General features: G+C 39.2%; 40 protein-coding genes and 5 pseudogenes. 22 read left to right on the top strand and 23 right to left on the bottom strand.

Going from position 1 to position 45,669, the window contains the following annotated elements:
* The first annotated feature begins 4 nt into the window (after positions 1-4).
* Together B4F08_RS01955 and yddG are read left to right on the top strand one after the other, a co-directional pair.
* Positions 5-1,513 (top strand): PLP-dependent aminotransferase family protein, encoded by a 1,509-nt coding sequence (locus B4F08_RS01955; RefSeq protein WP_291372791.1) that lies wholly within the window; start codon positions 5-7, stop codon positions 1,511-1,513.
* Between the two features lie 151 nt (positions 1,514-1,664).
* Positions 1,665-2,549 carry an aromatic amino acid DMT transporter YddG gene (gene yddG / locus B4F08_RS01950; RefSeq protein WP_291372786.1) on the top strand — a complete coding sequence of 295 codons (885 nt, stop codon included), beginning with the start codon at positions 1,665-1,667 and terminating at the stop codon, positions 2,547-2,549.
* A gap of 136 nt (positions 2,550-2,685) precedes the next feature.
* Here yddG and B4F08_RS01945 read toward each other — a convergent pair.
* The 10 genes and pseudogenes from B4F08_RS01945 to B4F08_RS01900 all read right to left on the bottom strand — a co-directional run.
* A pseudogene (locus B4F08_RS01945) lies at positions 2,686-2,835 on the bottom strand (secretion protein HlyD); the annotation flags it as partial.
* A gap of 194 nt (positions 2,836-3,029) precedes the next feature.
* Positions 3,030-4,205: a cysteine desulfurase family protein gene (locus tag B4F08_RS01940; protein WP_349680351.1), complete on the bottom strand. Its 1,176-nt coding sequence runs from the start codon at positions 4,203-4,205 to the stop codon at positions 3,030-3,032.
* Between the two features lie 184 nt (positions 4,206-4,389).
* Positions 4,390-5,178: an amino acid ABC transporter ATP-binding protein gene (locus B4F08_RS01935; protein ID WP_110975435.1), complete on the bottom strand. Its 789-nt coding sequence runs from the start codon at positions 5,176-5,178 to the stop codon at positions 4,390-4,392.
* Complete coding sequence (locus tag B4F08_RS01930) at positions 5,168-6,085, bottom strand: amino acid ABC transporter permease (protein WP_086209385.1); 918 nt, start codon at positions 6,083-6,085, stop codon at positions 5,168-5,170. The genes B4F08_RS01935 and B4F08_RS01930 overlap by 11 nt, the downstream gene beginning before the upstream one ends.
* The gene (locus B4F08_RS01925) at positions 6,082-6,630 is read right to left on the bottom strand and encodes a GNAT family N-acetyltransferase (RefSeq protein ID WP_086209386.1); all 549 of its coding nucleotides are present in this window, start codon (positions 6,628-6,630) and stop codon (positions 6,082-6,084) included. The genes B4F08_RS01930 and B4F08_RS01925 overlap by 4 nt, the downstream gene beginning before the upstream one ends.
* Positions 6,631-6,639: 9 nt before the next feature.
* Positions 6,640-7,608, bottom strand: coding sequence for an ABC transporter substrate-binding protein (locus B4F08_RS01920; protein WP_119063595.1), 969 nt, complete (start codon positions 7,606-7,608; stop codon positions 6,640-6,642).
* 1 nt (position 7,609) lies between these two features.
* Positions 7,610-8,611: an ABC transporter substrate-binding protein gene (locus B4F08_RS01915; RefSeq protein WP_086209388.1), complete on the bottom strand. Its 1,002-nt coding sequence runs from the start codon at positions 8,609-8,611 to the stop codon at positions 7,610-7,612.
* Complete coding sequence (locus tag B4F08_RS01910; protein ID WP_291372780.1) at positions 8,598-9,941, bottom strand: LLM class flavin-dependent oxidoreductase; 1,344 nt, start codon at positions 9,939-9,941, stop codon at positions 8,598-8,600. Before B4F08_RS01910 ends, B4F08_RS01915 begins: the two co-directional genes overlap by 14 nt.
* 1 nt (position 9,942) lies before the next feature.
* Positions 9,943-11,094 carry an amidohydrolase gene (locus B4F08_RS01905; RefSeq protein WP_291372778.1) on the bottom strand — a complete coding sequence of 384 codons (1,152 nt, stop codon included), beginning with the start codon at positions 11,092-11,094 and terminating at the stop codon, positions 9,943-9,945.
* A gap of 13 nt (positions 11,095-11,107) precedes the next feature.
* The gene (locus B4F08_RS01900) at positions 11,108-12,112 is read right to left on the bottom strand and encodes an MsnO8 family LLM class oxidoreductase (RefSeq protein WP_291372776.1); all 1,005 of its coding nucleotides are present in this window, start codon (positions 12,110-12,112) and stop codon (positions 11,108-11,110) included.
* Between the two features lie 313 nt (positions 12,113-12,425).
* Between B4F08_RS01900 and B4F08_RS01895 the strand changes: the two genes are divergently transcribed.
* The 5 genes from B4F08_RS01895 (at position 12,426) to B4F08_RS01875 (ending at position 18,175) form a co-directional block, all read left to right on the top strand.
* A complete protein-coding gene (locus B4F08_RS01895; protein ID WP_291372774.1) occupies positions 12,426-14,963 on the top strand; it encodes a TonB-dependent receptor plug domain-containing protein in 2,538 nt (845 codons plus the stop codon).
* 137 nt (positions 14,964-15,100) lie between these two features.
* A complete protein-coding gene (locus B4F08_RS01890; protein ID WP_291372772.1) occupies positions 15,101-15,721 on the top strand; it encodes a glutathione S-transferase family protein in 621 nt (206 codons plus the stop codon).
* A gap of 448 nt (positions 15,722-16,169) precedes the next feature.
* The gene (locus B4F08_RS01885; RefSeq protein ID WP_291372771.1) at positions 16,170-17,003 is read left to right on the top strand and encodes an energy transducer TonB; all 834 of its coding nucleotides are present in this window, start codon (positions 16,170-16,172) and stop codon (positions 17,001-17,003) included.
* Between the two features lie 31 nt (positions 17,004-17,034).
* Positions 17,035-17,769, top strand: a complete 735-nt coding sequence (locus tag B4F08_RS01880; RefSeq protein ID WP_119063602.1) for a MotA/TolQ/ExbB proton channel family protein — start codon at positions 17,035-17,037, stop codon at positions 17,767-17,769.
* Position 17,770: 1 nt separating this feature from the next.
* A complete protein-coding gene (locus B4F08_RS01875; RefSeq protein WP_086209396.1) occupies positions 17,771-18,175 on the top strand; it encodes an ExbD/TolR family protein in 405 nt (134 codons plus the stop codon).
* A gap of 267 nt (positions 18,176-18,442) precedes the next feature.
* Here the strand turns inward: B4F08_RS01875 and B4F08_RS01870 are convergent, their stop codons facing one another.
* Entirely contained in the window at positions 18,443-19,606 is a 1,164-nt protein-coding gene (locus B4F08_RS01870; protein ID WP_291372770.1) for a hypothetical protein, read from the bottom strand.
* A 240-nt stretch (positions 19,607-19,846) separates the two neighbouring features.
* Complete coding sequence (locus B4F08_RS01865; RefSeq protein ID WP_291372769.1) at positions 19,847-20,791, bottom strand: LysR family transcriptional regulator; 945 nt, start codon at positions 20,789-20,791, stop codon at positions 19,847-19,849.
* 89 nt (positions 20,792-20,880) lie between these two features.
* On the opposite strand from B4F08_RS01865, the gene B4F08_RS01860 reads away from it, so the two are divergent.
* From B4F08_RS01860 to B4F08_RS01825, 8 genes are all read left to right on the top strand, one after another.
* Positions 20,881-21,522, top strand: coding sequence for an alanyl-tRNA editing protein (locus B4F08_RS01860; protein WP_291372768.1), 642 nt, complete (start codon positions 20,881-20,883; stop codon positions 21,520-21,522).
* A gap of 1 nt (position 21,523) precedes the next feature.
* Positions 21,524-22,159 (top strand): LysE family translocator, encoded by a 636-nt coding sequence (locus B4F08_RS01855; RefSeq protein WP_291372789.1) that lies wholly within the window; start codon positions 21,524-21,526, stop codon positions 22,157-22,159.
* A 268-nt stretch (positions 22,160-22,427) separates the two neighbouring features.
* Entirely contained in the window at positions 22,428-23,183 is a 756-nt protein-coding gene (locus B4F08_RS01850; RefSeq protein ID WP_291372767.1) for a hypothetical protein, read from the top strand.
* Positions 23,184-23,195: 12 nt separating this feature from the next.
* On the top strand, positions 23,196-24,245 hold the full coding sequence (locus tag B4F08_RS01845) for a linear amide C-N hydrolase (RefSeq protein WP_110975334.1): 1,050 nt from the start codon (positions 23,196-23,198) through the stop codon (positions 24,243-24,245).
* Positions 24,246-24,474: 229 nt separating this feature from the next.
* Positions 24,475-25,098, top strand: coding sequence for a LexA family protein (locus B4F08_RS01840; RefSeq protein WP_291372766.1), 624 nt, complete (start codon positions 24,475-24,477; stop codon positions 25,096-25,098).
* Positions 25,099-25,117: 19 nt separating this feature from the next.
* A complete protein-coding gene (locus B4F08_RS01835) occupies positions 25,118-26,413 on the top strand; it encodes a Y-family DNA polymerase (protein WP_291372765.1) in 1,296 nt (431 codons plus the stop codon).
* Between the two features lie 70 nt (positions 26,414-26,483).
* On the top strand, positions 26,484-26,990 hold the full coding sequence (locus B4F08_RS01830) for a GNAT family N-acetyltransferase (RefSeq protein WP_291372764.1): 507 nt from the start codon (positions 26,484-26,486) through the stop codon (positions 26,988-26,990).
* Positions 26,991-27,075: 85 nt separating this feature from the next.
* Entirely contained in the window at positions 27,076-27,423 is a 348-nt protein-coding gene (locus B4F08_RS01825) for a hypothetical protein (protein ID WP_151707358.1), read from the top strand.
* 120 nt (positions 27,424-27,543) lie between these two features.
* Here B4F08_RS01825 and B4F08_RS01820 read toward each other — a convergent pair whose 3' ends face one another.
* From B4F08_RS01820 to B4F08_RS01785, 8 genes and pseudogenes are all read right to left on the bottom strand, one after another.
* A complete protein-coding gene (locus B4F08_RS01820; protein ID WP_151707357.1) occupies positions 27,544-28,086 on the bottom strand; it encodes a hypothetical protein in 543 nt (180 codons plus the stop codon).
* Positions 28,087-28,348: 262 nt separating this feature from the next.
* Entirely contained in the window at positions 28,349-28,663 is a 315-nt protein-coding gene (locus tag B4F08_RS01815; RefSeq protein WP_086209408.1) for a hypothetical protein, read from the bottom strand.
* A gap of 227 nt (positions 28,664-28,890) precedes the next feature.
* On the bottom strand, positions 28,891-30,873 hold the full coding sequence (locus tag B4F08_RS01810) for a TonB-dependent receptor domain-containing protein (protein WP_291372763.1): 1,983 nt from the start codon (positions 30,871-30,873) through the stop codon (positions 28,891-28,893).
* A 120-nt stretch (positions 30,874-30,993) separates the two neighbouring features.
* A pseudogene (locus tag B4F08_RS01805) lies at positions 30,994-33,211 on the bottom strand (TonB-dependent siderophore receptor).
* A gap of 514 nt (positions 33,212-33,725) precedes the next feature.
* Complete coding sequence (locus tag B4F08_RS01800) at positions 33,726-34,217, bottom strand: flavin reductase (RefSeq protein WP_086209411.1); 492 nt, start codon at positions 34,215-34,217, stop codon at positions 33,726-33,728.
* Between the two features lie 178 nt (positions 34,218-34,395).
* Entirely contained in the window at positions 34,396-35,424 is a 1,029-nt protein-coding gene (locus B4F08_RS01795; protein ID WP_291372762.1) for a methionine synthase, read from the bottom strand.
* Positions 35,425-35,454: 30 nt separating this feature from the next.
* Complete coding sequence (locus tag B4F08_RS01790; RefSeq protein WP_291372761.1) at positions 35,455-36,447, bottom strand: DUF1852 domain-containing protein; 993 nt, start codon at positions 36,445-36,447, stop codon at positions 35,455-35,457.
* A gap of 400 nt (positions 36,448-36,847) precedes the next feature.
* The gene (locus B4F08_RS01785) at positions 36,848-37,279 is read right to left on the bottom strand and encodes a VOC family protein (protein WP_291372760.1); all 432 of its coding nucleotides are present in this window, start codon (positions 37,277-37,279) and stop codon (positions 36,848-36,850) included.
* 611 nt (positions 37,280-37,890) lie between these two features.
* Here B4F08_RS01785 and B4F08_RS01780 point away from each other — a divergent pair.
* The 3 genes and pseudogenes from B4F08_RS01780 to B4F08_RS01770 form a co-directional block, all read left to right on the top strand.
* Positions 37,891-38,177: pseudogene (locus B4F08_RS01780) on the top strand (transposase); the annotation flags it as partial.
* 11 nt (positions 38,178-38,188) lie between these two features.
* Positions 38,189-38,344, top strand: a pseudogene (locus B4F08_RS01775) (IS982 family transposase); the annotation flags it as partial.
* A 524-nt stretch (positions 38,345-38,868) separates the two neighbouring features.
* A complete protein-coding gene (locus B4F08_RS01770; RefSeq protein ID WP_086209421.1) occupies positions 38,869-40,167 on the top strand; it encodes a dicarboxylate/amino acid:cation symporter in 1,299 nt (432 codons plus the stop codon).
* A 55-nt stretch (positions 40,168-40,222) separates the two neighbouring features.
* Here B4F08_RS01770 and B4F08_RS01765 read toward each other — a convergent pair whose 3' ends face one another.
* On the bottom strand, positions 40,223-40,723 hold the full coding sequence (locus B4F08_RS01765; RefSeq protein WP_086209422.1) for a Dps family protein: 501 nt from the start codon (positions 40,721-40,723) through the stop codon (positions 40,223-40,225).
* A 409-nt stretch (positions 40,724-41,132) separates the two neighbouring features.
* Between B4F08_RS01765 and ribA the strand changes: the two genes are divergently transcribed.
* Positions 41,133-41,735 carry a GTP cyclohydrolase II gene (gene ribA, locus B4F08_RS01760; RefSeq protein ID WP_291372757.1) on the top strand — a complete coding sequence of 201 codons (603 nt, stop codon included), beginning with the start codon at positions 41,133-41,135 and terminating at the stop codon, positions 41,733-41,735.
* A 120-nt stretch (positions 41,736-41,855) separates the two neighbouring features.
* Here the strand turns inward: ribA and trpA are convergent, their stop codons facing one another.
* Both trpA and trpB read right to left on the bottom strand, forming a co-directional pair.
* On the bottom strand, positions 41,856-42,641 hold the full coding sequence (gene trpA / locus B4F08_RS01755; protein ID WP_291372755.1) for a tryptophan synthase subunit alpha: 786 nt from the start codon (positions 42,639-42,641) through the stop codon (positions 41,856-41,858).
* Positions 42,638-43,849, bottom strand: a complete 1,212-nt coding sequence (gene trpB, locus B4F08_RS01750; protein WP_291372753.1) for a tryptophan synthase subunit beta — start codon at positions 43,847-43,849, stop codon at positions 42,638-42,640. The genes trpA and trpB overlap by 4 nt, the downstream gene beginning before the upstream one ends.
* A gap of 102 nt (positions 43,850-43,951) precedes the next feature.
* Between trpB and B4F08_RS01745 the strand changes: the two genes are divergently transcribed.
* The 3 genes and pseudogenes from B4F08_RS01745 to B4F08_RS01735 form a co-directional block, all read left to right on the top strand.
* Positions 43,952-44,845, top strand: a complete 894-nt coding sequence (locus tag B4F08_RS01745) for a LysR family transcriptional regulator (protein WP_291372751.1) — start codon at positions 43,952-43,954, stop codon at positions 44,843-44,845.
* Positions 44,846-44,958: 113 nt separating this feature from the next.
* Entirely contained in the window at positions 44,959-45,531 is a 573-nt protein-coding gene (locus B4F08_RS01740) for a nuclear transport factor 2 family protein (protein ID WP_004981561.1), read from the top strand.
* Positions 45,507-45,669 (top strand): annotated as a pseudogene (locus B4F08_RS01735) (hypothetical protein); the annotation flags it as partial. The gene B4F08_RS01740 and the pseudogene B4F08_RS01735, both read left to right, overlap by 25 nt.

The following is a 45,669-nucleotide window of genomic DNA, read 5'->3' as shown; positions in this document are numbered from 1 at the left end:
AATTATGGCAAGAATGGCAAAAGTCGTAGAACTTCCCTCTATCACAAAGCTTAATAAAATACAGGGAAAAATAGCCGCCCAACTCATTCAAGCCTTACGACAAGCAGTACAAAATGGCGATTTACAAGCGGGCGACCCTTTACCCTCGTCACGTGAATTGGCGATGACATTAAGTGTCTCGCGGGGCACCATAATTGAAGTATATGATCAGCTCTTGGCTGAGGGCGTTTTAGAAGCACGTGCGCGTCAAGGCACTTTTGTTTCAGATAACTTGGCACGTTCAAAGCGTCAGCAAACTCAGAAGTGGACAAACACACACGCTACTCAAATTCAGCTAACACCCGCAGCTCAGGCCTATGCTGAAGTATTGAAAGAATTTAAACCGCTTCCCCATCTTCCTTTTGCAGTCTCTGTACCTGTTGGACGCACCCAACCAAATGATATTTGGAGAAAATTTGGCAATCGCTACCGCGCACGGGGCGTCGCAGCACCCTCTGGGTATGATGACCCACAAGGTGTATTTTCCTTACGTGTTGCGATTGCTGACTATGTACGACGCTCTCGTTCTGTACACTGTGAAGCTGAACAAATAGTCATTACTAGTGGCATCCAACAGGCACTCTATATCTGTAGTCAGATTCTATTTAAAGCACAAGATCAGGTCTGGGTCGAAGACCCTGCTTATCGAGGGACAACTGCCCTATTAGAAAACTCAATACAACCCTTACATATTGTTCGTGTGCCCGTAGATGAAGAAGGAATTCAAGTCGATACAGGTATAAACCTCGCGCCAAATGCCCGTGCAGCCTTTGTCACCCCATCTCACCAATATCCAATTGGGATGCCCATGAGTTTAGCCAGAAGAACCGCATTACTCGCTTGGGCCAAACAGCAAAGCGCTTGGATTATTGAGGATGATTATGACAGTGAACTGCGCTACAGTGGTCAACCTTTTCCAGCCTTGCAAGGGTTAGCACCTGAACAAGTCATCTATTTAGGGACATTTAGCAAAGTACTGTTCCCATCACTACGCCTCGGCTATGCCGTACTGCCCAAAGCTTTGGTGTCCCCTTTTTGTGGATTACGTGTTCTGATCGACCGTCATCCTCCCTCTGCTGATCAGCATGTTCTGGCTGCCTTTATTCAAGAAGGTTATTTAGAACGTCACATTCGACGGATTCGCAATGTCTATGCTGAGAACCGTCGATATTTGATTGGCATGATTGAGCGTTATATTCCAAAACACTTAGGTTATTTACAAGCTGGAGATCAAGGTATGCATATGGTGCTATGGCTTGCAGATTACATGGATGATCGGGAAATCGCTCAAGCGGCACTAGATGCTGGCATTGCGATTAAAGCGGTTTCCCCGACCTTTTCATTGGAACGTAAACGCTCTGGATTAGTGCTTGGTTTAGGAGATTTTGATCAGGATCAGATAAAAATAGCTATCCAAACTGTAGCAATTATTTTGAAATCTCATGCCAAACCGAACCGGATTGAAAGAAGTTAAATTAATATTTATTTCACGTGATATATCATTATATTGCGTATAATACACATGAAATGGCATTCGGAGATAAAGCTACATTGTCGATAAAATGAAGCACTCTCCCCTAAACAAAACTTCTCCATTCAGCAAATAGGTAAAAGATACAAACAAAATGAACACGACGAAAGCAACATGGATTGGTCTGGCTGCCATTGTATTATGGAGTTTAATTATTGCTCTGATTAAAGAGGTGAGCAACAGCTTTGGAGCGATTGGTGGAGCCGCCCTCATTTATTCATTGGCTTCTGTTTTTTTGCTGCTCTCCTTTGGTTGGACTCGGTTAAAAGAATTTCCTCTTCCTTATCTGATATGGGGAAGTTTACTGTTTGTCTCTTATGAAATTTGCCTTGCCCTGTCCATTGGTTACTCAACCAGTAGTCGACAAGCCATCGAGGTTGGGATGGTGAACTACCTGTGGCCGACCTTTACCATTATCTTTGCGATTGTATTTAATAAACAAAAAGCCAATTTTCTCATCGTACCCGGCTTTTTTATCTCGCTAATAGGAATTTGTTGGGTATTAGGCGGTGATCAAGGATTAAGCCTTAAGGGCATGCTAAGCAACGTTCAAAATAACCCTCTAAGTTATGGCTTAGCATTACTCGGCACCGTACTTTGGGCGTCTTATTGCACCATCACCGCAAAAATGGCAAATGGTAAAAATGGGGTGACGCTCTTTTTCATTTTAGTTTCAATTGTGCTGTGGGTTAAATGGTTGTTGTTAGGTGAAGGCACTTTGAATTTTGAACTGCAACCCACCATTTATTTAGTCCTTGCAGCCTTTGCGATGGGTATGGGCTATGGTGCATGGAATATTGGTATATTGCATGGCAATGTCACACTATTAGCTGCCGCATCATATTTTATTCCTGTGCTTTCCGCTGTGGTTTCCGCCGTCATTTTAAGTACGCATTTAACTTTCAGTTTTTGGCAAGGTGCTTTGATGGTCTGTCTCGGCGCTTTATTATGTTGGGTTTCAACCAAAACCAAAGCATAAATTCTTAACAATAGAGTCTATTTCAGGAAAATTTTCAGCTCTAACGCTTATCCTTAAAACCCGTAACTTAATAAAAAAGCCCACGATAACATTACATGCGTTGGCTTTTTTATTGTTTCAAAACAGTGGATGGATATTAGCGTTCACGCAATGCTTCTTTGGCTTTGTTAAACGGTTTAATTAAATAGTCCAGCACCGTCTTGTGCCCTGTTTTAATATCTACGACAGCCACCATACCTGATGTAATGTTAAATTGTTTCCCCTGCTTATTCATCAATTTATCGGAGCACGCGTTTTACACTCATCTTAGTATTCCATAAATATTCCTCAGATTGGTCATATTACAATCTGTAGAAAAGCAAAATAATTGAGTAAACAACGAATACACTCATTCATACTCAAGAATTGAGACGATGCCTCTTTATATTAGGGGTATTTTAACACCCCCTATCGTTTGCAACTCATCAAAACTTCGATGTTTTAAACAGCTGATAATTGAACACAGAAATCTTTAGAATTTATAGCAAATTGGACTTTATATAATATTGTTTCTATATGCTCATCTGTCGTATAGGCTCCAAAGCTAAAGCGCACCGTATATTCAGCCAGTTCCTCATTCAGTCCTAAAGCATTTAATACATGAGACTGAGTTGCATGATGTGAATTACAGGCCGATCCACTCGAAACCGCAGCAACCTGTTTAACCGCTGAAAAAATAGAATTGGCCTGCTCACCAAAAAAACTGACATTCAAATAATTGGCAACATGTTTGTTCGGATGACCATTAAGTTTCACAGGAGTTAAAGCCTGTAAACTCGTTAAAAATTGATTCCTTAATTTTTGAATACGTTGTTGTTCTTCAACTAAGTTTATTTTAGCCAGTCTACAGGCTTCCCCCATCCCAACAATTTGATGTGTCGCTAAAGTTCCTGAACGCAAACCCTGTTCATGCCCACCGCCATGAATTTGAGTCTTGATTTGTTTTTGAATGCCTTGACGCACATAGAGCGCACCAATGCCTTTGGGGCCATATATTTTGTGGGCGGATAGGCTGAGTAAATCAATATGCATCGCATGAACATCAATCTCTGTCTTTCCTGCAGCTTGAGCCGCATCAACATGAAATAAAATTTGATGCTGATGCGCAAATAGTCCAATGGCTTGAATATCAGTTAATGTACCAATTTCGTTATTGACCATCATCAGCGAAATTAAAACCGTATTGGGTTGAATGGCCTGTTCTACCTGTTCTGGGTGAATCACGCCTGTACCTAATTCAGGTTGTAAATAAGTCACCTGAAAACCGAGGTTTTCGAGGTCTGCACAGGTATCCAAAACGGCTTTATGTTCTATTTTGCTGGTAATAATGTGTTTATTTTGATTTTTATAACGATCTAAAGTTCCTTTGATCGCGAGGTTATTTGACTCTGTTGCACCAGAAGTCCAAATAATTTCTTGCGGATTGGCATGAATTAAATCAGCCACATGCTGCCTAGATGTGGCGATATGTTTTGCAGCATCCCAACCATAATGATGCGATTGTGAAGCAGGATTTCCAAAATCACCTTCTACAGACAAACATCGAATCATTGCTTGAGATATTTCAGGGAGAATAGGTGTTGTTGCTGCATAATCCAAATAAATTAATCTGCTCATTTTAATCACTATTAAAAATAAATTTAGAATGATTATAAAGGATGAAATTTATTCTATTTATATGGATTTAATCATACCTTATCAACAATATTAAGCTTATAAAAAAATCGTCAGCTCTAACATTCACTAACGATTTTAATATAGAAAATTAGCTGATTTATATTTAAAAAAATAAGATTTAAAATTATAAAACCCGAGACAAGAAGTTTTGAGTACGCTCTTCTTTGGGATGCTCCAGAACCTGTTGAACGCTACCTTGTTCAACTATTCTCCCCTGATCCATAAACACCACATGGTCGGCAACTTCTCGTGCAAAAGCAATTTCATGCGTTACAATTACCATGGTTTTACCTAATTTCGCCAAGCTTTTGATTACATTTAAGACTTCTCCTACCAACTCAGGATCCAAGGCGGACGTTGGCTCATCAAATAAGATCACTTTGGGGTCTAAGGCTAAAGCTCTGGCAATCGCAACACGCTGCTGCTGACCACCAGAAAGTTGTTTGGGCCATGCTTCAACTTTATCTCTTAGCCCCACTAAACCCAATAATTGATTGGCTTTTAAAATGGCTTGATCTTTACTGAGTTTTTTATGGGCCAAGGGTGCTTCAATAATATTTTGCAAAACATTTAAATGTGGAAATAAATTAAAATTCTGAAACACATAACCGACAGATTTACGCTGTTTTAAAATATCTCTTTCTTTTAATTCATAAAGTTTATCACCTTTTTTACGATAGCCGATAAACTCATCATCAATTTGAATAAATCCTGCATCCACACGTTCTAAATGATTTATCGTTCGTAATAACGTTGATTTACCTGACCCTGAAGGACCAATAATTACCGTGACAGAGCCCGCAGGAATATCAAGGCTAATATCCTGTAATGCCGCATGTCCTGCATAGTTTTTAAATACATGGCTCACTTGAATATGACCATTTGCAGGAGATGTTGCTTGATTAATGATCATAACTAGCTCCTATACGCGGTTGAGTCGTGTGTGGCTGCGTTTTCTTGAAAAAAGCAAAACTATTAATGGCTGATTTCCGCTCGCCTTTTGCCAATATTTTTTCGATATACCATTGGACGATGGAAAAAACACTGGTGACGATGACATACCAAACGGCAGCAACCATCAACAATGGAATCACTTCTTGGTTACGGTTATAGATCATTTGTACGGTGTAAAAGAGTTCAGGCATTGCTAAAACATACACAATTGATGTGCCTTTAGATAAACCGACACATTCGTTGATAATCGCTGGAATGATACTGCGAATAGATTGCGGTAAAATAATCCGTGTTGTACGACGCCACCATGACAAACCCAACGCTGCCGCTGCTTCAAATTGACCATGATCGACCGACAAAATCCCACCACGGATGACTTCCGCGGTATAAGCGCTTTGTACAATCACCAAACCGACTAAAGCCGTTGAAAATTGATCCAATGCATTGATGGTTTTAAACTGAGCAAAGACCGTGTCGGTAAACGGTACACCGACATTGATATATTCATATAAATAAGAAAAGTTATAGAGAATAATCAACACCAACAGCAGTGGTAATGATCTGAACATCCAGATATACACCCATGCCAATGAGCGAATTAACCATGATGAAGACAGTCTCATCATGGCTACAATGGTGCCCAAAATTAAACTAAACACGATTGACCAAAAGGTCAGTTTCAGAGTCATCAACAAACCCTGAAGAATCGCAGGGTCAAAGAACCACTGTCTAAAAACAGGCCATCCCCAGTTTTTGTTGGAAAAAATCGACTCAGCAACCACTGCAATAATTAATACTGAAAATGCGACTCCAATGTAGCGCAGTGGATGACGTGCTGGAACGATTTTATAATGCTCTAGACTCATGCGACCTCCTTTTGCAGTAACGTCTTTCTAAAAGGAAGCCCACCATGTAAAGGTGCTCCAATATAACGATCAAAATTAAAATCTGGAGTGAGTTCAAACTGCGGTTCATAGCCTAGACTCAAATACAATTTCACGGCTGGAATTTGTTTAAACCCTGTGGTAAGAAAAATCTTGCTATACCCCGCAGCAAGCGCACTTCGTTCCAGCTCTTTGACTATTTTTGCAGCCAGCCCTTGTTTACGTAAGTTTTGATGTGACCAAATCCGTTTCAGCTCTGCGGTTTCTGCGTCATAGCGTTTATAGGCACCCATTGCAATCACTTCATCATCACGTTTCAGTACCACAAACAATCCATGTGGCGGTAAAAAATCTTCCGCCCCTTCATAGCGTTCCCGATGTGTGGCTTTTTTACGTTCATCAATGACTTGAGCATCTTGACGTGAAAAGAAATCACCATAAATTTCTTCATATTCAGCAAATAACTGATCCAGTAAAGGCTGTGCTTCAGGCACATCAACAGGCATTTGGATAAATTTTTCTTGCATAATGACCTCTTATTTATCCTGAATCAGTGGGTTAATCACTGATTGTGGAATTCCTTCATTTTGTAAATTCCAACGTGATAGGGCTTGGGTATATGTCCCATTCGCAATGACCCCGTTTATAGATGATTGAACAGCATTCACTAAGCCTGTACCCTTTTTCACAGCAACAGCAACCGACCACGTCCCATCTAATGCACCCACGGCTTTAATATTGGCACCATTGGCCTGTTGCCATACACCCATTACATTGGGAATGAGGTAGGCATCGACACGACCAGATTGCAATGCCAAAGCCGCAGCTGCACCATCTTCCAAATAAATGGGCTGTGCTGGGTTCAACCCTTTTTGTCGATTGTTTTCAATCCAGTTCAACAGTAGCCGTTCTTGATTGGTGCCAGAACCAACCACAATTTTGAGTCCAGCAATATCATCAGGCATTCTAATTGCTTGGATTTTGCTGTCTTTGGTCACATAAAAAGCCAACATATCCTGACGATAGGTTGCAAAGTCGTATTTCTGCTTACGTTGTTCTGTGACCGCAATATTACTGAATACAGCATCGAATTTTCCCGACGCCAAACCAAGTGGCCAGTTTTCCCACGAGGTTGGAATCACTCGGAGCTTGAGACCTAAACTGTCGGCAATTAACTGTGCAATATCAATTTCACTGCCTATACGGGTCTGGTTATCTTCGGCCAAAACATGGAGGGGTGGAAAACTGTTGGTTCCCACAGCAACAGTAAAATAACCCTCATTTACAAACTTAAAACCTTGAGGCAATTGAGCAATTGCCTCTAGATTTTTAGTCGTATGAATAGCCACCGTGTTATTTCTTAAAGTCTGTTGCTCTTTTTCTGAAAAAGCAGTTTTCAAATGATTTTCTTGCACATGAGTTGCTGTCTCATTGTTATAGCAACCCATCACACTTAAAGTCGCCAGTGTCAGACCAAAAGCCACCGCTGTCTGGGCGTTATACATTTTAGTCTCCCAGCCCTGGCGGGTTAATGACAGAATGTTGAATCGCTTCTGCCTGTGCTCCCCACCGTTTTAAGACTTTTTGATATTCTCCCGTTTGAATTACCCCGTTTAAAGCCGTCTGTACCGCATCAACCAAACCACTGCCTTTTTTGAGCGTGACACCCAATTCGGCAGATCGTGTTCCTCCCCCAAGTGCTGTCCCTGCCAAACGGATTTTTGCACCATTTGCCGCTTGCCATGCATAGGCAACATTAGGACCAAATAAAGCATCAACTCGCCCAGACTGGAGCGCCAAACTTGCAGATGCACCATCATCGTAATAAAGAGCCCGCCCCGGTGGCAGCCCTTTCTTTTTATTGTCCTCAATCCAGTCCAGCAGTACTTTTTCCTGATTGGTACCAGAACCAACAATCACTTTTAAACCAGAAATATCATCAGGGCCTTTGATCGTTTTAACTTTACTTTTCTCTGCAACGTAAAAAGCCAATACGTCTTGGCGATAAGTCGCAAAATCAAATTTCTCTTTACGTTCTTTGGTCACGGTGACATTGGCAATGGCAGCATCATATTTGCCACTAATCACCCCGAGTGGCCAGTCCTCCCAAGACGTTCGAACTAATTTCAGCTTTAAACCCAAACTGTCTGCAATCAAACGGGCAATATCAATTTCAGTACCAATATAGGTTTGATTATCAGGCCCCAATACACTTAAAGGTGGCGCTCCTGAAATAGCAGCAACGGTAAAATAACCCGTATTTACAAACTTAAAATCTTTTGGAATTTTTTGACTAGCTTCCGCATTGTGAGCAACATGAATCGGTGTCATATTCTCTTTCAACTTTGCAAGCTCACGGCTATAAAAATCGGTTTTATCGGTCGCTTTTGCAGACTCGGCTGTTGATCTAGCCGTTTGTGTAGATGCCTGTTCTTTACCACATCCAACCAGAGAAATGCCTAGAAACAGTGCCAAAGCAATTGTCAAAGGTGTTTTATTCAACCGCATGAATCTGTTCCTTTTCTGATGATTCAAATTGATTGTCTGGTCGCTTTAAACCAAAACTAGAGCGTAAAGTAGTGCCTGGATATTCGGTACGATATAGCCCGCGCTGTTGTAGCAATGGCACAACTTTTTCGATGAAGGTATCTAAAGTTTTAGGGGTTGCACCCGCAATGATGAAGCCATCTGTCGCCTCTTCTTTTACCCAGAGTTCTAACTGATCTGCGACTTCTTCTACCGTTCCAGCAAAAGGTGGACGTGGTGTGGCAGATTGAAGTGCGACCTGACGTAGGGTTAAATTCTCTGCTTTGGCTTTGCGTTTAATTTCATCAGTACCACTTTTGAAGCTGTTTTCACCCAGTGTGCCTAGTTCTGGAAATGGTGCATCGAGTTCATACTGAGAAAAATCATGGTGTTCAAAGAAACGGCCTAAATAATTCAGTGCGTCCTCTATCGTCACCAAAGCAGCAGTTTCAAGATATTGACGCTCTACGTCCTCAGCAGAATCTCCAATCAAGACTCCAATGCCTTGGAAAATCAGTAAATCATCTGCGTCACGACCATTCTTAATCACTTGTTGTTTCACATCTAAGTAAAATGCTTGTGCTTCTTCCAAAGAGGCTTGATGGGTAAAAATCGCATCGGCATGTTTCGCGGCTAATGCACGACCTGCACCTGATGCCCCTGCTTGGAATAGAATCGGGCGGTCTTGTGGCGAACGCTCTACATTGAGTGGCCCTGCCACTTCAAAATGTTTTCCTTTGTGATTTAATGTATGTAATTTACTGCGTTCAAAGAATTGCCCTGTTTCTTTATTGCGAACGAAAGCACCCTCACCCCACGAGTCCCAAAGCCCTTTGGCCACTTGCAAATATTCATCTGCAATTTCATAACGTTGACTGTGCTCAGGATGCTGTTTGCGGGTATGATTTTTTGCGGTACCTTCAAGTGGTGTCGTTACGACATTCCATCCCGCACGTCCGCCACTTAAATGATCCAGACTGGCAAACTGACGCGCAATGGTAAACGGCTCGCTATACGAGGTCGACACCGTACCCACCAAACCAATATTTTGCGTCACACTGGCTAGGGCTGAAAGCAACGTAATCGGTTCAAAACGATTGAGAAAATGAGGAATTGATTTTTCATTGATATATAGACCATCAGCCACAAAGACAAAATCAAACTTTGCCTGTTCTGCCTGAAGCGCTACATTTTTGGCAAATTCAAAATTAATACTAGCATCGACCACCGCTTCAGGATGGCGCCATGCAGACATATTTCCGTTTGCACCGTGTAAGATAGTTCCAAGGCGAATTTGTTTGTTATTACTCATGTTAGACCTCTGCGTTTTTATGAATAGACTCAAGTGCTTGTGTTGCTAAGGCAGCAAAGTACTGAGCAGCTGGATAAATTAAGGATTCATTGGGTTGATATTGGGGGTGATGCAAACCGAAGTGACTGGCACTGCCGATACTGACAAATGCACCGGGGATCTGTTCTAAATAGGCGCCAAAATCTTCACCGATCAAATAAAGCGGCGCCTCTTGCACCTCATAACCTTGCGCATGTGCAACGCTTTGACTCAGTTCAGCCCATGTTGCAGTGTTGATTAATGCAGCGGGGCCATTGTCCCAATCCACAGCAATCTCAACTGAATGAGCAAGTGCAATACCTTGTGCAATTTGTTTAAGTTTTTGTTCAACGGCTAGGCGAACCTCTGGAGAATGGGTTCGTACCGTGCCCTCCAAGTGCGCTTCTTCTGGCAAGATGTTCCAACTGGTGCCTGCATGCAATTGGGTGATACTGACCACACAGGTATCCAAATTATTTATGCTGCGACTGGCAATGGTTTGCACAGCACTAATCAACTGTGCCGCGACAACAATTGGATCTTTGGTTTCATGCGGACGACCTGCATGACCGCCTTTGCCTTTAATCACGATTTTGAAGCGGTCAACGTTGGCATAAAATCCACCAGCACGTGTCGCAAAAGTGCCTAGAGGCAACTCAGGGACATTATGAAAACCGAAAATGGCGGATACATCTTCCAAGGCGCCACTATTGATTACCTCATAAGCACCACTATAGGTTTCTTCAGCGGGCTGAAAAATAACGCGTACCGTACCTTTTAGTTCAGACACTTGCGCTTGAAGTAAAATCGCAGCGCCTAAAATGGTTGAGCTATGTAAATCATGTCCGCAGGCATGCATGACCCCATCGTGAGTCGAACGAAAGTCTTGTTCGATTTCTTCATGAATGGGTAAAGCGTCGATGTCTGCTCGAATAGCGACAATCGGATAACCCGTGCCAATATCCGCAATCAGTCCTGTTTTTAAACCCCACGTTGAGGTTTCAATGCCGTATTCAGACAACCATTGTTTTAACTTATCGGTGGTTCGAAACTCTTGCCCAGATAATTCTGGATGACGATGTAATTCATGTCTCCAACGGAGCAACTGCTGTTCCAGTAATGATCTATTTGGCATCAATTTCCCCAACTCAGGCTGCAAGCACAGCATGCTGTGCCAGTAAAGTTAGAGATTTCAGACGTGTTGCATGATCCAACAGTGGCGATTCCACAATAAATTCATGGATACCAAATTGTTGATGCAAAGCATGTAATTGCTGATGAACATCATCGACCGTCCCTTTGATAATATTCAGTTGCTCTTTTTTAAGGCTTTTAATTGCAGATTGAGCTTGTCTCGAAAACTCTTGCCCGCTTTGTTCATTCGGTATCTTTACGCGTTGACCATTCTCAAGCTCCAACGTCCAAACAGATAGTCCTGCTGCCAGTTCTTCCGCTTGATCGCGGCTATCTGCCACAATAATTTGTGCAGCAACAATCGCCTTTTTCCCAGAGGAGTAGCTTGAGTAAGTTTGCAAAGCATCTTGAAGCAAGTTGGCATCGCCATTCAAATGCGCAGCAAATACGAAATTCCAGCCTAAATCTGCTGCAAGTCGAGCACTTTCAATGCTCGCACCCAATAAGAACTTTTCTGCAAGTTGCTGAGGTGCTGGTGTTGCAGCAACCTGATCAGGCTGATTTCGATCCAACTTTGCATGTAAATAATGATCTAATGCTTGTAACTGCGCCTTAAAGTCGCCCTTTTGTGTCTGATCTAAACCCAGCTGTAATGCTTGAGTTGAAACAGGAAAACCACCAGGTGCTTTGCCTACACCCAAGTCCACGCGGTTATGCGCAAGACTGGCCAAAACATTAAAATTTTCCGCAACTTTATAAGGACTGTAGTGCTGCAACATCACCCCACCCGAGCCAATTCGAATACTTTTAGTCTGTGCCAACAACCATGCAATCAAGATTTCAGGTGATGGACTAGATAACACAGCCGTGGAATGGTGCTCAGCAACCCAATAACGATAAAAACCTAATGCTTCTGCTGTTTGAGCAATTTGCAATGCATTTTTAAATGACTGTTCCGCACTGATGCCTTCAGCTTTTGGGCATTTATCCAGTATGCTTAATTTATAACTCAGCCCCATTTTCTATTTTCCAGAAGATTTAAAGTTGGAACCTATTAAACAAATTTACGGTTTGAAAATTAAATATTAAATAAACTTAAAGTTATATAAAAAAGAGCAAAAACTAATTTTAAATAGAAAATAATATATTATAAAAAATAATGAATTACTTATTTAAAAACACAAAAAAAACTTTTAATTAAAAATGATATTAAAATGACTATTTAATATTTAACAATAAAAAAACAGTCTATATATTGACTCACAGAATACACACATTCTTTCGTTTGTTGATTCAAACAAAGCCATCCAAATCACATCAGTGGAAAACATAATGCTGCAATTCAAGTTAAAACAGCCTCTGCCTGAAAAGCCGGGTTTTAAAATATCCCCTCTCTATCAATCCATTTTTTTTGCATTAACTTGCGGAGTGACAGGTTCTCTCTATGCTGAAGATATTCAGCAAAAAGATGTAACACCTGTTGAAAAAGAAGATGTTCAACAACTCGAAAGTGTGGTGGTGGTAGGTAACCGTGGTGGTATTCGTACCATCACTGAAAGTCCTGCACCTGTGGACATCATTAGTGGTGAACAACTCGTCAAACAAGGTAACACCCTTGCTTTAAGAGATATTTTGGCAAAAGTGATTCCCTCTTTTAGTGTGGCTACCGTACCTAGCCAACCCGATGGTTATGGGGCTGTTGCACGTTCTGCGGGTTTACGTGGCTTGGGTGGTGGGCATACACTCGTGCTGGTCAACGGTAAACGTCGCCATGTCGGTGCTTTGGCCATTAACAAATACGGTTTTGGCGAGGGCTACCAAGCAGCGGACTTAGATCTGATTCCAATTGGTGCTATTGCACGAGTTGAAGTTTTACGTGATGGAGCAGCCGCTCAATATGGCTCCGATGCAATTGCCGGGGTTATCAACATCGTGCTCAAATCAGCAGATCATGGTGGCAATATTAGTGCCACCTATGGTGGTCGCGAGCATTATTCAGGCACTGACCGCAATGGAGAAACCTTCCAACTGAATGCCAACGTTGGTGCACCATTGGGTCAAGACGGATTTATTAATTTTGGTTTTGACCTAAAAAATCAGGATGCTACCACCCGTGCAGGGGCCGTTTCGGGCAACATTTATTCAAAAGTAAATGGTCAAGATGACCCACGTGAAGCAACTGTAGATCGTAATTTAAATAAATTAGGTCTGCCATCAGTTGAACAGTTTAATGTTTCTGCAAATGCTGAGCTTCCTCTAAGCGATGCAGCCACGTTATATAGTTACACCACCGCGGGCTGGCGTGATGCCTCGACTGGTGCATCTTACCGTCGTCCAAATTCCAGATCAGGCATTGTTGAAATCTTTCCAAATGGCACAACTCCCGATGTCATTTTAAGTGAAACGGATGTACAAACCGTTTGGGGACTAAAAGGAGATAACGTGCTCGGTTGGGCATGGGATGTGAGTAGTTCTTATGGTAAAAATACACAAGACCACTCCACTGAAAACAACTTAAATCCATCTCTTGGTCCGTCTAGCCCAACATCATTTGGCTTACAAAAATACGATGCCTATCAATGGGTCAGCAATCTTGATTTTAAAAAGACCTTTGATATTGGAATTGGTGCAACGCCACTAAATGTTGCTTGGGGACTAGACTATCGTAAAGAAGGTTGGTCTTCTAAAGCCACCGACCCTTTAGCCTATAAAAATGGCGGTTATATTATTCCTACAGGTGATAATGCGGGTTTAACTGCGACTGTGGGAACTTTTGGTGCTCGTGTACTGTTACCTGAAGATGAAGCCGATATTAGCCGTAGTAACACCGCCGCCTATTTAGACTTAGGTTTAGATGTGACTGACAACTGGTTTGTGGGTTTAGCGGGTCGTTTTGAGCATTATGATGACAGTTCAGGCGATACCTTTAACGGTAAAATTAACAGCCGTTATGAGTTCAATCCTCAACTGGCGATACGTGGGACAGCCAGTACAGGCTTCATTGCACCCTCTTTATACCAACAAGGTTTTGCCAGTACAGGTATTGTCAGTACTGTAAACAATGGCGTTCGCTCCGATGTCTACAGTAAGTCGGTACGTACCGACTCTGCGCTGGGTCAAGCTCTCGGTGCCGAAGCACTCGATCCAACCAAATCGACCAACTTTTCACTAGGCCTAACCTATAGCCCATTTAAAAACTTTAATCTTGCAGTCGATGCTTATCGTATAGAGCTGAAAGATCGTATTGCGTCTACGGCAGGTCTTACAGGAACGGGCATCAATAACATCTTGGCAGCAAACGGTTTTTCCAACGTCAACTATGTCACCTATTATGCCAACTTATTTGATACAGAAACCAATGGTGTCGATGTTGTTGCAGACTACACCCAACAATTAGAGAAATATGGTCGTATCCGCTGGAGCTTAGGTTTCAACTGGAATGAAACAGATATTACAGCCATCGCGGATAATCCAAGTCAATTGGACGGTATCAATATTGATCGTATCACCCGTCGTACCAAGGGCATGATTACCGATGCAGATCCGAAAACCAAATTCACGTTGGCTGCAAATTGGCAATACGCAAAACTGGATTTAAATACTCGCCTATCACGCTATGGTAGTTACATTGCACGCAGTGAAACAGCAGCTACAGATCAAACTTTTGGTGCCAAATGGATTGTGGATCTAGATGCCACATATAACTTTACGGACAGTCTATCCTTTACTTTAGGTGCAGACAATTTGTTCAACACTTACCCTGAAAAATCCAACATTGTTGATGGCTTAGGTGAGAATTACTATGCACAGCTTTCACCTTTTGGACTCTATGGTGGTTATTACTACGGACGTGTTAATTACCGCTTCTAAAATCTTTTAAATCTAAATACTTTGGTGAAATTGCAATATCGCTTAGGTCTTTTGACTGTTCAGAATGACGATTGCTTAAATGCTAGATTCCACCAAAGTAACGCACTTTTACATTCTAAAATTTCTGAGAAAAATATATGAGCATCACTATTTGGGGTAGACCTAACTCTTTAAATGTCCACAAAGTACTGTGGCTAGCAGCCGAACTTGGACTTGAGTTTGAACACATTCCTGCGGGTCAGCAGTATGGCCTGACGGATACAGCTGAATTTTTAACGCTCAATCCCAATGGCCTGATTCCTGTCATTCAAGACGGTGACACAGTTCTGTGGGAGTCCAACACTATTTTACGTTATCTAACTGAAGTGTATGGAAAAAATTTATTATGGATTGAAGATCCACGCTTACGCTTTAGTGCAGAGAAATGGATTGACTGGTACACCACCACCGTCCTGCCTGTGTTTGGGATTGTATTTTTTAATTTGGTTCGTCAAGCACCAGACAAAAGGGATTTAGCCGCGGTTAAGGTCGCAGCAGAAAAACTAGAAAAAATACTGGATGTTGCCAATACTGAGCTGGCTGAACAGCCCTATTTGTCTGGCTCTCATTTTGGTGTTGCCGATATTCCTTTGGCCTTAGCACTTAATCACTGGTTCAATTTAGATGTTGAACGTCAGCATGATCATACACACTTAAAAGCATGGATTAAACGTATTAGAGCACGTGAGCACTTTTTAAAAGTGGCTAATATTCTTTAGTTAAGCATTATTGCTCTATTTTAAAAAATTTTAGCTTTAAATAGAATAAGGCTGTTCTATATGGACAGTCTTATTTCATTTAAATAGATTTATTTAGTAAATATATTTAAATGAAATCCAAAAATAGACATTACGTAATTTCAACTTTATAAGTAGATATCATCAATACAAAATAGATTATATTTAATTGTTATAAGAAATAAAAAAATCTATCTTTTATCATTTTTTATAAAAATACTAATCTAAAAAAATTCTTTCTATATTTTTCAAAAATCACTCATTATGCTTTCAATGTTTTATTTAACCAAATTAATTCACTCACCTGTGAATTAATAAAAAACTTAAAATTGAAAGAATATTTTATTATTCAAATTAAACCAATTTAATTGGTGAAATAAAAAATATTCTGCAATGAAAATTAAATCTTATTGAATGGTGCCTTACTGATATGAGTGAAGTCAGTCGAAGTCCTTATAAAAAGGCAATTTTGTTTGAACAACTTCAAAATGTTCAGTCCAATGTATTTCCAGCTGCAGATCCATTTGTTGCCCATTTGGCAAGTCCGATCGCAGCAGAAAAACCCGTTCAAACCCATAAGATCTTTTGGGCAATTGGTGCTGTTCTAGCATTGCATTACAGCATTTTTTATCTTGCAGAGCATCTTCCAACACCGCCGTTAGTGGTGAAAAAGCCTGAACCAATCGCGGTTGTAATTGAAAAACCCAAGGAAGAGCCACCTAAGGTGATTGAACCCAAACTTAAACAGGAAATACAAAAACCGATTATTCCTCCTATTTCAGCAAAGCCTCAACCTGTACAAAAACCTGTGGTTGAAAAATCCATTCAGAAGCCTGTCGAGCAAAAGCCAATTGAGCAACCTAGACCAGTCGCTAAATCAACGCCTCAAGCTGTACCACAGGCTGAACCCACAGAAAATGTCGCACCGACCCAAAAAGTCGCTGAAGCTGTAAGTAAGCCTGCTCAAGAAAACTTGCCCGTCACGGCAGCCAAAGGTTATGCCGGTTATTTGAGTAATCCTGCCCCTGAATACCCGGAAGTGGCATTAGACCGAGGTTGGGAAGGCGTTGTGATGTTACGTGTGAAAGTCTCACCCACAGGCAGTCCTTTAGAAATCAACCTGAAAAATAGCAGCGGTAAAAAAGCACTGGATGATGCTGCTGTCAAAACTGTGAAGCGTTGGAAATTCTCGCCTGCAATGCGTGGCAATACCCCGATAGAAGGCTGGGTCGATGTTCCGATTCACTTCAAATTACCCAATTAAACTGTAAAATTTTATCTTAGGAAAATTCGATATGTCTGATATTAATACGATTATTCATGATGCAACCATTTGGCTATTGATCGGTTTTTCGATCGTAACGTGGGTGTTGATTGTGGTGAAAGCCATACAAACCTCAAAAGCCACCAAAGAAAGTAAACGCTTTGTCGACAGTTTTTGGTCAGCCCAAAACTTAGCAGAGGCGATTAACCAATCTGAAGATGCACAGGGACCTACAGCACGTATTGCTCAAACTGGTTTTAAAACTTTGACTGATGCCAATGAAAAAACCCATCAAGACTTACAACAAACCTGGAGCCGTCAGGATTTATTAGAACGACACTTACGCAAGCAAATTCTTGCTGAACGTCGCCAACTGGAGAAAGGCTCGGCTGTTCTTGCATCCATTGGTAATAATGCCCCATTTATTGGTTTATTTGGCACCGTGTTTGGGATTATTCACGCCTTACAAGCGATTGCTCAATCAGGCAGTGCCAGCATGGATGTAGTCGCAGGTCCAATTGGTCAGGCATTAGTTGCAACAGGTATTGGTATTGCTGTGGCTGTACCAGCTGTACTTGCCTATAACTATTTTGTTCGTAAAGTAAAAGGCATTGGTGCAGATTTAGATGACTTTGCAACAGACTTTGTCAGCCTCACTCAAAAAGTAGGTTTCCAACTTCCAACCAAAACCCAAAGTACACATGTTGCGGCAAAACCAGTGACGGCACATCAGCTGTCATCTCAAGAAAAGGAGGCTTTGGCTTAATATGGCTATTTCAACCTCTCAAGATGACGATGTCGTCAGTGACATTAACATTACTCCACTGGTCGACGTAATGTTGGTGTTATTGATCGTGTTTATCGTCACGGCGCCTTTATTAACCAATAGTGTGAAGGTCAACTTACCCAAAGCTGCACCAACACAATCTACAGATCAAAACAAAGCGCTGGTGATTAGCGTAAAACCTGATGGTGCAATCTTTTTGGATAAAGACCCAGTCAAACTCGAAAATTTTGAGCAAGAAATCACGCAGCGTAAAAATACCAATGCGAAGTTAGCATTAAACTTAAATGCCGATGAAACTGTCCCTTATGGTACGGTGGCTAAACTCTTAGCCAGCATAGAGCGTGTTGGTGTAGAAAAATTATCGGTGATTACTGAACCGAAATAGTGGATTACTCACTGAAACCCAAGACATCTTCAATCTTTCGATCTGTATTGATCCCAATGTTGTAGGTGTCTTTTTTATTGAACCTAAAAATTCGGGGTTGCAACACTACTCTATCCTTCGCCATTTGCCATGGTAACAACATAAACAGATCACGAAAATCTTAAATAAAAAAAGCACCCTTTGAATTAGGCACAATGATCCAACTTCTGGGGTGCATTTCGTACTGGTACGGTTTATTCAGTTTAAGCCAATACGATGTTAAGAGACTTAGCGACTCACTCGCTGAATGGCCTCATCATAGGTCGCACTTGGCTTGTATTGATTTGCCAATTGGTAATGTTGTTTAGCTTGAGTATAGTCCTGATTATTTTCATAAATTTTACCAATATTATAATGTGAATACGCTTTGGTATTGTCATTGGACGCTAAAGCAATCGCCTTTTGATTTGCCCATAATGCCTCAGATGAACGATTCAACTTTTGATAAGCAACAGCAAGATTGCTATAGGTCTGCCCAACATTCGGATTGTAGTCAATGGATTGTTGATAAATCAGTGCAGCTTGTTCAAATTGATTGTTTTTATAAGCTTTATCCGCTTTCAAATTCAGTGCTTTAGCCCTTGCCTGTGCATTGGCTGAAACAGGAACATAATGCACCTGCATCGCTTGGCTTTGATAACTCGATACAGTTGAACCCACTTGGCTTGCCCCAATGGTTGTCCCCGAAATACGGTTAATATCTTGGATTTCACCCTCTGGACTAATGCGGAACACAGTCCATAAGTTCCCTGTCAAACCCGTTGGAATATAGTAAGAGCGGATCAAAGACTCGCCTACATAAACCATAACTTTAGCTTGGCTATTCGACAAGTTCGCAGTATTGGGTTTCGCACGGTCTGAATAATCATGCACTGAATAAACATAATATTGCCCATCTAAACGTTTATCAATCGTCACCGTTTCAGGGCCATAAGCGTCTGTGTCGTCAACATCTAAATTGGCATCTTGCCCTTGTTTATTGTCCCAATACACATGTTGATTTTTATAACTTAAATGCGAGTCCAGATCTGAAGGACTCTGCCCCCAGTTTAAAACGATTCGCATACTGTTTAAGTCTTTCAATACAGGGCTTAAAGCATAGGTCATACCATCACAAGGACATTTTGCAACCAGTGTAGAATAGCCTGATTTTTTGATAATCAATAAATTGTCTGCGCCATTTGCACTGCTGCTGTTCACCGTTGCCCGACCGTCTGCGTTGGTTGAGGTTGATGCAGACTGTTCACCATTTTTTTGTAATATGACTTGTGCATCGGCAATATTTTGATCTTTTACCGTTGCACTTAAAACATGAATATTGGTTGTATCTGCATAGCTCAAAGCAGGTATGCTTAAACTCAAGATAGAAGAATAAAGTAGATGTTTTTTCATTGCGTATCTCTTATTAAGATGCTTATCTCTTTTCAAAGTCTTTTTAAGACTAGGACTTAAACGTTAAATTATACAAATTATGCAATACATTGGATGTATATACGATGGCTTAAATCTTGATCTTCCGCTTAGGCTATTTTAAAAAAATACTCTGCCCATTTTTATTGTTCAGCAACACTCTAGGTCAACACGAGTATTCATCATGCTCTCGCTATCTTTAAATAATCGTATTTTAACAAATTAACTCTGTGTCTCTTCATTTTTCAAAACAGGTTCTAGGCTTAGTTTCTTTGCAATAAACTGGATAAAAACCTCGATTTTCGGTGCTAAGTAGCGTGTAGGCGGATAAAGCAACCAAGCATCCCCACTATAATAGGTCTTGAAATGCCAATCTGGTAATACTTGGATCAGTGCTTGGCTATTCAAAGCATGTCTCGCCATAAAATACGGCAAACTTGCAACGCCCATATGTTTTAAAGCTGCATCTAGACGGATACCCGTATGATTTGCTGAATAACGTCCTTTTACAGTTACACTGGTGGTTTTATTGCCTTTTTGAAATTTCCACTTTGAATCGCTGACTTGTTCACCTAAAAAAATACATTGATGTTGATTTAAATCACTCGGTTGCTGAGGCGTTCCATTCTTTTTTAAATACTCGGCTGTCGCCACTAAGACATGATCAATACGAATCAACTGTCGGCCCTTTAAGCCCAACGGCGGTTCATTGGTAATACGTATAGCTAGGTCAATTTCATCGTCAATAAAATCTATCAACCGATCTTCCAGTAACAGTTGAATATCTATTTGCGGATACAGTTCAAGAAACTCGGGGATATAGGGGTGAATCAGATAATGCCCTACGGCTTTCGGGACACTAATCCGAACGGTGCCACTCGGTTCAGTATTGAATTTGCCTGAATGCTCAATCACTGCTTGGGCGGCTCTGGCCATCTCTAGACAATGATCATAAGTTTGTTTCCCACTCTCACTTAAACGCAGTTTTCGTGTTGTTCTTTCAAGTAGCCGTGTTCCTAAAGCCCGTTCCAATCGGCTAATGGCTTTACTCACTGCGGACGGTGTATTTCCAAGCTGTCGTGCAGTTTCTGAAAAACTGCCTGTCTCCACAACTTTGACAAAAATAGCCATTTCTTGGAGTAAAGCTATACTTTGATTTGTGCTCATGAGGAAAAAGTAATTTAATTTTTTACTAGATTATCATCAATAATGAAGCCTCCTATAATCTTTTCTGTGAAATTTTGACAGAGATAATCATGACTCAAGCTTTATATCTATCCGACATCACTCAAGCTGAGGTAGAGGTTCTAAAGTGTGAACCCACTGAAGATGGTCGATTTGCCATTCAGCTCGCCAACACACCATTTCACCCGCAAGGTGGTGGTCAACCCAGTGATGTAGGTAAAATCAATGATGCAGATGTACTTCATGTTGTCATGCAAAATGATCAAATTATTCATTATTCTAATCACGCCACTACATTAGGTCTGGCGCAAGCACGAGTTGACCTCAACCGACGACGTTATCACAGTCGCCTACACTCCGCAGGACACTTAATCGGGCATGTAATGCAAGCATTTGGCTGGGAACCTACCAAAGCACAGCACTGGCCAGAGGAATGCAAAGTCCAATTTGTCAAACAAGACCATTCTGAAGACAACGATTTAGAAACTTTAGAGCTTCTATGTAATCTATATATTTCAAGCCAACTCGTCCGACTGACTCAACAAAATGCTGATGGCTTCCGTGAAGTCAGTTTTGGCGATTTACCTGCATTTCCCTGTGGCGGAACCCATGTCCAAAATTTATCTGAAATTGGGACGCTCGAAATTACAAGCTATAAACTTAAAAAAGATAAATTAACCGTGAGCTATCGCGTTTCGGATGAGCATCAATAATATGTGGATGCAATATAGTTCAGAATTTTTAGCTTTGGCTTTGGTACATTTTCTTGCGGTCCTTTTACCCGGCCCCGACTTCGCCATTACGGTTAGAAATAGCGTGCGCTATGGCTCTGCGATTGGTTGCATCACGGCTATTGGAATTGGTCTAGGAATTTCCGTTCATGTTTTATATACACTTATAGGCTTGGGCATTGTTATTCAACAAAGTCCGTGGTTCATGCTTATTTTGAGAATAGCAGGCGCACTGTATTTAATTTATTTAGGTTGGAGCTTATTACGTGCCCCCTCTATCAATATTGATCCTTCATTTGAACAGGCATCCAATACCCCATTAAGTCGAAGCAAAGCCTTTATGACGGGCTTTATGACCAATGCACTTAACCCCAAAGCGACTATTTTTTTTTTGGCTATATTTACTACACTGGTCAGCCTCACAACCCCGATGAAAGTGCAATTTGCTTATGGGATATGGATGTGTAGCGTCAATGCACTTTGGTTCATGCTTGTTGCTGTTTTGTTTTCTCGCCCCATCGTTCGACAGCAGTTTTTAAAAATGGGCAAAAAGTTTGAGCGAGTGATGGGACTCATATTAATCGCTCTGGCACTAAAGCTTTTATTTACCCATTTATGATGTTTTATAACTTCAACAACTATCTAATTATTCAGATCGCTTAACTACCGACATCCTGAATAATTAGATAAAAGATAAGCAGTAAAGTTTTAATCATTAAATACGAAGTCATCTCGCTAGAATTTGGCTTTACTTTAATTTCTTATATTTTGAAAATGCCTTTTAAAATAAAAATCATTAAAATAAATCTGTACTAAAAATGATCAAATCAGCCATACTGTATTTTTATATCACGTGGTAAAAAATATACATAAAAAAAGGGGCTGACATGAAATTTAAAACATATTTATTTATTTCACTCGGTATTTTTCTAAGCCAAAGTACAATGGCTGAAAGCTTTACAGAGACCTTTCACGGCGTACCAAAACTAAATCTGAACCTATATGCCTTTGGTGCAGATGTCGATGGAAAAATAGGCCAAGGAAATTTGAGTTATGAGGTCGATCAACCTTTAAAGGAAACCATCAAGGAGCTAGATCATTCTTTTATGGCGCACGTTGACCTGAGTAAAGGTCGCTGGGGACTTTTTCTCGACCACCAAACGGTTGAAACCTCTCAAGAAAAAAGTGCGATGTCTGTGCCTGTTGCTCTCAGCACCAAGTTGAATCAAGCCAGCTATGGACTTTACTATCAAGCTTATATTTCTCCCGAAACCACTACTCAAAATTATCCAAAACTCGTGATAGAGCCGACCATTGGGATAAATCACACCAAAGCCGAAGCAAACTTGAGTGCTTTAAACCAAACATTAAATATGGAGACCTCATGGAACGAATTTTTCTGGGGTTCTCGTTTTAAATATAACTTTGACTCAGCTTGGAACTTGGCATCAGAAATTACTTTTGGCGTTGAAAATACTATTTCTGTACATGCTTATTTGGGGTATCGCATTCCAATCATGAATCGAAACCTAAACCTCAGAGCGGGTTATCGTTATTTTGACCAAGATTATAAAGCGAATAATTTTCATTGGGACATTCGACAACAAGGGCCAGTGATTGGCATTAATTTACCTATTTTCTAAGAGAGCATGATAATGAACAATGTATTAAAAAGAGTATTATTTGCCGCTGGAATATTTGTAGTAGCCGAAGCTGCTATGGCATGTACCCGTGTGGTTTATCTGGGCAATAATGATGTCATAACTGCGCGCTCGATGGACTGGAAAAGCGATGTTGGGACAAATTTGTGGATCTTACCCAATAATGTCAAACGTAATGGTATGGCAGGTCCAAAATCTATTCGATGGACATCAAAATATGGCAGTGTGGTTGCAACAGGTTATGACATTTCCACCACTGATGGCGTCAATGAAAAAGGGCTCATGGCCAACTTGCTATGGCTAGTCGAGTCTGAATATCCAAATGTGCAAACCGCTAAAAAGCCGCCCTTAAGTATTTCACTTTGGGCACAATATGTTTTAGATAATTATGCCACGGTGCATGAAGCCATTCAGGCACTCGAAAAAGAGCCTTTCATTGTTGTAACTGATCAAGTTCCGGGTGAAAAACGTTTAGCGACACTGCACTTATCTATTTCCGATGCCACAGGTGATAGTGCCATTATTGAGTATATTAACGGTAAACAAGTGATTCATCATGGTCGACAGTATCAAGTGATGACCAACTCACCAACCTTTGATCAACAGCTCGCTTTAAATAGCTATTGGAAGCAAATTGGTGGCACAACCATGCTTCCAGGCACTAACCGCGCATCTGATCGTTTTGCCCGTGCTTCTTTTTATATCAATGCGATTCCAAAAAATGCGACCCCAGACCATTCGCTTGCCAGTGTATTTAGTGTCATCCGCAATACCTCAGTCCCTTTTGGCCTAAACACTGAAGAAGAGCCGAATATTTCCTCAACCCGTTGGCGTACGGTGGTCGATCATAAACGTGGTTTATATTTCTTTGAATCTGCCGTTTCACCAAATGTGTTTTGGGTCGATTTAAAAGAGATTAACTTTAAAGATGGTCAAACCAAAAAGTTAGAACTTGGCCCAGACCAAGCGATGACCTATGCAGGCAAAGCCAATGCTTCTTTTAAAGTCACCAAACCATTTGAGTTTTTAGGAACCAAGCCTTAAGTTTTTAGTTAGATCATAGGCTTAAAGATATAAACACTTCTCATAATAGCCCTGCTCAAAGGGCTATTATTCCCCCAAAACAAAGTTTCTAACTCTTCTCTTTCACGACCAGATTTGACGTAGCCTTATTTATTAGCTGTTTTAAAATTTGAATTTTGACTCACATCAGCATATTCTAAACAGACCGATTTCACTTCCAAACACGCCTTGTTGCGTAGGAGTATTTATCATGTCAAAGAAGTTACCCATCTACTTCTCGGACGACGCATGGTCGTCTTTACAAGATCTCATGGGCCCCGAAGGTAAACCCAGCCCCACCATCAATAGTATGCTTGAGCAAATTGCGCAGCAAGCCGAATTTGTGGATCAACTTGGGCTGACACCTATTTTGCCTCAGTCCAAAGTCTCCCTTCCTGTCTCTTTAGAACGCATTCCCGCAGGTCCAGCCTTCAGTACCAAAGATGAGCAAGGCAAAGCCATTGATCTGAATGATTTTCTCATTCAAAACCCAATTGCGACGTTCATGGCTTATGTAGACAGTGAGTCAATGTTAGGTGTAGGTCTTGAAGTAAATGATCCGATTATTATTGATCGGAGTATTGAAGCCAAACACTACGACATCGTGGTGGCTTTAATTGATAATAAAGATTCCACCATTAAAAGGTTGATGATTACGAACAAAATGTCAAAGTCGGACATCAAAGACATTTTTGGGGATGAAAATTACCCTTTGCCTCAAATGTGGCTGAAAACTGAAAACCCCGAATATAAACATATTATTCCGACAGAGAATCAAACCTTTGTCATTTGGGGAGTAGTGACGTTTAACTTAAAACGTCTATACCACCGTTAAAAAAATAAGAAGAAGCAACATGAAAAATGAAACTGAAATATTCGCGCTCGTTGACGTGAATAATTGCTATGTCTCGTGTGAACGTGTATTTAACCCAAAACTGAATGACCATCCTGTCATTGTGTTAAGTAATAACGATGGTTGTGTCGTTGCTCGGAGTCAAGAAGCCAAGGATCTCGGCATTCGTATGGCGGTCCCTTTTTTTCAAATTCAAGAACTCGTCCAGCAGCATAATATTCAGGTATTTTCGAGCAACTACGCTTTATACGGTGCAATGTCTAGTCGCTTCATGCAGTTACTCGGGCAATATGTCGCAGCCGATGAACAGGAAATCTATTCCATTGATGAATGCTTTTTAAAGCTGACAGCCTATGAGCATTTATTCGATATCACTGATTATGCAAAAGACATGAAAGATAAAGCATGGCAATGGCTTGGACTTCCCTGCTGTGTTGGCATTGGTCGTTCCAAAACAGAAGCCAAAATAGCCAATCATCTAGCCAAAAAAAATAAGGCTCTAAATGGCGTGTGCAATTTGGCACACATGGACCCGTGTACGGCTGAATACATGCTTGCACATGTGGAGGTCGGTGAGGTCTGGGGCGTTGGTCGGCAGAACTGTAAAAAACTAAATGCCATGGGCATTCATACCGTTTTAGACTTGATTGAGTCTAATCCTAGTGAAATCAAAAAGCATTTTAGTATTGTCATGGAAAAGACTGTCCGTGAGCTTCAGGGAACATCTTGCATTAATATTGAGAGCGATAAGATTGCCCATAAACAGATTATTAGTAGTCGTTCCTATGGACAGGCTGTTTATGATATTGATGACATTAAAGCCTCTGTACGCCTATATGTTGCCAGTGCAGTGAAACGTCTACGTCACGATCGCTCTATTTGTAAAATGATCGGGGTGTATATTCAAACTGGCCGTTTTAATCAACAGGAACGTTACTCGCCCTATACCATTATACACATGCATGAACATACCGATGATTTGCTCAAAATCACACAGGCAGCGATGAAGGGCATTGATCAAATTTACAAGGCGGGGTTCAAATATAAAAAGGCTGGCATTGTCTTGTTGGAAATTATGGATAAGACTCAATTTGTACATGACCTTTTTACTGACTATAGCCATCAAAATGACCGTGAAGTGCTATCCAATACGATAGACGCTATTACAGAGCGTTTTGGCAACAATCTAATCTCATTAGGGCTGTGCCATGAGAAAAAAGAACCCTGGCAAATGAATCAATGCAATCGCTCCCCTGCCTATTTGACCAACTGGTCTGAGCTGTTTAGAGTTGGTTAAAATCACTCACTTAAAGAACAAAGATTAACGAGCATTTTCAGCTCAACCCTAAACCGAGAAGGATTTGTGAATGAACATCATAATTCGAGACGAACAGCCAGAAGACATTGAAAATATTAAAAAATTAACGCAGGCTGCTTTCTTAAATGCAGAACATACCAGTCATACCGAACAATTCATTGTAAACAGCTTAAGAAAACATGGCCAACTCACAATTTCTTTGGTTGCTGTTGAAAATGGGGAAATAGTGGGTCATGTCGCTATTTCACCTGTATCTATCTCGACAGGTGCAACAGGTTGGTATGGTTTAGGCCCAATATCTGTCTGTCCGACTAAACAAGGTTTAGGCATTGGGTCAAAGCTCATACAGACAGCACTTGAAAAATTAAAACAACTGGGTGCAAATGGCTGTGTGCTCTTGGGTGACCCAAATTATTATCATCACTTTGGTTTCCGTACCTCTCTAGAACTTACCCTTCCTGACGTCCCTAGCGAATACTTTCAAGCCCTGAGTTTCAATGGGGAAATACCTCAAGGTATTGTCCGTTACCATGAAGCTTTTAATGCAACTATGTAAGGCAAATGTAAACGAAACTTTAAAACTTAAAATATAACAAATAGTATATATGTACACATGATTTATATAGAAAAAGGTAGACTTCATGAAAAATATATTAGCTGCAACACTCGTCACTTTGGCCCTAGTAGGCTGTACTTCTACACCAACCGAAAAAGTCACGCAAGAATCAATCGCTGCAGGCACATCAACACAAGTGATTCACTTTGTTGGCCCCATGGATTTAACCATTGAACTGAAATCATCCGATAACTTTGAAACAGCAATGATGACTGATAATTCTGATCGAACTTATATGCTTAAACATGTACCTGCTGCAAGTGGCATCCTGATGACAGATGGTAAAGGCGTATCTATTCACTTCAAAGGTGCTGAAGGTATTGTCGAGTTTGTCAAAGACAAACCGATCCAGATTACTGAATTCAAAAAATAAAAAAACAGCCTTCAACACTAAGATTGATCGCATAGACTTATGCACCGAAGCCCACTTTTAACGTGGGCTGTTTAAAAACAGTACAGTAGTACTTCATATAGATCTTTCACTTACTAAGTATTATTTCAATTGAATATCAGACGGAAAATCTGGGAAAAAAACTTTAAAATCTTCTGCACTAACAGTCTCTAAATAAGTGAATGTTCGCCACTTGTTACTTTTTAGACTTCTCACGAAGATCCAATCATTCGTACTTAACTCAATATCTCCAGAAATTCGCGTTTGAATTTCTACAGGAATCACACAAATCTCTCCCACCGAAATCAGCCTATTCGCCTTTATAGGCTGTAGTTTAAATCCAGTTACAGAGTAGTTTCCGTCCCTAACGAAATCCAACACATCGGCCAACCGCGATTCATATACCTCCCGTTCAATCCATTTACCATTCACATAATATTGGTCGTTATGCAGCCTATTAAAACGAGAAGAATAATTATATTTCTGATTGTATTTAATGAGTTGCTGAACATCACCATGCTTGAGAAGATCCAGTTCCTCTTGCATAAATTGTTTGAACAGCACTAAATGGTTTGGGCACTCTAAATCTTGTGCAAATGATGTTGTCGAGATAAGTGCAAAAATGAGAGCACAGATTTTTTTCATTTATAAAAACCTTATAATATTACAAAATTTGGAAGTGCATTTTTCAAACGATTGTGAGGTTTTAACCCATGAAGAAAAATTTTACAATATTATTTATTAATCAATGCATTAAGTTCAAAATACAATAAAAAACATATCAAATGATAGGCTTAAGAATTCCCCTTAAAACAATAATTAATCTAAAAAATGGGGTATCTCAACTGATCTTCAATCCCCTCAATATTTCAGGCACAAGCATATAATTTTATTAAGTTCAGTGGTATCAATAATGATACCCAAGAGGGTCAGACCTATCCCAGTACTGATTCAGTTGAAGATTCAATTCTTCTTCACAGATACCCTCAAGAACATAAAAGAGTTTTAACACCCCTTCTCTTTCAAGAATCATGAGTTTGTATTTATCAAATTCTGCAAGCCCAGGTCGAGCAATGACTCTTTGAAATCCAGCACTGTAGATCACAGGAGCCGTGGGTTTTTCGTATTCACATGCCCATTCTAATTCTGTTGAATTAAAACCCACTGCAATACTTTCCCTTACTTTTCCAGCAGCAACTCCACCAATAACCCCAATTTTCACGGATATCACTTTTTATACGTTGTACTAAACCATCTATAACAGACCCATTTACATATACAAGCTTTTTATCTTAAGTAATTTCTCAACTAAGTTCTATTGCCTACTCATTTGATCTTATCAATCAAATACTTCTAGGCTATTAGCTCAACACTTTTATAGATAATTCCTCTTATCAAATGGAGCGAAGGAAGCACCTAATGTGCTTCTTTAGCTCATAACCGTTTAAATCAATACTTAAAATTAAACCCGACAAAAGCCGTTCGGCCCATTAAAATGTAATCAATGGAACGTGCAACATCATCACGCTTGGTATTGGTTAAGTTTTTAATCCCCGCTTGCATAGTAAAACTTGGGTTAAATTGATACTGCCCACTTAGGCCTAAAACATGGTAATCATCTGATTTTTTACTCTTAGAAATGGCAGGCACATAGAGCATTTGGCTACCAATATATTGATAGTTGAGGTTCAATCCCAACGCATCATTCACACGCCAATCCAAAGCCATATTGCCTGTATGACGCGGGCTATAGTCGAGTTCTTTGTCTGTATCTTTATTTTTAGCATCTGAATAGGTGTAATTAAACTTCATACCTAAAGCATCATTCACATCATACTGGCTCTCAAGTTCTACACCTTTGACTGATGCTGAATGCACATTGGTATAAGTCATGACTTTAGGACGGTATCCCGCTCTCCAACCATCGCTTACAATCATGTTTTTAATGTCATTATCGAAGTACATTAAACTTGCATAAAACTGGTCATTTTCATACACACCACCAAACTCATAACTTGTTGCCGTTTCTGGTTCCAAGTCCGGGTTCCCCACTACCTGACACATGCCACGGCAGGCCAATACTGAATATGTAGGATCGGATTGCGACAGACTCGGTGCTTTAAATGATTTACCAATTCCCCCTTTTAAATTAAATTGATCCGTGACTTGATAAACGCTATAAAAGCGTGGGCTGAACTCACTGCCAAAACTATCATAGTCATCAAAGCGTCCAGCAAAGGTCAGAGCGAGTCGGTCAAGTTTCCATTCATCTTGTAAATAAAATGCTGTTTGATTTACCGATGCAGATCCATTCAAGTTTTGATTATGCTCTAACTCTGTTTTACGGAACTCGGCTCCGCCAGTCACTAAGTGTTGTTCTCCAATATGACCGCTCAATTGGGCATCAACCGTATGATTGATCTGCTGAATATCTCCCGTCTTTTTATACAAATTGGTGATGATTTCTGAGTTATCCATTAAGTCCACGTTTTCATAGTAATAACGCAGTCTGCTGTTAATATCATTCCAATTTGCAGAATAAGTCAGCCCAACACTGGTACGGTCCATTTCTTGAATATTGGTCGGAAATGACAACCCGTAGTTGTTCCATACCGCTTTACGGTCATCTGAACGATGGGTCAAGTCAATATCTAAAGTCTGGTTATCATTAATCAGCCAACTGACATTTGAAAGAATGCTAAAACCTTTACGTTTTTCAGCAGCATCTGTATTTTTATAGATGCTTTGTTCAGAACGCCAAGCCTGCTGATCAACACCCTCAAGCACCAAATTTGCCAAGAGTTTGTTTTCTATCAGGCTGCCACCAATATAGGCACTTGCTTTATGAATTGCCCCATCATCCCCTTCAGTTGGTAGCTCATAACTATAGTTAAACGCGGTCTCTAATTGCTCACTTGGTTTCTTTAAAATAATGTTAACGACGCCACCGAGGGCATCTGCACCATATATGGATGACATTGGACCACGCACCACTTCAATACGATCTACTGCAGCCAAAGGAATAGATGACAAATCAAAATCATTTGAATAATTAGAGGTTAATGCATCTCTAGAATTCACACGGCGTCCATTGACCAATATCAATGTGTAATCTGAGTCTAGACCACGAATTTTTATTTCTTTACGACCATACGCAGAGGACGTATTAATATGGATACCCGCACTCTGTTGTAAAGCATCTGCTAAGTCATAAACAGGACGTTTTGCTAAATCTTCTTGCGTGATAACACTAATCGTTGCTGGTGCACTTTTTTGGTCATGCTCTGTTTGACTGGCTGTGACTGTAATTGTAGCTAACTTCTCTGCGATCACTTCATCTGCAAAAGCCGTAGTAGAAAGAATGCTCACCCCTAAAATACTTTGAATCGCAACACTCAAAACTTCCCGATTGAAAAAAATTTTATTTAACATGTTATTAAGCTCATAATTATAAGTGATAATCGTTCGCAATTATATTGATTGGTAAATATTTTGCAACATTTTTGTATAAAAAAACCGCCTTTTCAGGCGGTTATTTTTACTAAATAAAATTTAAAATTTTGCGCGGACTGTAAACGTTACGTTTCTCGGCTCACCCCAATATACGCCATTATAGAAGCCCACATTGAGATAGTATTTTTCATCAAACAAGTTATTAATATTTAAGCTTGCAGACAACTCATCACTAAACTTATAACTCGCAAAGGCATTTGCTAAATAATACGATTTCTGTACGACTGTTCCGCCATTATAAGCATTTTGTGGTGCGGTTCCCCAGTTTTGAAAAATTTCACTTTGCCAATTGACTCCGCCTCCAACAGTAAGTTTATTAGCCCCATTCCACCAATTTTCTGGCAATGTATAGCTGGTAAAAAACTTAACTTGGTTTTGTGGAATTGTGGTCGTTGAGTTTGATATTGCTGAACTCACACTATTCACATAGGTATAACCCGCACTTACATTCCAATTGTCTTGTAACTTACCAATAACTTCCGTTTCAAAACCATTTATTTTTAATCCTTTACCCGATGACATATAGGCTGTGTCTAAATCATCTATTTTCGGAACTTTGCCTTGGTCATATTCAACATCTGTAACGGCAAGATCTTTGACTGATGACCAAAATACTGCAGCGCTTGTTAATAATTGAGCATCAAAAAATTCAGCTTTAAGTCCAAGTTCTGTACTACTACCAATCTCTGGGTCCAAATAATTACCGTTTCTATCCCTTTTGCTTGAAGGTGTAAACATGTCGGTATAACTTGCATAAGCTGTGTAGCGATCATTGAAATCATAAAGTAACCCTACATAAGGAACAAACTGCTCAAAACTCCGAGGTTTTTCAGGTTTTTGGTTCATCAACCATGTCTTGGTTTTATAATCATAGGTATTAAAACGACCGCCTAGAATTAACTTGAGTGGATCGGCCAGATTTAAACGCAGGGTTGAATAATAACCAAATAGTTCAGTGGTGGTTTTACTCCCAGCCCCTGTTTTTACATAGGTCGGCTTTGGTAAATCCCCCGTCCAATCACGATAGTCTTGAATCACCGCTGGATAATCAATCTTTCGATCAACTTTTAGTGAGGTCGTCTCTGATTTAAAGCCACTGTAACCTACAATTAACTCATGTTCACGACCAAATAGCTGAAAAGGACCTGTTGCATATAAGTCTAAATTGAGTTTTTTACTCTCTGAATAAGGCGCTACCTGTGTCCATATACTCAGACCTTTACCTGTTGAAGGATCTGGGAATCCACTTCCGCCATAAGCAACTAACCAACTATTATCCGATGTACTATGTGCAGCAGCCGCTTTTACCATCCAACCGTTGTCAAATTGATGCTGAATATCTGCAAAAATAGTTTCATCTTTATGCTTAATTGCACTCCAGTCTGTTGTTAAACTAAAGTTTCGTGGCAAGTGAGCAAGACTACCATCCGCATTAAAGTAAGGAACGGTTCCCCACGTCGATCCCTTAGGGTCATTGTCCTGATACTGAAATCCAAGCGACGCGGTTGTATTATCAGTTAAATCTGCTTCTACAATGGCCATGGCCGCAGTTGACTTTAGCTCATAGAAATCCATATAGGATTCTTTATCCGTATATGCAGCCATTACCCTACTACGTACACTGCCATCTTGAGTCAAGGGAATCGAGACATCAGCTGTTACACGAGTATTATTCCAGCTTCCATAAGTTGAACTTACACTCCCGGAAAAAGTCTTTATCTGGGCGTTTACGTACCATATTGATCGTCGCTGACGGATTCCCTGTTGAACCCGTTAAGCCACTCGCCCCTTTAATTACCTCAACACGATCAAAGAAAAAACTGTCTGCCCTTGGGCTATTATCGCCCACTGGCATGCCATCAATTTGTCGGTTGGTAATAGAAAAACCACGAGCATAATAACTTGAACGCTCACTATCTTGTTTGCTAACAGTGACACCTGGTGTCGCAGCCAATACATCATCAATGCTCACAAGATTACGTTGCTCAATCTGTTCCTGCGTGACAACACTCACAGACTGCGGTGTTTCTTTTAAACTTAGATTTAACTTCGATGAAGATTTTGATTTATTTGCTTTAAAACTGCCTGTTCCTTCAGTTTGATCACTGATTGTTGCCTTGGAACTAATCGTCGCGAGTGTTGCTGTATCTGTGACTTGATCCTGCTCAGTTGCCCAAGCAAAATGCATTACTCCTCCATAAATTAAGATGGATTGAACAGCAAAGCTAAGGGTCTTTATTCGAAATTGTGAATTCATAATGTAGATTGAGTTAACTTTTGTGAGAATAATAATTATTATCATTATAATTTGTGATGTAAACCGCTAATGCCACCTCACATGATTGATAAAAAAAATGATACTTTTTTTGATGTCATAAAAATACCGCCTACAAGGACGGTTTATCTATATATTTCAATCAACTATATGAAAAAAATAAAGTGAAAATGTATACCATAATGCGGATATAAATTATAGATTTCTCATAATTACAAAATAAAATATGGTATTGGTACTATTTTTTTACGTTGATATCTATCTAAATAGCAATTCTAAAGTTCAACTTCCCTTTAAAATATACATATTAGACAATTAAATAAAAAACACATTATCTATATAAATAGGCTAATGAGTAATTCAATCATGATAATTACTCAACACACCGTCTATTATTAAGAAATACCTAAACAACAAGAAAAGGCTCATGTAGAAAACATAAAAGAAGTTTCATTTATGAATAAATCGTTTTATTGCATGTACAATAAAACCAAGTTTAAACATTTTCTGTCTGTCCCACCTGATGATAAGCACGATTAAAATAAACCAAGCTTTGATCCTGTTGGCTTTGCTGAATAGCGACAATACGACACATAAACACCGTATGCGTCCCAACTTCTTGAATGTCATCAATCTCACAATCAAAATTAACCAACGCATCCTTTAAAACAGGTGCCCCTGTTTCTAGCTCCGTCCAAATACCATGTTTAAAACGCTCTTCAGAAGTCATTTTGGATGCAAAGACGTTAGAAATATGCTGATGCTGTGCGCCTAAAACATTCACGGTTAAAATTTTATTATCTACAAAATGTACATGTGAACGAGAAGCTTTGTTCATACAAACCAATAATGTTGGTGGTGTATCAGTGACACTACACACAGCTGATGCGGTAAATCCATGACGATCAGACATACCTGCCGTGGTCACGACACTCACTGCACTGGTCAATAAAGACATTGCATTTCTAAAGTCTGTTGCTTCGATCATCATTTTACTCCTACACTGAACCGTACATTTTGTTTAGATTTGGCGATACCGTACTTCAATCAGATCAGCTATATCTAAAACTGCGACATAATGAAAATGAGGACTACCCGTTTGATCAACAAGGCAAAAGCCTATCCGACAAATCAAAGTAGCCCTTTTTATCACTCGGCCACTAATACTAAGCCGATAACTCTTTACGGATGATTTCCGCACCTGCACTTAACGCATTCAGCTTGCCTCTCGCCACTTCACGAGCCAAAGGTGCCATACCACAGTTAGTCGAAGGATAAAGTTTATCCGCATCGACAAATTGAAGTGCTTTGCGTAGCGTATCCGCAACTTCTTCTGGTGTTTCAATCGTATTGGTTGCCACATCAATCGCACCAACCATGACTTTTTTACCACGAATCAGTTCAATCAAGTCCATCGGCACACGCGAGTTTTGGCATTCAAGTGAGATAATATCAAGCTTAGATTTTTGAAGTTTAGGGAATGATTCTTCGTATTGACGCCATTCATTGCCTAAAGTTTGCTTCCAATCAGTATTGGCTTTAATACCATAACCGTAGCAAATGTGTACCGCAGTTTCACATTTCAAACCTTCAAGCGCACGTTCTAAAGTTGCAATACCCCAGTCATTCACTTCATCAAAGAATACATTAAATGCGGGTTCATCAAACTGGATAATGTCAACGCCTGCTGCTTCTAACTCTAGTGCTTCTTGATTCAGAATCTTGGCAAATTCCCAAGCCAATTTTTCACGGCTCTTATAATGACCATCATACAACGTGTCAATCATGGTCATTGGGCCAGGCAACGCCCACTTGATTGGTTGTGTGGTTTGGCTACGTAAAAACTTGGCATCATTAACAAATACAGGTTGCTTACGAGATACTTCACCCACAACAGATGGCACACTGGCATCGTAACGATTACGAATTCGCATTGTTTCACGTTTTTCGAAATCGACACCTTCAAGATGTTCAATAAAAGTGGTGACAAAGTGCTGACGCGTTTGCTCACCATCAGAAACAATATCAATACCTGCTTGCAACTGTTCATGTAACGATAAGCTTAAAGCATCGCGCTTGGCTTGAAGCAGTTCTTCACCTTCAAGTTTCCATGCGGACCACAGTTTCTCAGGCTCAGCAAGCCAAGAAGGTTTCGGTAAGCTGCCAGCGGTTGATGTTGGTAATAAAATTGCCATTCTAAATCTTCTATCTCTATTTCAGGTAAATTAAGCAGCGCTACTGTCTACAGTGTAATTCGAAGCCCATTGCTCAAGGATGTTTTGATAAGGCTTGATAAAGTTTTCTTCCGTCCATTTACCTTGTTTTACCGCTAACTGACCACGTTCAACACGATCATAGACAATTCGTGTTAATGAATAATCTGGGTATTCTAAACTTGCTTGATAGACCTGTGCTGCTGATGAATTTGCATTGTAAATTTCAGGACGATAAATCTTTTGGAACGTTTCCATCGTACTAATCGCACTGATCAGCTCAAAATCGGTGTAATCACGTAATAAATCACCCGCAAAATAGAATGCTAAAGGTGCAACGCTACCTTTCGGCATGAAGAAGCGAACCTGTAAGCCCATTTTGTGGAAATACTCATCGGTACGAGAGTATTGGTCTTGCTTATATTCAACACCCAAAATAGGATGCTCATTGGTTGTACGCTGATAAGTTCTTGCTGTTGAGACACTCAAGCAAATCACAGGCTGTTGATTGAATGCTGCTTTAAAAGTATCTGAGTTGACGAGATACTGATAAAGCTTGCCATGTAAATCACCAAAATTTTCAGGTGCGTACGAAGTTGAGTTTTCTTTATTATGTTCTTTAAGCACTACACTGAAATCATAGTCACGTACATAAGATGAGAAGCTATTACCAATCATGCCTTCAATACGTTGATTGGTGTGATGATCCGTAATTGTGCTTTTTAACATTTCAATAATTGGGAAAGTTTGACCATTCCCTTCAATATCTAAATTTGCAGAAATAATATCGATTTCAAGCGAATAACGATCACCATTCGGGTTATCTGTTTCTGCTAGGGCATTGAAACGATTATTAATCATTCGAAGTGTATTACGTAGGTTCTGCTCACGGCTTTCACCGCGCGCCAAGTTAGCAAAGTTCGTCGTTAGACGTGTGTTATCTGCTGGTTGATAGTTTTCATCAAAACGAATGCGTTTAATTGAACATGCAAACTCTGTACTCATGGCGACCTTTACCCTATTTTTGCAATAAAACCTGAATTTCTTTCATGCTCTTTTCAAACAGTCCAATTTTCTTTTGGTACACTTCTCGTTAACCACTATCCAGTGTTATCTATAGTCTGGCTAGTAATTAACGATGAAGAATGTCTATCATTAAGAGCTTGGTGTAATTTATACCCGAAACTTCACATGAATAAAAATGATTTAATCTCACTCATAAGTGAGAAAAATTCATTTTCATAAATTTTATTACATCAAGAAAAAATTCCACCACCACTTCTGGTGCCATTTGTACTGATGAACTTCTTTATTTTTTTGCGATAAAAGTCATCTGAATGCACATGGTATACAAAAATTTATTTTTTAAGAAACTGATAAATAAAAGAATATAATCATAATCCCACTACTTAGATGAGCGTAACCATGGAGTTACCGTTAAGCCTATCAAAACACCCTCAGGACTTAAAAAGCGAGTGACAGATTGTCCCCAAGGTTCTATACGATTATTGACAAGTAATTGGTAACCTTTAGAAACCATATAAGCTGAAGCTGCAACAATATCTTCTACCTCAAATTCAATCCAACTTTGAGGAATATTGAATTCTTCTGGCCACTCCTTTAGCCCAAAGCATGAATTTGCAGCTTGAGTCAAAGGCCAAAGTGCAAAATGTTTTACACCACCCAACTCACCATCATTCGTACTCATATAAGATTCATTTCCCTCCATCGCTTTAACTGGAAGATTAAGAATGTCGAGGTAGAAAGATTTACTTGCGTGATCTTCTTTGGTAATTGGTCCAAATCCAGCAACAAAAAGTATATGTACAGGATGCATTTCAATATCTCATTTTTTTTAAGTGATCTATTCTTTTATACTTAGAATTGTTTACTTTTCAAGCATAAAATTAAAAATGTGAGTTCGGTTAAATCCCCCCTATGTTGTTAGGCTCTACCATTTGCTGGGATCGTATTTAGCCATCGAAATATTTATGGAAAGAACTGTGTAGAAGCACTCGCTGGCTATGCAAATGTGAAGATGACGTATAGTATTTAGAAGGTCACGAAGTGCCTAAACCTGAGTAGATTAGCTCTCGTTAATAATTGGTTTTAACTTTAAATGGGCGAGTTTTCCACATTGGGGAATTACGCCATTCCCCGAAAACAAAAAGCCCACTTTTTGAGTGGGCTTTAATGTGTTGAAATATCAACGAATTTTGGTAGGTATATCCAGACTCGAACTGGAGACCTCTACGATGTCAATGGGTGGTCACATATGAAAAATCAACAATTTAGGTACTATTGGCGCCCATGTTTCGCCCATTTTTTTTGTTACAATTTAGTTTGCCATTTACACAAAAATATCGATGTCTACTATCTATTGGTTCACTACTCGGCTTTGTTGTATAAAGCTATTCTTAAAGACTTCTTCAGTAATATAATTTCTAAATGAAGAAGCCTGCATCTAAAATCTATCGTACAACGAATTGGTCCTCTTATAACCAAACTCTAATCAAGCGAGGAAATATTTCAACTTGGTTCGATCCTCAGACTAAATGGTATGCTCAGCCACAGGCTAAGCATGGAAGAAATCAAACTTATTCTGATACAGCAATTCAGTGCTGTTTGATGATCAAATCTATCTTTCGACTTTCTTTGCGTATAGTCACAGGTTTTGTGCAAAGTCTAATTGAACTCAGTGGTTAAGTTGGACAGCACCAGATTATTCCACACTTTGACGACAAAAGCAGATGAATACCATCTAAAACAACGCAATAAAATAGAAACTTTATTCAGTTTTCTTAAAGGGGCTTACAATCTAGTGACGACTAGAGCGAGAAGTGTTGCAGGCTATTCAGCTGGTATTTATGCATCTCTGTTTGCTTATGAAATATGTCATTAAAACAAGCCGATGCTTCGTATTATGGAAATATCAGCTTAAGTAGAATTAGGGTTAATATAATCAAATTATCTCTATGCAACTAAAAAGTAAATCAAATTCTTAAATAGTGATTATCCTAAATAAAATATTTATTAAATTTAAGTAAAATAAACAAAAAAACACTTTATATATTATGGTATTTACTTTCATTAGAAAAATTTACACAAAATAAATATAAATCAATATTTTACATATTCCATGTAATTTCCCAATATTAAAATGCACTATACTAGTGCCATACTATCCTATTTATGATTCATTATAGTGCAATAATTATTTATTAACTGGCGCCAATTTGGTGCATTAATAATTAATTGTTTAGCATGTCTTTAATATATGGATTTCATATTAACATTTCGAAATCTTATGACCTGATGGTTCTTTTTTTCTATAAACTGCCTGCTCTTCTCAAACAGAGTGGTTTCATGCTTCAAATGTTGCATGGTTGCGTAATTTAAAATTTGATCTAAAAAGGTATATAGATAATGGAATTCAGTACCCTTGAACCAGAAGTTATAAAAAAGAAACAGAAGTTTCATCAAATATTATATGTCCAGGTAATATTTGCAATTATCTTAGGTATATTATTAGGTCATTTTTACCCTGAGTTTGGTGAAAGCCTAAAACCATTAGGCGATGCATTTATTAAAATTGTTAAAATGATTATTGCTCCGGTAATTTTTCTAACAGTTGTTACGGGTATTGCTGGCATGACTAATATGAGTCGTGTTGGTCGTGTGACTGGTAAAGCGATGTTGTACTTTTTTACCTTCTCATCATTAGCTCTTATTGTAGGCATGGTAGTGGCAAATATCATTCAACCCGGTAAAGGTTTGAATATTGATCCAACTACATTAGCAAATGATAAAGTAGCTGATTATGTAGAAAAAGCACATGATGCGACTTTAGTCGACTTTTTCATGAATATTATTCCTAAGACACTAATAAGCCCTTTAGCTGAAGGAAGCATTCTACAAGTCTTATTTGTCGCAGTTTTATTCGGTATTGCTTTAGCTGCAATTGGTGACCGTGGCCGCCCAATTGTTGATATTCTAAATAATTTGACAGCCCCTGTATTTTATTTAGTCGGGATGTTAATGAAGTTAGCTCCAATTGGTGCTTTTGGTGCAATGGCATTTACAATTGGCGCATATGGTATTGAAGCTATAGGTAATTTGCTATTACTGATAATGACTTTCTATATAACATCGTTGTTGTTTATACTTATTATTTTAGGTGCAGTAGCTCGCTACAATGGATTTTCAATTTTAGCTCTCATTCGATATATTAAAGATGAATTATGGCTTGTATTAGGTACAAGTTCATCAGAAGCGGCCCTACCCACTTTAATGCAAAAAATGGAAAAAGCTGGTTGTGAAAAGTCTGTAGTGGGTCTAGTAATCCCGACAGGATATTCATTTAATCTTGATGGTACTAATATTTATATGACCATGGCAGCGTTATTTATTGCTCAAGCATGTAATGTAGACTTATCAATTGGTGAACAAATAGCTCTTTTACTGGTAGCAATGGTTAGCTCTAAAGGGGCAGCTGGAGTAACTGGTGCAGGATTTATTACCCTAGCGGCTACATTGTCTGTTGTACCAGCAGTACCTGTTGCAGGAATGGCATTAATTTTAGGTATTGATCGCTTTATGTCAGAATGCCGTGCATTAACCAATCTTGTAGGAAATGCTTGCGCAACAATCGTTGTTGCTCGTTGGGATAATGCTTTGGAGAAAGATGTACTAGATGAAGTTTTAAATAAACCAAAATCATCTTAATCTCTAGTTTATTCAAACCCTTGAATAAATATATATTCAAGGGTTTCTATATTTATTAATCCTCTAAAATACTTCTTAACATCCATGCTGTTTTTTCATGTACTTCAAGTCTTTGTGTAACTAAATCTGCTGATGGCTGATCGTTTACCTCATCGACAATTGGAAAAATTCCTCTTGCTGTTTTTGCAACAGTTTCGTGAGCATTAACTAATAAACCAACCATTTCTTGTGCTTTTGGAACACCCTCTACTTCCTTAATTGCGGTCAATTTAGCAAACTGTTTGTACGTACCAGGGGCAGGGAAACCTAATGCTCTAATACGTTCTGCTATAGTATCTAAAGCATTCCATTGTTCAGTATACTGATCCATAAACATGTTGTGTAAACTATTAAACTGAGGCCCTGTAACATTCCAGTGAAAATTATGCGTCATTAAATATAAGGTATAACTATCTGCAAGTAATTTTGACAGACCAGAAACAATCTTTTCTCGATCATTATGCGAAATACCGATATCAATCTTTATTGCTTTTACTTCTTTTTTAGGACTAGCCATGAATCTCTTCCTTTTGTAATAAGTACATAATATTAAAAATTTAAAAAATGAGAACAAGCTGAATGTAGAGCTTAACTATTAAGATTATCATACCAACCTACTCAGAAAGCAATTACGAGTAAAAAAAGTTACCATTTTTAAAATAGTCTATATCGTTCCTAATGACTGTTAATTTCGATCTTAGTTATTATGCATATAAAAATTGTATATTTAACATCCAACTAAAAAATAATTTTAGAAAACTTGTCAAATCTAAAATTAGAAGTAAATTATTGATTTTTTATTGAAATTTACTTCACACACTAAAAACTCTTGTGTTTTCACATAAATTTCACTATCTGAGAACTATTTTAGCTGGAAAGTAATAATTGCAAGTTTCTAAATTCTTAAAATACAGGGGTATAGTTAAATGGCTATAGAATTTGTTTCCAAATCAAAGTTACCTACTGCGTTTGGCGATTTTGAAATTATAGCATTTCAAGATCAAAAGACTGGTGAAGAACATATCGCTCTTGCCAAAGGCATGGATACTATTTCGAATCAACCTGTACTGGTCAGAATACATTCAGAATGCTTAACAGGAGATGCTTTTGGATCACTCAAATGTGATTGTGGTCCACAATTACACTCAACCATGAAAATGATTAATGATGCAGGTCAAGGTGTCATTTTATACTTACGCCAAGAAGGCCGTGGCATAGGACTAACCAATAAAATTCGAGCCTACGCACTTCAAGACCAAGGACATGATACCCTTGACGCCAATTTATTATTAAACCTGCCAGCGGATGCTCGCAAGTATGATATGTGTACCATTATGCTCGATTATTTAAAAATAAAAAATGTAAAACTCATTACAAATAATCCACTTAAAATTAAATCTTTAACTGATTTGGGAATTAATGTTCTTGAACGTATTCCTTTGAAAGTAGGCTTAAATAGCTTTAATAAGAATTATCTCGAAACAAAGCAAAAACGTATGTCACATCTGTATGATAATAGTGATTTTTAAAAAGTGATCACTTTCAGAAAAAATCCACATACAAAGTTTCATCTCCCTTACGGGAGAGGGTTTTATCACATATGGTTCTTGATAAATTAACTTTAAATATACGGATTAAAAAACAGGATATTATTTATTTTCTCTCAGTATCTGCGAAAAAACTGTGACCTTTTCTAAAGTCGCGATCATTCCCTTATTAAAAAAAGTATCGACAAGCGCTGAGCCAATGATAATAAGATCAACTTTATTGGCTAAGGCTTTAACGTGGCTTTCATTTTTGATCCCGAAGCCAATTGCAACTGGAATATTAAAAATAGGCTTAATTTCAGCAATCTTTTTCTCAAGATTAGACAGATTGAAGTCTCCTCCTGTTAAACCATTTTCTGCAACATGATATAAAAAACCTGTCGCGCGCGCTGAGATTTGCTCTAACCTTTCAACTGGGGTAGTCGGCGCTGTCATTGCAATGAAATGCATATTTTTTTCATTTAATTGCACTTCAAAGTTTTCTCGATATCCATATGGAGCATCTAAAATCAATATTCCATCTATAAGATTTTCTGTTTCGGCGACAAGTGTCTCGAAACCATATTGCATAATCGGATTTAAATAAGTCATAAAAATTATTGGTGTCTTGTCATCATGCAGCCTGATTGCTTTCACCAACTCAATGGTCTGTTTTACCGTTTGACCTGCACTTAAAGCTCTAATATGTGCTGCCTGAATGATCTCGCCATCTGCCACTGGATCTGAAAAAGGAATGCCAACTTCAATAATGTCAGCTCCAGCTTGACCCAACTGGCTCAACAGACGACAACTTTCTGCAAAATTAGGATCTCCAGCAGTAAAATAACAAACCAGACCGCTTCGATTTTCCAGTTTCAATTGCTCTAATTTTTGATCTAGACGGTTCATGCTGTAGCTCCTGCAAGATATTTTTTGACTGTATTTAAGTCTTTGTCACCTCTGCCGCTTAAATTGACAATAATGATCTGTTCTGGCTGCATTTCTTGAGCAAGTTGAATCGCATACGCAATGGCATGAGAACTCTCAAGCGCAGGAATAATGCCCTCCTGTTGGCTTAAAAGCTGAAATGCATTTACAGCTTCTTGATCGGTTATAGCCGTATATGTCACACGTCCTGTTTCAAACAGAATGCCATGCTCAGGGCCAATACCAGGATAATCTAAGCCAGCTGATATAGAGTGCCCCTCTAAAATCTGTCCATCTAAATCTTGTAATAAATAGGTTAAATTACCATGTAGCACACCGACTTGACCTTTGCAAATAGAGGCCGCATGTTCACCGCTATTTGTTCCTTTTCCACCTGCCTCAACGCCAAACATTTTGACATTCAGGTCTTCTAGAAAAGGATGCATCAACCCTAATGCATTTGATCCACCACCAACGCAAGCAACTAAAGCATCAGGCAGTTTATTTTCTTTGAGGAGTATTTGGTTTCTGGCTTCTAGACCAATAATTTTTTGAAATTCTCTGACCATGATGGGATATGGATGAGGACCTGCACCAGTACCCAACAGATAATAGGTTGTATCAACATGACTAATCCAGTCACGTAATGCTTCGTTCATCGCATCTTTTAAAGTCCTACGACCTTTTTGAACACTTCTGACTTCAGCACCGAGTAATTTCATGCGTTCAACATTCACTTGTTGGCGCTGAATGTCTGTTTCTCCCATAAAAATGGTACATTTCATCTTAAACAGTGCACAAACAGTTGCTGTTGCAACACCATGTTGTCCAGCACCAGTTTCTGCAATGATTCTAGTTTTCCCCATAAATTTGGCTAATAAGATTTGCCCAACACAATTATTGATTTTATGCGCACCAGTATGGTTCAAATCTTCTCGCTTGAGATATATTCGAGCACCTCCCGCATAAGCTGTTAGGTTTTTTGCATAAAAAAGAGGACTAGGACGACCAACAAAGTCCGTTAAAATCTGCTGATATTCAGCCCAAAATTCAGGTTTGTGCCGAACAGTATTAAAGGCTTGCTCTAATTCTCGAAGTGCTGGCATTAAGCTCTCTGGCATGTAACATCCGCCAAACTTACCAAAAAATCCCAAGTCATCAGGACCATTACCTGTATAAGGGGTTGTCATCTCATATCTCTTTTACTATCAAAATTTGTTTGATCTTAAAATATTTTCATTTTTCTGATAATTGATATATTTTGAGCTGATGATGTTAGAAAATTTTACAACATGAAACGCAGAACATTACCTCCCCTTAATGCTTTAAAAGCATTTGAAGCCGTCGCCAGAAGTAAAAGTTTCAGCTTAGCTGCGGAAGAATTGTGTGTCACCCATAGTGCGATTAGCCATCAAATAAAACAGCTAGAAGAATGGTTAGATAAAAAATTGTTTATTCGACATTCCTCGACCATCTCTCTGACGGCGGACGCAGAAGAATTATCGCTCGTTTGTACGCAGCTTTTTAATCGTTTAGAACAATGCGTCTTTGAGTTAACAAATAAAACGTCAGAGGTAGAGGTGGTAATAGGTGCTTCTCATAGTTTTATGGCAAATTGGCTGATTCCTCGATTAGAAAAGCTCGAAGTCATTTATCCCAATATCCATATCAAATTAATGACATGTAATGACTTAAAATTGTTAGAAAAAGAGAAAGTTGACATATTGATCAATAGCATCAGTGAGAATCATATACTTTCCAACTTTTTGAATAAATATCTTTTATTTCCCGATAACATGGGGCCTATTTGTAATCGGGAAATAAATCCTCTCCATACAAAACATGATCTTTTAGATTATCCACTACTTCATACCCACTCAAATAAAAGTGCATGGCATACATGGTTTGATCAGTCCAAAATTAACTTTTCCCCAAAAGCGAATGATCGTTATTTTGATCGTCTCAATTTGATGATAGAAGCTGCTGTGTCTGGGTTAGGAATTGCGATAGCGCCTCAAATTTTAGTAGAAAAAGAAATATTAAATGGAAGGGTCATTGCCCCTTTTGGTTTTATCTATTGTGACTATAATTTTTATGCAATGGTCAGAAAAAATAACGAAAATCGTGATGTCATGAATATCATTCATTGGCTAATGACTGAAGAAAAAAGAGAAAGTGAAATTTAATCCTTAATCATCAAAATTCTATTCAATGTACTGTCTTTAGTATCTATCTTCACATTCTGTTCACTTTAGCCTCTCTAAAGTGGGAGGATAAACTGTGAAGATGGACAGTGAATATGAATCAAGTCAAAACGTTAATGGCAATTGCCTTATCCTTACCAGTGCTTTTCCTGTCAGGATGTAAAAGTGTTCCTCGTTATTCCTCTGATTATGCAAATGCCAGAGCGAGTATTCAGGGAATACCCTTAGATGATGCAAAAGCACTAGAAATCGGTACCCGCTTCACTTCGGCATTTAATACCTTGGGCACACCTAAATTCGTTGAAAATGCTGGAGCACTGTATGCAGATCAGCTTTTTATTAACGATACTCTGTCGCAATTTTCATCGCGTAAAAAACTGCTTGAACATTTTCAAGGTATGAACCAGCGGGTGAGTAATGTAACTGTCAGTCTATTAAATACTTCATATCATCAAGACTCTGCCTATGTACATTGGCATATGGTTTATGATTTTAAAATGTTCGGCAAGACACGAACAATGGATTCATTTGGAATCAGTGAAATAAAGGTCAACCCAAACCATCAGATTATTTTCCAACAAGATTTCTGGGATCCGGCCAATGGTCTGTATCGTTCTTTGCCTTATGTAGGAGGAACCTATTCATGGGTACTGCCTTTCAAAAAGTAGCCATAACCACTGTACTGATGCTCGGGAGTTTCGGTTCGTGGGCGCATGCACAGACCTTAAATAAATGTGGTAAAGGCCCACTAATGGTGGGACAAAAACAGGTCGGTGTGGCTGGTTACTTTGCGCAAAACTGTAATC

This window comes from Acinetobacter sp. UBA6720 (assembly GCF_002454215.1).
Lineage (GTDB): Bacteria > Pseudomonadota > Gammaproteobacteria > Pseudomonadales > Moraxellaceae > Acinetobacter.
The sequence above is the reverse complement of the archived record's forward strand: the minus strand, read 5'-3'. Positions and strand labels throughout refer to the sequence as shown.

Coding starts and splice junctions, on each gene's coding strand:
- B4F08_RS01840 (WP_291372766.1), top strand. CDS start 24,475: ATGTCAAAGAAGTTACCCATCTACTTCTCGGACGACGCATGGTCGTCT.
- B4F08_RS01870 (WP_291372770.1), bottom strand. CDS start 19,606: ATGAAAAAACATCTACTTTATTCTTCTATCTTGAGTTTAAGCATACCT.
- B4F08_RS01915 (WP_086209388.1), bottom strand. CDS start 8,611: ATGCGGTTGAATAAAACACCTTTGACAATTGCTTTGGCACTGTTTCTA.
- B4F08_RS01955 (WP_291372791.1), top strand. CDS start 5: ATGGCAAGAATGGCAAAAGTCGTAGAACTTCCCTCTATCACAAAGCTT.
- B4F08_RS01820 (WP_151707357.1), bottom strand. CDS start 28,086: ATGAAAAAAATCTGTGCTCTCATTTTTGCACTTATCTCGACAACATCA.
- B4F08_RS01920 (WP_119063595.1), bottom strand. CDS start 7,608: ATGTATAACGCCCAGACAGCGGTGGCTTTTGGTCTGACACTGGCGACT.
- ribA (WP_291372757.1), top strand. CDS start 41,133: ATGGCTATAGAATTTGTTTCCAAATCAAAGTTACCTACTGCGTTTGGC.
- B4F08_RS01875 (WP_086209396.1), top strand. CDS start 17,771: ATGGCTATTTCAACCTCTCAAGATGACGATGTCGTCAGTGACATTAAC.
- B4F08_RS01770 (WP_086209421.1), top strand. CDS start 38,869: ATGGAATTCAGTACCCTTGAACCAGAAGTTATAAAAAAGAAACAGAAG.
- B4F08_RS01905 (WP_291372778.1), bottom strand. CDS start 11,094: ATGCCAAATAGATCATTACTGGAACAGCAGTTGCTCCGTTGGAGACAT.
- trpB (WP_291372753.1), bottom strand. CDS start 43,849: ATGACAACCCCTTATACAGGTAATGGTCCTGATGACTTGGGATTTTTT.
- B4F08_RS01940 (WP_349680351.1), bottom strand. CDS start 4,205: ATGAGCAGATTAATTTATTTGGATTATGCAGCAACAACACCTATTCTC.
- B4F08_RS01865 (WP_291372769.1), bottom strand. CDS start 20,791: ATGAGCACAAATCAAAGTATAGCTTTACTCCAAGAAATGGCTATTTTT.
- B4F08_RS01935 (WP_110975435.1), bottom strand. CDS start 5,178: ATGATCATTAATCAAGCAACATCTCCTGCAAATGGTCATATTCAAGTG.
- B4F08_RS01885 (WP_291372771.1), top strand. CDS start 16,170: ATGAGTGAAGTCAGTCGAAGTCCTTATAAAAAGGCAATTTTGTTTGAA.
- B4F08_RS01830 (WP_291372764.1), top strand. CDS start 26,484: ATGAACATCATAATTCGAGACGAACAGCCAGAAGACATTGAAAATATT.
- B4F08_RS01765 (WP_086209422.1), bottom strand. CDS start 40,723: ATGGCTAGTCCTAAAAAAGAAGTAAAAGCAATAAAGATTGATATCGGT.
- B4F08_RS01895 (WP_291372774.1), top strand. CDS start 12,426: ATGCTGCAATTCAAGTTAAAACAGCCTCTGCCTGAAAAGCCGGGTTTT.
- B4F08_RS01810 (WP_291372763.1), bottom strand. CDS start 30,873: ATGTTAAATAAAATTTTTTTCAATCGGGAAGTTTTGAGTGTTGCGATT.
- B4F08_RS01795 (WP_291372762.1), bottom strand. CDS start 35,424: ATGGCAATTTTATTACCAACATCAACCGCTGGCAGCTTACCGAAACCT.
- B4F08_RS01930 (WP_086209385.1), bottom strand. CDS start 6,085: ATGAGTCTAGAGCATTATAAAATCGTTCCAGCACGTCATCCACTGCGC.
- trpA (WP_291372755.1), bottom strand. CDS start 42,641: ATGAACCGTCTAGATCAAAAATTAGAGCAATTGAAACTGGAAAATCGA.
- B4F08_RS01855 (WP_291372789.1), top strand. CDS start 21,524: ATGTGGATGCAATATAGTTCAGAATTTTTAGCTTTGGCTTTGGTACAT.
- yddG (WP_291372786.1), top strand. CDS start 1,665: ATGAACACGACGAAAGCAACATGGATTGGTCTGGCTGCCATTGTATTA.
- B4F08_RS01910 (WP_291372780.1), bottom strand. CDS start 9,941: ATGAGTAATAACAAACAAATTCGCCTTGGAACTATCTTACACGGTGCA.
- B4F08_RS01860 (WP_291372768.1), top strand. CDS start 20,881: ATGACTCAAGCTTTATATCTATCCGACATCACTCAAGCTGAGGTAGAG.
- B4F08_RS01845 (WP_110975334.1), top strand. CDS start 23,196: ATGAACAATGTATTAAAAAGAGTATTATTTGCCGCTGGAATATTTGTA.
- B4F08_RS01825 (WP_151707358.1), top strand. CDS start 27,076: ATGAAAAATATATTAGCTGCAACACTCGTCACTTTGGCCCTAGTAGGC.
- B4F08_RS01890 (WP_291372772.1), top strand. CDS start 15,101: ATGAGCATCACTATTTGGGGTAGACCTAACTCTTTAAATGTCCACAAA.
- B4F08_RS01925 (WP_086209386.1), bottom strand. CDS start 6,630: ATGCAAGAAAAATTTATCCAAATGCCTGTTGATGTGCCTGAAGCACAG.
- B4F08_RS01745 (WP_291372751.1), top strand. CDS start 43,952: ATGAAACGCAGAACATTACCTCCCCTTAATGCTTTAAAAGCATTTGAA.
- B4F08_RS01835 (WP_291372765.1), top strand. CDS start 25,118: ATGAAAAATGAAACTGAAATATTCGCGCTCGTTGACGTGAATAATTGC.
- B4F08_RS01900 (WP_291372776.1), bottom strand. CDS start 12,112: ATGGGGCTGAGTTATAAATTAAGCATACTGGATAAATGCCCAAAAGCT.
- B4F08_RS01790 (WP_291372761.1), bottom strand. CDS start 36,447: ATGAGTACAGAGTTTGCATGTTCAATTAAACGCATTCGTTTTGATGAA.
- B4F08_RS01800 (WP_086209411.1), bottom strand. CDS start 34,217: ATGATCGAAGCAACAGACTTTAGAAATGCAATGTCTTTATTGACCAGT.
- B4F08_RS01880 (WP_119063602.1), top strand. CDS start 17,035: ATGTCTGATATTAATACGATTATTCATGATGCAACCATTTGGCTATTG.
- B4F08_RS01785 (WP_291372760.1), bottom strand. CDS start 37,279: ATGCATCCTGTACATATACTTTTTGTTGCTGGATTTGGACCAATTACC.
- B4F08_RS01740 (WP_004981561.1), top strand. CDS start 44,959: ATGAATCAAGTCAAAACGTTAATGGCAATTGCCTTATCCTTACCAGTG.
- B4F08_RS01850 (WP_291372767.1), top strand. CDS start 22,428: ATGAAATTTAAAACATATTTATTTATTTCACTCGGTATTTTTCTAAGC.